The organism is Blautia marasmi (assembly GCF_900258535.1).
GTDB lineage: Bacteria > Bacillota > Clostridia > Lachnospirales > Lachnospiraceae > Blautia > Blautia hominis.
On the sequence record NZ_OIWX01000001.1, the window covers coordinates 749,728 to 807,398 of the forward strand.

Consider the following 57,671-nt stretch of genomic DNA (forward strand, 5'->3'; position numbering starts at 1 on the left):
ATAGTAGATATCTTCTCTGCTGCGGACAGAGGCATGACCAGATCCACATCATTTAACACATACTGGCAGTAATACGTCAGGTCTGTTCCGATAATGATCTGGTACGCTGTATAGAATATCATCAGGCCAAGGGCAATGAGGAAATACCTGTTGGTGACTGTCACTTTGAAAGCAGTCCAGAAGGGGGTGTTGACTTTTTCCTTCTTGTTTGTGTCCGCTGCCTGCACACGTTCCGTACAGGTACAGTATGTATTGATCAAAACAAATACGGATACAATGGCATAACCCGCAGTCACCAGTATCCAGGCCATCTGCTGGTTGTCGATCAGTTTTGCCACTTTATTGATAAGAGGCAGGGTAAATGCTGTAATGATCATACTTGCCGTAATAGAAAGCACCATACGGATGTTACAGATAACGTCCCTCTCTCTTCTGTCACGGCTCATGAGTGAACCAAGAGCATGGAACGGCTGACTGATGGCAGTATAAACCACTGTGTTCATAATGTTATAGGTTACAAAAGCATAAATAATTTTCCCCATATCTCCCATGGGAGGCATGGTAAACAGCAGGACTGCTGCCAATGCGTAAGGTATTGCCAGACGGAGAATCCAGATCCTGGCTTTTCCGTATTTAGAGTGGGTCCTGTCGATAATGGTTCCCATGAGTACATCAGAAAATCCGTCAAATACCCTGGAGAGCAGCATGATCATACCCACTGCACCTGCTGAGATACCTACCACGTTTGTGTAGAAATAAATCAGCAGCGTTGTTGTCATTGTATACATCAAAGTCAGAGCCGGATCACCGAAACAATATGCCAGCTTTTCCGACATGGGGACTTTGATGAATTCATTCATATCTTTTCCCTTCTGCTTATAATTCAGCAGTTCGGGAAGTCCTCCCTTTGCCATAATATCACCTTTTTACAGAGCAAATCTTACCCATCTGCCCTGCCCCTTCCTTCATTCCGTAATTACTGTTCACAGCCCTGCAAAAACGCAAATCTGCGAACAGTAACATTCTGTAACACGTCCTGCGCTTTTCTCTTGCCGTTTCGCGTTTGGATCTTGTACAGCCAGTTCGTTTTGCTTTTCCCATCTCCTTATGTCCGGGAGGTTGTTTGCATCTTCCAAACAGCCTCCGAAAGGTCATATAATTATTTTAGAAATATTTTTGCACAAATGCTTTTGTCACTTCAGCAGCTTTTTTCACGTTCTCTTCATGGGACATCTCATAATATTCAGGACGGAACTCTTCAATTGTGCAGACACCGTCAAAGCCAATCTCCTTTAATGCCGCTGCGATTCCGGCATGATCTACCACGCCCTCGCCCGGCCACAGACGTTTGTCATCACCGCAGGAGCCAAGGGGCAGGTCTTCACAGTCATTTAAGTGGTAAGCAAAGATTTTTTTACCGTCCGCTGCTTTTAAATCCTCCAGTTTGGAGCACATTTCATGGAAGTGGAACGTGTCAACTGTGATACCCACATTGTCACGGTCTACCGCTTTCACTACATCGTAAGCAGTGCCAAACTGGTTGATGGAGCAGTTCGGAGCGCCGCAGAACTCCAGGGAAATTCTCATATCAGCGCCAACCTTGTCTGATAAATAGCGGAGCCGTTCCACTGCTTCTGCTTTGATCTCGCTTACGCTCTTGTCTTTTACATCAAAATTCGGGACTGTGATCAGCATTTCCATACCGATGGCTTTGGAAACTTTCAGGATGAAATCCACTTCATCGTCAATTTCCTTCTCACCTGCCTCGTCTCTCTGGTTGAAGTAGATCAAAGTGTTGTAAGCCCATGGTTTCAGATGATGGTTTTTGAACCAGTCAGCCAATTCCTCCAGGGTATGCTCCTGTAAATAATCTTTTACACAGTCAAAGCGTATTTCGATATAGTCAAATCCGTATTTTTCACACATTTCCATATCAGCCAGAAGGGACTGTCCTTTGCACTCCAATGCAGTTGCCTCATTAAATCCGATTTTCATAATGATATACCATCCTTTCGATTCTTGTTCTATTTGTTATGCCAGACACATTTTGGTGCATCCGGCCTTAAGGTTCCGCTTGATCTTCTTATTTGTAGAATTCCGGTTTTTCTACTGCTGCGTTGATCTGTTCCACAGCGCCGGTTTCCTGTGCCTTTACAAGCGCATCTGCTGTGATGGCTGCCAGATATCCGTCCCATGCGGTAGGCCCGTTGATCGCGCCCTCTGCTGCTGCGTCTACCCAGTCCTGCACCTCTGTATCGTAAGCATCTTTGAATCTCACGAAGCAGTCCGTATCAATGGTTGTGGAAACTGCTGCATTTTTGCGGATGCTTGGGTAGATGGGGGATGGCATCTTGATAGCGCCGTCCTCACATACCACTTCGCAGTTGATGTCATAACCGAATTTGCAGTTTACGAATACTTCCACATCAATGCAAACACCTTTTTTGGTGCGGAGCAGCATGATCTGCGGGTCTTTTAACTCAGAGTGAGAGTATTTTGTAACCTTAGGCATAATAACCTGTGCGGACTCATACTCATCATCCACTAACCAGTGAAGTACATCGATCTCATGGATCGCTGTATCATGTACTGCCATTGGAGTTGTATAGTTCGTTCCTACTTCCGGATTTCTGTGTGTGCAGTGAAGGATCAGCGGTTCGCCGTATTCACCGGATGTGAGGGCTTCTTTTACCTGCATGTAGCCTTTGTCGTATCTTCTCATAAAACCAAGCTGGATCAGATGTTTGCCTGACGCCACCTCAGCTTCGACTACCTTCAGGCAGTCCTCAGCAGTTGTGCAGAGCGGTTTTTCACAGAATATCCTCTTTCCCGCCTTGATCGCTGTGAAAAGAGATTCCACATGTGCAAATCCCGGAGATACAATGAATACCGCGTCCACATCCGGGTCATTGATCAGTTCGTTTGCATCTGTGTATACTTTGGCTCCACAGATTGCCGCTGCCTGCTTTGCGCTCTCCTCAAATACATCTGATACCGCTACAACCTCAGCGCCCTGAATTTTGTTTGTCAGTCTTTTGATGTGGTCCTTACCCATTCCGCCGCATCCGATAACTCCTACTCTTAACATAATACATGTCCTCCAATTCTCTTTTTCATTGATTCGCTGTTATTTGTTTTTTGCTTTTGTTCTTTCTTGATGATGCAATCATACCATAGCGTTCACGTGAACGCAATAGTTTTATTGTACAAGATTCACAGTCTATTTTTATTAAATTTTGCCAATTGATAAAAAAGAGACAATGTTTTTGTGCATGTTATCTATTTCCACCACCTATTCTCTGTGTCAGCAGTCTCTATTTTGTGCATTTTTACTTTATCGCTATGAAATGATATTTTTATTTTCTTTTACCGAGAGGCTGATATTTGCTATTTTCTTGCTTATTTATGGTATATAATGATGATATTTTGAGTGTTTTCTTGACTTTTCATGTGTGTGCACGTATATTTTTCTATTTTATATGGAGTACGTGATATGTACACCGGTCTGTATTCGGCAGCAGTCCTATTTTAAAAACAGCAGTACCTCTTGTTCTGAGACAATTCTGCAGTCCTGCGTATTTACTGCATAAAACACAGCACAGTAAGGATGCGTTTGTTTATTTTTATTGGAATTTCGGCAGAAGCGCCTTTGATTTTTCTTTGCAGATCCCGATTTCTTTGTTTTTATCACCAAACGGCCGCTTACCAGGCGGCCGTCCATCATAGATTGTATCTGTTTTTAATGACGATCTCCGCATACCGGTAAACAGACTCCGGTTTCTCGCCATCAAAGAGCAGGTGGAACAGCATCATTACCGGTTCATATCCCTGCATATAGGAATCCTGTCCTATAAGGAAGTTTATGGCTCCCCGTTCCACCCACTTTTTATTCTCATCCAGGAAATCGTTGCCTATGACTTTGATTTCCCGCTCTTTCCTTTGTTTTACCAGTGCTTCGCAGACACCTTTTACCGCAGTACCGGTTACATAGATGCCCTTCAGCTCCGGATACTGCTCCAGAAGCTCCTCCACGATCTTTGCCGCTACCCACTCGTCATCATAGGAATATTTTGTACCTACCAGCTGGATGTCTGGAAAACTTTCCATTATCTCGGATTGAAACCCACGGATCCTGTTGTTCAGTGCAGGGTTGGAAATATGGCCGGAGATAACCGCCACCTCCCCCTCTCCCCCCGTAATCTCTCCCATGAGTCCGGCTGCGGTCCTTCCGCTCTGGATAGTATTCTGGCCCACAAAGCAGATTCTCTTTGTGTCTTCTATATCTGAGTTGAATGTGATGATCGGGATGTTGTACTCCTCTGAAAACTGGTTGATCATCTTTTTGAGCATGGTGTCTTCGGAGGGAGACAGGGCTATGCCCGAATATTCCTGGTCTTTTAAATCCTGCATGATTTCCATTACACGGCCTGCATCCACACCGTCTACCCGGAATATCTCCACCGTACCGCCCAGGCTTTCCACCTCCTGCTTGGCAGCTTTCATCCCCTCATAGACTTGTACCATGAATGGGGTCTGGGCTGACTGCATGATGATCCCGATCTTCAGATTTCTTTTCGCCAGGACAAGGGCTCTTCCTGCAAGGCTGGGCTGATATCCCATTTCTTTTGCTATCTGCTTTATTTTCTCCGCCACTTCGGGACGGACTCTTCCTCTGTCTTTCAGCGCCCGGTCTACGGTTCCCCTGGATACTCCGGCGGCCTCTGCAATTTGCTGTAGTGTTACTGGCATAATATTCCTCCTGCCTTTAGATGTACTCGTGCACGCATTTTTGTTTTATTATATTCCTTTTAGGTGGGTTATGCAAGTATAAAAATGATGGGGCATTTCATCTCTTATTATTCTGATAAGCCAGACTGCTTCTGCTGCGAGCAGAAGGGCCAGCATGTATCGCATTTGCGGCCATGTGCCGATGATGCCGGAAACAGCAAATATCCATCCTGTCATATATGTGCCCCCCCAATACGCTGTAATCTGTTCCCGCACTTCCTGCACGTGGGAACGGCTGACCGGCAGCTCCTCCTGGTTTTTCAAGACAAGGGATTGCTTTTTAAACTGCATGATATGGACCATATTCGCAATGCATCCTCTGTCTGTAAAAATAAATTCTTCTGCTGCAAGTTCATCATATACCTGCTGCAGGCTTTTCCTGAATTTTGAGATTCCCCTGGAAGTATGGAATACGGAATTTTTACCGTCTTTCATAATGTAATAGATCTCATGGTACGGTATCTTTTCCATAGAACTCCCGTTTTTAATGGTATAAAATTCGCCCTCCTCAATCAAAAGCAGCCTGACAGCGTCCGTGATGGCTGCTGTCAGGCGTTTTTCTATATCATTCTTAGGCACATAGCGAAAAATGGACAGCTCATACGCGTCGATGGCGTATTCCAGATGAGATGTGATAAAAATGATCTTTACATCCGGGAGAAAAGGCTTTATTTTTTCCGCTAACTCCATACCGTCCGTTTCCGGCATCTCAATATCTAAAAGGATCAAATCATAATGGAATCCATCTTCCGTAATATCGCAGAGCAGGTTTTGACTGCGCGTATAACACGTAACCTCCCCGGCGGCACTACACGCTTCCAGACATTGTCTGGTATATGTTTCACTGAGAGAAACCGATGATTGCTCATCATCGCATACCGCTATTTTCAGCACATGCATCCCCCGCTTCCTCTGTTTTTCTTTGTAGCTGTGATGGTACCGGACCGTCACGTTTCTTTTATTATAGAGGATAGCGAAAACTTGTGCAACGGCATATTTCTCACTGCTGTTTATCTGGATATATCCAGAACACCTTCCGCGTTTTTCATGGAAACCTTATATAAAATAAACTGGTAGATGCCGATCACTGCAATGACCATTACCATCACCCCTGCGATGCGCACATCACCCACTGACATGATACCGTCATTCTGCCACATGATCAGAATCTCATATATAAACATCAGAAGGCATCCCATTACGGTAGGCAGGATAAAACATTTTCCTATCTGGCTTTTCAAAAGTCTGCGAAGATATTTTTTATTTGCTCCCAGTTTTTCCAAATCCTTAAAAATCTGGCTGTTTTTCAGTGCCACATTCTGACTTCTTGTATATAGGATAATGCTCTCGGAAGCCAGGCAGATAACGGCAATGTATACAAACAGCAGTAAAAAGATGGCACGCCTCATAGCCGCATTTTCCCTTTCAAGGGGCAGGACTATAGGTCGGTACAGCCAGTCAGGTTCCAGGGCCGGTCTTTTCCCGTCATAGATTCCCTGCATATTATATCCATAATCTTCTCCAAGAACTTTTGCCTGATATCCATTATAGGCAGCAATATAATTCATGCTTTCCGATGCTCTGCTGCAAAATTGTTCATACAGCTCTTCACAAAATGCATAGGACTGGTCACTGTCCTCAATATCAAACAACACCTGACGCATTATTTTGTCATCCCTTACGCCGGCTTTCAGTTTTTCATAATCTGCATCATTGATAATATACCTAGCCTCGGAGTCGAATCCCACACCTCTCACCAGGGAATGATATGTCTCCAGTCCGTCAAATTCCATAGGAATATAATCCTCTTCATTCTGCAGATACAGCTTGGTCATATCCCCAAATTTATTATAAATATTTTCCCTGGCTGTTCCCATTTGTATTTCTTTGTAATGGCCCTCTGCAATCTCTGTTTTTATTCCGGTAACAGCCTCAAACTGGGCAGCACTGATGCATTCATAGTAAAAATATTTTTCTTTATATTCCTCAATAAGGTTATTGTTCTCATCCATATCCTCACGGCTTACACCGTCCCCCAGCACCTGGATAAACTCTGTCTCCCGGTAATCCTTGACAGAAATCTGATATTTGTCTGCCATGGAGAGCACATCCTCCTCGGACAATTCATCCACATCAACGGGATAACGGTAAGATATATCATCCTCAGCATCTTCAAAACCATTGCCCCCCTGAAGCGGCAGATAAAAGATACCAAGAAGTACCCCCATGAGCAGCAATGATATGACAAGCATATTTCTGACAACAGAGCCTCCCTGGAATTTGAGCATACCGTAAGATATCATATTGTCATAATATTTCTGGGGATTTTTCCCCTTTCTGTGTGAGGCAATGGAGTAAACTAAAATACGGTAAAGTCCGACTGCTGCAAGGATATAGAACAGATTCGTCCACCCTCCCAGCCAGTGGCCGCTCACTTTGACGGTTATGATCGGCAGAAAATATCCTATTATCACGCCCACCAGAATCATCACAATACCGGATATCAGATAGAAAAATGACACACTCTTTTTCAGTGGTTCCTGCTTGCGCTGTTCATTGATAATGTCCATAACATTACTTCTCTTCATAAACCGCACACACATGAACGCAACGCAGAGTATCAATATGAGGCTGTAGATCATGCCGCCTGCAACTCCCATAACAGAAATAGAAAAATGGTTATTATTTCCGCTGCTTGCCACCTTTTCAAACAGGATGCCTACGATTGCCGCAAGTAAGATACCAAGCAGAACCCCTGCTGCGGAACACAATGCCATCATCTTGCCGATTTCCGTAAATAATGCCCTGGCAAGTTTACTTTTTCCCGCCCCCAGCGCAAGGAAAATACCGGTTTCCCTGCTCTTGTATCTTAAAAACAGACTTGCCGCATAGATACTGAACATAACACATCCCACTGCCGCAAGAACGAAGATCATATCCGCTACTTTTCTGGAATCTCCTCCGTTCGGCAGTGTCTTCTGCACCAGATCACTTCCGTACATGACAAGGTATGAGGTGATCAAAAGAATCGAAAGTGTCATGCAGAACTGGAACTGCAAATATTCTTTTTTATTATTTTTCCTTAATTTTGCAAATAATCCACTGAGCTTCATTCTATTCACCACCGTTCATTTTTCTCAAAACATCCAAAAGTTCTTCCATAAATGCCCTGTGATCGCCATTGCTGGTAAGTTCTGTATACACGGTTCCGTCTTTCATCACAATAACGCGGTCGCAGAAACTGGCAGAAAAACTGTCATGGGTTACCATAAATGTGGTTGCGCGCAATTCTTTCTGTGCCTCTAAGAATGCTCCGATGACCGCCTCGCTGGAACGGCTGTCCAGGTTGCCTGTAGGCTCATCTGCAAGGATCAAAAGCGGGTTGTTCATCAGGGCCCTTGCCACTGCGGTGCGCTGTTTTTGTCCGCCGGATATCTCAGCCGGGAATTTTTTCGCAATATCCGCAATGTCAAACATCTTCAGGAGTTTCTGGGCTTTTGTCTCCATCTGCCTGTATGGCTCCTGGTGGATCACTTTTGGTACACATACATTTTCAAAAACGCTCAAACCGTCCAATAGCATGAAGTCCTGAAAAACAAAACCGAGTTTTTCATTTCTTATTTTTGCAATCTGTTCTTCTTTCATATTGGAGATATTGACTCCATCCAGCAGGATTTCGCCCCTGTCATGGGGGATAAAGCAAGAAATGCAGTTCAAAAGTGTAGTTTTACCGGAACCGGACGGCCCCATAACTGCCACGAACTCGCCCTCCTCAATGGAAAATGAAACATCCTTCAATACCTCGTATGTGGTGTTTCCTGTTTTATAGCTCTTGTATAAATGATTTACCTGTAACATAAGTGATCCTCCCTGTTTTATATATATTGTGCTTTTTTGTTCTGCACTTGTTGTTCTTATGCATTTATTCTATCGAAAAAAGGGAGGAGATCACAGATGTACGAATGACAAGTTTGACCCGTTTTTTGTAAAGTTTTGCATGAAGATTTTTCCGCAAAAATTAATCGGGGAATGCAACATGCATTCCCCGGTCTGACTCTAACCTTATCTTTTATCCATATCCTTTTCCAAACCTATATCAATAACAGTATATAAGACTGGGTTTCTACACCCTATCATTCAGTTCTGTCCCCATCTGATCTTTCCTGATCCACATTTCATACCCCTGGCGTCTCGCAGAATCGTAAACCGGTCTCATATTCTTTTCCAATATATGAAAGAATTCTTCCTTTGAATTCCCTTTGCGGTATAATTCCCGATTTGCCCAGATAGAATGCAGATTATCCCGGTAACAGGCTTCATATAATTTATGGATTCCATCCATTCTATGTATTAATCCATACATAGCGTATTGATTACCGGCAAACCTCTCAAAGAACGGTTCCCAGCAGGGAAGCTTATTTAGGTTGTCTTTGATCACCCCTTCACCATTGATCCCGCTTAGATGTACGTGAAATTCCAAAACGGAATACCAGGCGTTTGCGATCATTTCATTGATAAGCTCATCATAGGAGGCCTTGTCTCTGCCCTCGGAAATCAGATGTACGATAGTTTCCAGCCAATAGAATTTATAACAGTAAGAAGGATCTTTCATCATTCTGAAAAAACCTTCAATGTACAATGTATTATAATATTTCTTATCAATATAAAGTTCTGCCAAACTTTTGCCTCCTAACCCCCAATAATCCCGGCCACTGCCATCCAGCCCATCAGGCTCCGCTTACTAAACCCACATATCCGAAATCTGTAGTTTCTTATGTCCATATATTGGATTCCCATAATAAATGATCACTTTTTCTCTTCCCTGATATAATCACCAACATTTTCCGCTGTCACCTTAGAATACGGCAGATAAACATATTTATCCTTCTCGAATTTTATTTTATCCATACCCTCCCCGGTAACAAGTGCCACTGCCAGCTCTGCCATGGCCTCTGCCTGTCCCTCTTTATCATTATAAACAGTGCCTGCCATCTCCGAATCCAAGACGGCTTTGAGTCCCACATCTGTGCCGTCAATACCGAAAAATACAGGCAGGGCAGATTCCGTATAATTTAACTTCTTATAGGCATCTATGGCGCCAAGAGCCATATCATCGTTGTTAGCCAGCACAAGTTCAATCTTATTCTGATACTGGCTGATCAGCAGCAGCATTCGGTTCTGGGCCTGTGCCCGGTTCCAGTTTGCGATTCCGTAGCTGAGTTTTTCCAGTTCAATGCCATTGTTTTTCAAGGTTTCCACAGCATTCTCCGTGCGGATGATGGCATCTTGATGGCCCGGTTCTCCTTCCAGCACCACATATTGGATCTTTCCGTCTTTATTTCGGTCTATCTGACTGCCCTCTGCCTGTATGGCGTCTACCGCCAGTTCCCCCTGCATCACGCCTGACTGTTTCGCTTCTGCTCCAACATAATAAAGCCCGTCCCACTGCATCAGGTCCTCTGCCACCGGCTCTCTGTTAAAAAATATAATAGGCACGTCATTATCCCTTGCAAGATCAATGATCTCCGAGGGGTCTGCCCGGTCTACCAGGTTCACACAGAGCACATTGCAGCCCGCGTCGATCAGCTCCTTTACCTGGTCATTCTGGGTCCGCTGGGAACCTCCCGCATCCCGCAGTGTCACAGTAGTCTTAAACTCATCGCTCTCGTATTGATGAAGCTCCTCTTTAAAACAGGCGATCAATTCCCCAAGAAATGTGTCACTCTGGTTATAGCATATAACGCCTGCGTGAACCTTGTCTGACGCAGCCGGCTGCTGTTTTCCGCAGGCACATAAGAACTGCATACTCATGCAGAGAATCATTCCTGCCGCCAATATTTTTTTCGCTTTCATTGTATACCTCTGGTTTTCTTCCTGTTTATCAATATGCCGCAGATGCCCAAAGCTACGGGCCTGTCTGCTTTTACTGGCTCATGGTAAATAGGACTTCCTGGTTTTCTTTTGAAAACAGTGTATCTCTGCGGATAACCGTATAGGATACGGTTCTGTCCTGCATTTTGTAAAAATATTTTTTAAGTCCCTCTGCCGTCTCTGTCAGACTTTGATATCCCACATTAAATGCATCGGGCACCACAAGACATTCCGCTATGCCTGTATCCAGATAATAAACCGCTTCCGTAGAATTACCGATTCCGTACAATAAGGCTCCATGCAGATTTTTGGCGGCAGAATCCTTCCCGGCGGTTATCAGACTGTTATCATCAAGAGCGACCACAAAATCCACTCTGGGCTGGGTTTCCAGAAAATTTTCTTCTTTCTCCCCAAAAGGGCCGGATACAGACCAGCTAATCTTGACACCGCTGTCTTTCAGCACATCAGTAAATCCTTCTCGGCGGTTGCGCGCAGCTTCCGTATTGTCGGTTTCCTGGAGAATGCCTAATGTTTTCCCATTTAGATTTCCATTGTAGTCTTTCAGCAGTTCTTCTGCCAGAGCTGTGCCCATGGCATAGTTATCCGGTTCTGCAGTGGGGAGCACAGAAGCCTCCTTATCCTTGGATGCCGTGTATTCTACAAGCATGACCGGAACCTTTTTCTCCATTTTCAATAACATTTTTTCTGCGTCATCCCCCAGAGCAGGCTGTACAATAACCGCGTCTGCCCCGTTTTCGATTTCACGTTCTATCAGGTTTTTCTCCTCCTCAACCGTCAGGGGGCCTCCGGTACTGACAACAAACATCTCCAATTTCAAATCTTCTGCTGCCATTCTGAGTCCATATTTAAACGCAGACCATTGACCGTCATCCGAATTCTGAATGATCACGGAAACCTTATCAAGATCTTTTCCGTTTCTTTCCCGGAGCATGACAAAAGCAAGTACCATAACCATTACAGCTAAAACCGCTTCTATCAGAATAAACAATCTCTTGCTGTTTTTCATCTCTCTTTACCCTGTGTTTTCTTGTCGATCATTTCTTCCCTGCTGAAAATATATCCTTTTTCAAGGATCTTGCTGTTTTCTTCCGTATAGGGAACCGCCGGAATGCAGATGGATACTGTGGTTCCCTCATCCGGCTCACTTTCAATCCTCAGTCCATATTCTTTTCCAAAGAGGATCTGAATACGGTTGTTCACATTCACAAGTCCTACCCCGGAGCCATGTTTATGGACCCGCTTGCTGTCTGTCAGGATGAGACTTACCTCCTCCTTTGACATTCCGATCCCGTTATCTGTCACAGAGAAGATAATATTTTCATCTTCCAGTCTGCCGGCCACTTTTATCTCACCACAGTCATCCATGCTGCTGACCCCATAGGCAATGGCATTTTCAAGTATTGGCTGCAGGATTAGCTTCACGGTACAATACGAATAAATTGATGGGTCCACATCAAACACAATGGAAAATGCGTTCTTATACCGGACTTTCTGTATATTCATATAACTCTGCGCATGCTGCAGTTCATCTTTTACACTGATGACCGTACGGCCCTTTGAAAGACTGATCCGGAAAAGTTTTGCAAGCTGGGATATCATAAATACCGCATCGTCATTCCGTTCGCCTTCCACCATCCATGTAATAGACTCCAGTGCATTGTACAAAAAATGCGGGTTGATCTGGCTCTGCAGTGCGTCAAGTTCACTTTTTCTTCTTTCGTTCTGTTCCAGTACAATTTCCTTCATAAGCGTCTCGATCTGCTCATAGGACCTCTGTATGGAATACCCCAGATGCCTGATTTCCAGAGGGCCGCCCATATAAATCTCCGGCTTCTCTCCGGCTTCGTATTCCATTACGGAATTATTCAGTTTCAGAATGGGTCTGGATATCCTCACAGAAACAACACGATTGATGATCACAAGCATCATGGCCATCAGGAGCATAAGGACCATGATAAAATACCGGATATTGACCATACCGTGTGTAAATGTGGAATAGGGGATCACCCCTACCAGCTTCCATCCGGTATAGCTGATAGTGTTGACAATAACCTTGCGGCGCTCTCCCTGAAATGTCTCATCATAGACGCCATCCTTGTACTTTGCAGCAGCTTTGCTGTTCTCACTGCCGATTCCGTCACTGATCTGGATCTGCCGCATGTGATAGATGATCTCCCCGTTGCTGTCACACAGATAATAATACTGACCGTTGTTTAAGGTGTTGATCTGTTTCATCATCCGCGAGATATTGGAATAATCCATATCCACAAGCAGAACTCCCAACTGGGAATCCCCGTTATTTGTAAGCTCCACAACACGGCTTAAAGAGATCACCCAGTAATAACGGAAGGTTCCGTCATCAAAGAGATTCTGGATATGAGGCGTGGAAAAATGCATATTCTCCATCTCGCCCATGGCTTGTTTGAACCAGTCCTGCCTGGTGACATCAGGGTCCTCTTTCTGGGACGCAAGGGGTTCTGCTGCCAGCAGGCTCCCGTAATTGTTGTAGATAGCAATACTGCGCAGGTTGTCTCTGTTGGCTTCATACAAAAGATTCATTCCCCTCTGGATATCCATATCCTGATTGGATAAATCATTCTCTTTTATAACATTATAATAGACAGCATCCGATATCTGCCGCATACTGCCCAGATAGTCCTCCAGGTTTTCCCCTGCCTGTTCCATCAGCTTCTGTGTACTCTGTGTGATCTCCTGCCGGGATAAGACAGAAAACCGGAAATACATCACAATCCCCAAGATCAGCATAATGGAAATAGATATCACGGAAATGGCAAACATAACTGTCGACTGCATTCCGCTGGGCTCCGCCTTCTTCAAACGTCCGAAATACTTATTTTTCACTTTCTGTATGCTCCGTTCTGTATTTTGAAGGTGACACGCCAAACCGCCTTTTAAATACATAACTAAAATAATTCGGATCCGTGTAACCCACATGCTTTGCTATGATGTAACTTTTCTCATTTGTCTCGATCAGCAGTCGTGATGCGCGGTCCATACGATAGTCCGTCAGATAACCGATAAACGAGTTACCGGTCTCTTTTTTAAAAATAGTTGAAAAATAGGAGTTGGAAACGCCCAAAACCTCACAGATATTATCCAGTGACAGCTCTTCATCCGAATAATTGCTGCGGACATATTCCATTGCCCTGGATACAAAGGTTTTTGTTGACCTGCTTCGTGCACTGATCAATTTTTCCCGAAAAGAAAGGCTGATATCAATGAGCCATTTCTGCAGTGCATCCGGTCCCAGATCAAGAAGGCTGCTGTATAGTTTCCGCATATCTCCCGAAAAATCTTCCGTGGCAATATCATTATTAGCCGTGAACCTGTATAATGCGCTCACCAGTTCCATAATGTCAATATGATGCTGCTGCAGAGATTTTGCCGGAAAAGATATTTGCTCCAGATACTTCCTGACCGCCTGTTCAATATCCTCCGCCGGATTCAGGCGTATGGTTTTAAACAAGTTCGATAATTCTGTATCACCGGCAGTATCGGATCTGCTCATCTCCTGAGGCGCGATCTCCTTAATATTTATGGCTCTGGAAGCGCCATAGATCACCCTGTATGAAACCGCCTCTCTTGCACCGCTGTACGACCTGGAAAGTTCAAGGATATCCCCGCAGACCTGGCCAATCCCCACAGTGACAACGGCACCAATGATCCGGTGGGCATATCTGCAGAATCTGTCACATTCATCCGTCAGTTCTGAGACCTCGTTTTCACTTTTCAGCTGTGCGATCAAAATGGTATTCCCCAGATAAGAAAAACATTTCGCCTGCCACTTTTCTCCCAGACGTTCCGTTGCCTGGTTATAGACAGACGTGGATAACAGCAGAGGATTCATATCCTTGGGAACCTGACTTGATGATGTATGAATGACAAGACAGCAGAAATACGGCCCCGGAAAAGAGATCTGGTAATCCGCAAGATATTTGGGGATCTCCTTCTCCTGGATCCTTCCCTCCACCAACGTGGAGTAGAAGTTAGCCTGCAGAAGCGGCAGGGATTCCAGATAACACTTCTGCAAAGTCTCCACATTTCGCTTTTCGCTTATCTCCTGGTCCAGTTTTATCTTAAGCTGGGTGAGTACATTGGTCAGCTCTATGGAATTGACCGGCTTCAGAATGTATTCTTCCACCTCCAGATGAACTGCCTCTTTGGCATACTCAAATTCATCAAAACCTGTAAAGATCAATATCTTGGTTGCGGGAAATTCCGTCTTAATGCGGTTAGACAGCTCCATTCCATCCATATACGGCATTTTGATATCCGTCATGACCACATCCGGCTGAAACTCCTCCACCATCTCAAGAGCCTTCATACCGTTGTTGGCATAACCGATCACCGAAAAACCCAGCCCTTCCCAATTTATTTTTCTCATGATGACCCGGATGACTTCCTCCTCATCATCTACCAAAAGCACTCCGTATGTATTCATTTATTTATCTCCATGGTGTGAGCCACTTCCTCCTTATTTCAATTGGGTAACTGGTATTTGTCAAATTTATTATAACAAATACACAAATGTATGTAAATGTCACCGTTGCTCAAAATATGTTACTGCTCACAGTTTACGTCACTGTTCACAGTATACTAAAAATGCAGCTCTTTGCACAGTAACGCACTTCGCGGTGCACAGTTCTGCCCTTTACAGTGGCCTGTGAGCCGTAATCAGTCTACTCCTATCACAGATCTGGTACCGGAACTCCCATCCCGGAACAGTGGCCTGTGAGCCGTAACCCAAATACATCAAAAGGGCCAGAACTGCTTCTGACCCTTTTGAAAATCATTCTTAATTATTTTTTCTGAACATATTTCAGACAGTCCAGTGTCACCGCCGCGATGATAATGATACCTTCAAATACAAACTGAAGGTTTGTATCAATACCAAGAATGGTGAGCGAGTATGTAAGTGCCGTAAAGATCATTACACCCACCACTACACCTGAAATCTTACCAATACCACCGGTAAAGGAAACACCGCCAACTACGCAGGCTGCAATGGCATCCATCTCCCAGCCCTGTCCGTATGCTGCGGAACCGGAGCCAACCATTCTGGCACATTCCAGCCAGGAACCGAACCCATAAAGAATACCTGCCAGGATAAACGCGCCAACCGTTACACCGAATACGGAAATACCGGAAACTGCTGCTGCTTCCGGGTTGCCTCCCACAGCATACAGGTTTTTGCCAAATGTTGTTTTATTCCAAATGAACCAGACGATCGCAATGGCTGCCACTGCCCAGACGATAATAGTGGGGAAGCCGTTTACTTTGGGAATGATCATGTTTGGGATCGTAGGTTCAATGGCACCGAATGACACACCTTTCGTAGCGTATGTGACAAGTCCGAAGATGACCAGCATATTGGCCATAGTGGAAATAAAGGGATGCATTTTAAATCTGGCAGTAAAGAAACCTGCAATGGCCGTAAAAAATGTACATAATACAATACATACTACCAGTGCCAGGATCACCCTAACCCCAATCGGCATACTCGTAAAGTCAAACACATGTCCGAAGACCGCCCCTGTATTAATACCCTGATGCATGATGATCGTTGCAGTTGTCATGCCCATACCAACCATACGTCCAATGGAAAGGTCTGTACCGGTAAGGAGGATCAGGCCGGCAACACCCAATGCCAGGAACATACGGGGAGATGCCTGCTGAAGAATATTCAGGACATTATTATAGGTAAGCAGAGGAACATTTTTCACCACCGGAGTAATGGCACACAGCATAATAAAGATCAGGATAATGGCAATATACAAACCGTTCGCAAGAAGAAATGCCCTGCGGTTGAATGTATATTTATAATTTTCCCACTTCTGTGCCCTGGACTCGATAAAGGTGAATTTTGACATACGAAGCATATCGATCAGATGATATTTATAATTGTATGCCATATGCCTTCTGTCTTTTACCTGCTGCAGATCTTTTTCCAACTGCATTTTTGCGTCAAACAGCCGGTTCTTATAAACATACTTCTCATCTTTTATTTCCTGATGGTCCGTAAGTTTTGACATGATCTCCTGATGCTGTTTTTCCAATTCCGCAATCCTTCTGCGGTGCTTCTCCTGAACGGCTGCTTTTTCCTGCTCACAGCTTTCTTTGACCGGCAGATAATAGTCCCTGTCAAAATGCTCTTTGAGGTAAGCTTCCGCGTCAGAGATCAATTTTGAAATCTCATCTTTGTGTTTCGCATCAACCGTTTTTGCCTTTTCCAGCTCTGTCCGGATTTTTGCGATCTCGGCTTCCTTCTCTTCTTTTGTAAAATTGCGGTCTCTCTTTACACTGTCAATTTTATTCTGAAGAGAGATAACTTTGTCTATTCCATCCACTCTGAGGCTGTCGATCTTTGTCTGAATCTTACCGACATAATCCTCGATTGGCTGACGCAGCTGTATTTCCTGTTCAGCCGTAAGAATCTTACTGTTTCCTTTCGCCATATCCATCCATCTCCCTCATTATAAGTATTTTGCGCTGAGCCTTAAAAGCTCTTCCTGGTTCGTCTCTTTAGTATTAACAATTCCGGAAAGATGTCCGTTTGACATCACACCAATACGGTTGGTGATCCCCAAGATCTCCGGCATCTCAGATGAGACAACAATAATGGTCTTGCCCTGTTTTGCCATATTGATGATCAGCTCATATATTTCATATTTTGCGCCCACATCAATACCCCTTGTAGGCTCATCCATCATAAAGATCTGGGGACCTCGCTCCAGCCATTTGCCGAAAATAACTTTTTGCTGATTCCCTCCGGAAAGGCTTGAGATCATATCCTCCGGGCCCATACACTTTGTATGCATGATCTTAATCTCATTGGACGTGGCTTTTATCATCTTAGAATCAGAAAGGGCCAGCCCGGACTTATACTGTTCCAGATTTGCAATGGTAGTATTGAACGTAAGATCACCTTTCAGGAAAAGTCCGTTGGCTTTCCGCTCCTCTGTGATCATGGCAAATCCATGTTCCATGGCTTCCTTTGCACTGCCGAAATTCATGAGACGGTCATTAAAATAAACACGTCCCGCCGCCCTGGTGCGGACACCGAAGATGGTTTCCAGAAGTTCCGTACGCCCGGCTCCCACCAATCCGTACAAGCCGAAGATCTCTCCTTCTTTTACGTCAAAAGAAATGTCCTGCAAATGAGGTTCAAACTTTGTTGACAGATGCTGGATAGACAGAATCACATCCTTTGGTGTATTGTCCACCGGCGGAAATCTGTTTTCCAGAGAACGGCCCACCATAGCCGCAATAAGTTCATTCATATCTGTGTCTTCGGAGCGTTTCGTCATAACCAAATTACCATCCCGGAGCACGGATATCTCATCACAGATCTCAAAAATCTCATCCATTTTATGAGAAATGTATATCAGGGAAATCCCCTGCTCCTTCAGCATCCGCATCATCTCGAAGAGTTTATCCACTTCCTGCACGGTCAGGGAGGAGGTGGGTTCATCGAGAACGATCACTTTGGAATTATAGGAAATGGCCTTGGCGATCTCGCACATCTGCCGCTGTGATACAGACATGTGCCGCATGGACTGGGTAAGATTTACCGTCATGCCCAGCTTTCTAAAAAGCTCAGAAGCTTCCTTTTTCATTCTGCCCTCATCAATGACCCCCATGGAATTGGTGGGATAACGGCCAAGGAACAGATTATCGATCACATTTCTTTCCAGACACTGGTTCAATTCCTGGTGAACCATGGCGATTCCGTTTTCAAGAGCATCTTTCGGTCCGGAAAAGCTCACTTCCCTGCCCTCAAGGAAGATATTGCCCTCATCCTTCTGATAGGTACCGAAAAGACACTTCATCATTGTGGACTTACCGGCACCATTCTCACCCATAAGCCCCATGACCGTTCCCCGCTTCACATCCAGGTTGATGTGGTCCAGAACCCTGTTCCGGCCAAAGGACTTGCTCATACCGCGTATGGATAAGACGATATCATCTTTCTTATCTTCCATATATTTTTACTCCTGTATACTAGTATTCAAACAATTAGGGAGAATTTCTTCTCCCTAATTGTCTTATTTCAACGGTAACTGTTTCTTACCTTCACAGTCATTTACTGATTAAGTAAAGAGGTATAAGAAGCTGCGTTGTCTGTCTTAACCATGTTGATCGCAAATGCATCGTACTGGCTCGGATTTCCCAGACGGTTTGTAATGTTGGACTCTGTCTGTCCGTCACCGCCGATGTAATCTACATCCAGGTTGAGAAGATCATCATAGTTCTGAAGAAGCGGCTGATATGTTGAGCTCAGGAAGTTATCGGAAGCATTGTAGATATCCAGCCATACCTTCTTGGTTGCATGTGCGCTTTCGTCAAGCTGGGTTGAAACCGGCTCGTAAACTTTTGTTGAGTCTGTAAAGTCTTTGTAATTGTCAGCAGTAACTGCAACATTCAGTGCGTAGTAGGAACGTTCGTCCTCTTTGTACACATATACGTCCTCACCCAGTACATTGCCGGCTTCGTCGGCGGTACCGATACCTGTATCAATGTCTACCCCGTCTAATGCGTTGCGGAGAACGCGGAGTGTCAGATATGCCTGCACATCAGCGTGCTGGCTGATCGTTCCGCCGTAGCCTTCTGCGATGGCAGCAACTGCGTCGTTGTTTGCGTCATAACCAAAGGTAGGTACTGTGTTGTCTTTTGACCATGCATTGAACATGGACATGCCCATACCGTCATTATTGGAAACAACCACATCAATTTCTTCGCCGAAAGAGGATGCCCATGTGCCAATGGCGTTGCCTGCTGTCGCCGCATCCCATGTAGCGCCTGCGGAGTTCTTCATCTCCTGGGAAGCCAGCTCACGGATGGTATAGGTCTTTCCGCCTGCTTCGATGGAACCGTCCTGTACGGCTGACGCTGAGCCGTCTGAGTTTGTTCCCACCGGTTCACTGTTGATGTCGCCGTCTTTCTCAACGCCTGTGCCAAGGGCTTTACGAACACCTCTTGTACGCGCGATGGAGTCATTATGTCCGATATCACCGATCGCCAGAACATAGCCGATGACACCGTCACCGTTGCGGTCGATCTTGTCAATGTTATTCTCTATATACTCTTTTACCATCTGGCCCTGAAGCTCAGCACCCTGGTTTGCGTCAAATCCCACATAATATGTATCGTCATTATAAGTCAGAGCTGCCATATCAAGTGCCCCGGTTGAACTGTTGGATGGCTGACGGTTAAACCACACTAATGGTTTATCCTTATTTGCCACGTCTGACGCTTCGGCTGCCGGTTCCTTTTTATCTTCCTGTTTTGTTGTGTCTGTGCTGCTCGGTTCCGCATTATCAGAACCACATGCGGTAGCTGAAAGTCCAAACAATACTGCCATAGTGAGTAAAACAATTTTTTTCTTCATAGCTGTTTTCTCCTTTTCCTTTAACACTCTCTTTTTCGTGTTCTTTGTTGATATTGACAGTATATCTGATATTTAATGAATAAAACATAGAATATTTTTTTATATGCATTGAAATTTTTAAGGTTGGGTTCGTTATATATGACAATATTCGACATGTATTCTTTATAATATGGGCAGGGAATTTGCTTTGAATAAATACCTACCGGATAGCTGCAAGGGAAAATGGGGTCTGGCAAGTTTTTGGACAGATATGGATAATATGATGAATCGGATTTTGCAACTATAGATTTGCATATATGCAATATTAAGTTGCTTAAAACAGGTGTTAATTATGTTGCCGCATAAAACAACCTATGGTATACTAAACAGGTGATCACTCAAGGAACAGCGGATGCAATTTCTTACACCCTCTAGTTTTTACGAAGGAGGGTGATGCCAATGAATACACTTGAAGTATTAACATTACTGCTTGTGATTTTTGCGGCCCTGACTTACATAGATCAGCATAACGACAAAAAGAAATAGCATCCCGCCCTGAGAAAGTTGGATGCTATTTCTAATAGATTATATTCCACCGAGGGTATCAGATCTTACATCTGATTGCCTTTCTTGAGTTGATTATACACCGGGGGATGCGAGAAATCAAGTCCCCCCTTAAATTTTATACTATATCATTAACATTTTGGCAAAACCGAAAGGATCACTGACTTATGCTGAATCTGGTAATTTGTGATGATGAGAGAGCACTGCGCAATGATTTGAGAAAGGTTCTGGAGACAGAATTGGATCTGTGCGGAGAGACGTTTAAAATTGCGGAATTTGACTGCGGTGAAGCGCTGGTCCGGGCGCTGAATGATTCTGCTTTTGATATAATATTCCTGGATATTGAGATGAAGGATTTGGACGGCGTGGCAACTGCCCGGGAGATAAGGAAAAGGACTTCTGCGCCGGAGATCATTTTCGTCACCTCTTATCCTGACTTTGTGTTCCAGGGGTATGAGGTGCAGGCTCTTAACTATATATTGAAGCCGTATCAGAGGGAAAAGATCGTCTCTGTGCTGCACACTGCCCTGGAACGGTTAGGTAAAGATACGGAAAAGTATTATCTTGTGGAGTCTAAAGGCCAGAGACTGCGCCTTCCGCTTAATCAGACCCTATATTTTTCCAGTGATAAGCGGTCTGTAAATGCCGTAACCCCGGAAGACCAGTATACATTCTATGGAAAACTTTCTGATTTGGAGACAGAGCTTCCCGATCATTTTGTGAGAATACATAACCGTTATCTTGTGAATCTGAAATACGTGCAGTCCTTACAAGGAAATTCTGTGCTGATCGGGGAGGAAGAACTGCCTGTCAGCCGTTCCTGCAAACAGGAGCTGGCAATCGCATTTGCAAAATATATGCTGGATTGATAAGCAACTATGTATTCCCATCAGACATTACAGATCAGGAATACATTTGTTTCTTATTCTGCATCTGCTTATACACACTAGGAGGACCATATGACATCCCAATCAATCTCCCTACTGGAATATTTATGTAACTTTACCGGAACCTGCGCTTATGTGATCTTTCTTTTTCTTCTCCTGCGCAGATTTCTCACACCGCGGAGCAATAAAAAGTGGTTTACTCTGCTGTCCTTCCTGATCCTGCCATCTTTATCGCAGCCCTATATATACCCTGAAGAAATGACGGGAACCGTAGGTGTTCTGCTGCTTTTTATAATATATTTGCTGATCATGTTTAAAGGGACCTTGCTGGAACGCCTGTCCGTCTGTATCGTGATCTATCCCATACTGATATCCCTGAACTTTTTGACTGAGAACATCGGTTACCAAATTTGGGATATGAACCAGGATATGTCGCTTACTGCCCAGACAGTCCTGCACACCCTCACCATCTATCTGCGCATACCTGCATGGTATCTCATATGGAGGCTGAGCCGCAAATGGATTCCCCATGTCAGGGAACTGACTGTGCGCATGTGGCTGGTGATAGACATTATCAGCCTGGCCTCTGCAGTGGGACTGATCACCTTCATATACTACTCACCTATGGACAGAGCCTACACTTCCTACCCTGCCTGCATTGCCTGTTTCCTAACCAGTATGGGAGCACTCTATCTGACTTCTTATGTGGCCAAAACCATAAAAAGCAATATGGAAATGCAGAACTTAAAGTACCAGCAGTCCTACTATGAAGAACTGGAAGAAAACCAGAAGACGGTCCGAAAGATCCGCCATGACATGAAAAACCACCTGAGTGTGATTTATTCTTTTATCCAAAACCGGGATTTTCATGGGGCGGAGAAATATTTCCGGGAACTTTCCGGGGAACTGACTGTAAACAACCGTATTTTCTGTAAGAACAGTATTGTCAACGCTGTGCTGAACAGCAAGTATAACACTGCTTTGGAAAATAAGGTTGACTGTTTTTTCAATATCTCCATAGACGGACTTTTGGGCATTGATGATATCAGTCTCTGTTCCCTTTTTTCCAATACTCTGGATAATGCCATTGAGGCCTGCGAAAAAATTCAGGATACCTCCAAACGGCAGATATCCCTGAAAGCCAGATATGATAAAGGATATTTCAGCTACGAAATCTCCAATTCCAAAAGAAATCCCATCACGGTAAAAAAGAACCGTTACGTGACAGAAAAAACGGACAAGACCCTCCACGGATTCGGTGTGCAGAATGTCCGTGATATGGTGGAAAAATATGCGGGAGATATGGATATCTCTTATACGGATGACAGATTTACCATTACGATCCTGATCGGAAACTTATAGAAACCAGTAGGATGTCATCTTACGGCATTGTACTGGTTTCTATAAGGATTTTGCTGTTACTATATATGATTTCCTCCTGCCCTGTAGTCTTTCGGTGACATCCCCGTATATTTCTTAAACTGCCCGGTGAAATATTTATAATCACTGTACCCCACATCCCCCGCGATCTCATACACCTTATTTGTGGTGGTGCTGAGCAGTTCTTTTGCTTTCTCCATCCGGAGACTGGTCAGGTATTCCATGTAATTCCGGCCTGTCTCCTGTTTGAAGATATAGGAAAAATAGGTGGTGGACAGATAGAGGTTTTGGCATATTTCATCCAGAGAGATCTTCCTGCTGTAGTTTTCCGCAATATAAGCCTTTGCCTGCTCGATCACAAGCCTGTCCCTGGCCGGCTCCTCCACACCGTTTTTCTTCATCATGAGTACCATGCCGCGGGCTGCCCTCTGCATGATCTCCCTTAGTTCCTCCATGGATAGGACATTTTTGACTCTTGTCTCAAAAGAACCGTCCGGGTAGCACTGCTCCTGTGCAGGCTTCAGAATGCCGTATACAGCATTTTTGAGCATGATCCCCAGGACATAGCAATAGTTTTTTATAAGCTCCGGGTTCATTTTTTTGTCCTCGAACTCTGTGAACATCTGATCTATGGAAGACTTTACATCCTCCTCCCTTCCGGCCAGTACCAGTTCTGTGATGCTGCTTATCTCCCTGGGATATTCCTGAATCCACTGTTTTTCAAACTCATACTCAATGCCGTCCCCAAAGACATTCACCACCTGCCCTGCCTCATGAAAATTAGAATCAATCGCTTTTTTTGACTGGACAAAGGATTTATGCAGGTGGGTGATGGAGGGATATACCATTCCTATTCCCACACGCACCTGGGGACTGGCCTCTTTGAAGCATTCCTCTTTTATCCTCTTTGCTGTCCTCTCCAGATCTTTGACCAACTCGGCTTCCCTTAGCTCCTCCACTTCGGAAAAAATGAGGATGATCTCCTGTATATCGCGAAGCACAAAAATCCCCTGGGGAATACATTCCTCCAGGATTTTCCGGTATGTCTGCCTGACCTCATCTGCATCCGCATCCTGCGGATGGGCAATCCGTATGACGGCGGCCTGCACATTCCGGGTGGAGAGTTCCAGCTCCAGACGCATGATCTCCTCCTCCAGGTTTGTATAGGCTTTCCTCTCGCCTTCCAGAAGTTCCAGAAGAAGCGCTTCCCTGAGCTTTTCCATTCCCTCATTCAGCACCAGCATACGGCGCTGTTCCTCTGCCTGTTCCCGGAAGCGCCGGTCCAGTTTTTCCTTCAGCCTGTAAAATACAGCTTCAATTTCCTGCTTTCTCACAGGCTTTACCATATATTCAAAGGCACCGAAAGAAACTGCCGCTTTCGCATATTCAAATTCAGCAAAGCCGCTCAGTATGACGATTTCCGTCTGCGGGTACTGTTCCTTCACTTTTCTAGAAAGCTCCACGCCGTTCATTCCGGGCATCTTGACATCAGTGAGCACCACGTCAACAGGCATCTCCTGCAAAAGCCTCAGTGCTTCCTCCGCGTCCTCCGCCTCGGCTGCTATCTCAAACCCCTGTTCCTCCCATTTGACGCCTCTTTTGATCCCACGGCGGATGATGGCTTCGTCCTCCACCAAAATGATCTTATACATTTTTTCTAAGCCTCCTGTTAGTTCCCATATTCGTTTCTGATGGCCTCCTGTCCCTGCACACATGCCCCTGTCTCCCAGGGGATCTTTATGACTGCCCTGGTCCCTGCACCCTCTTCTGACGCATAGGAAAGACCGTACGCATCCCCGTAATAAAGGCGGATCCGCAGATTCACATTCCTGGTCCCCACACTTTTAGCCGGGTCATAATCGCTGTCCTTCATATAATCCGTCACTTCCTTTAGGCGTTCTTTTGTCATGCCTTTTCCATTGTCCTCAACCCAAAATTCCACTCCTTGTTCCGTACGCCGGCCAGTTATTATGATATGTCCGCCCTGTTTCATGCTGCGTATCCCATGCTCAAACGCATTCTCTATGACCGGCTGCAGAATCAGTTTAATGGTTCTGCCGTCCATGATCTCCCGATCTGTTTTCCACCGGACATCAAAGTTTTTCTCATATAAGATAGTAAGTATCCGCAGATAGCTTTTCGCATTTTCTATCTCCTCCCTGATGGTCACGAATTCCCCGGCTGTCGAGACACAGAGCTTGAAATAATCCCCCAGCACAGCGATCATCTCCTCTGTCTGCTCATATCCTTTTTCCTCCGCCATCCAGTAAATGGTCTCCAGCACATTTAACAGAAAATGTGGATTGATCTGCTGCTGCATGGCATTCAGTTCCAGCTCCTTGATGCGCATCTGTATCTTCTCCTCGGCAATCCTGCTCACATACATCTTATCCCGCAGTTCCCGCTGTTTTCTAATCATTTCCGTCAATTTTTGTTCCAGCATATGATGCTCATCCCCAGAAAACTCTGCCCTCTCTTCCCCGTTGCTGCACTCCCCGGTCTCCTCTCCAAGGCCTGCACGGTACATCTTCCTTCTAATCTGACCAAGAGGAAGCGTGAGGCTCTTTCCCAGCAGATACATACAGGATGCAGAAAACAGAAGCAGGGCTGCAGCCAGCAATTTTAACCCACCTTGTGGGCTTCCGGCAGAGATCCGGCTCTTGGAAACAGAAAGTTCCCAGCCGTTTCTTAAGGATATGGTATCTGCCTTCTCCCATTCTTCCCCCTCATCCTCACCAAATAGAATCTGCCCCTCTTCCCCTGTCAGACAGAATCTCTGGTCCTGTGTCCGTTTCAGCAGGGTTACGATTTCCTCAAATGCATCCATATTGCATTTGAGGATCAGGTGACATGTGATCTGCTCTGGCTCCAGGCCGGGGCTTAGAAGTCCCGCCAGGTATACAGCCCCGTCCTCCCCTGTCAGGAAAACCGGTGCATCTCCTGTATCTTTCCTTACCGATTCCACAAGCTTCTGAAAAGCGGCAGCTTTTGGCACCTCCTTCTGTCCCTTCAAAAAAACGCTGCCATCCTCTGACAGGATCACCCCATAGTCAAAGAATGCCTCCTCCCTGCAGGCATGGTAGAGAATATTTTCTATCCTGGATGCAGTGGCCTCCTCCTGGTAACGGTTGTTTTCGTGATACAGATAAACATCTGCCAGCAGATCAGGGTTCTCTGTCAGATATCTGACTTTCTGCTCATACTCCGCCAGATAGGCATTCAACTGGTTCTGCCCCTGTTCCAGATACATGCGCGTAAATCGTTTCTCTCCTTTTTCTGACTGGACCTGACGGTTCCATGCAGAAAAACAGGACAGGAGCAGCACCGGAATAAGGCATAGAACACTGAAAAAAAGTACCATCCTGCGTTCTATGGAGAGGCTTCTCAATTTTTTTGTCATGTTTCCTCCTCTTTCACCGGCACCAGAATACAGATTCCATTTTCTTCAATCGTAACACCATAGTGTTGGCCAAAGTAAAGCTTCAGGCGCTGATTCACATTCCCGCAGCCCGACAGTTCCTGTATCTTTCGGAAACCTTCTGTAGGGTTCCGTGGTACCCCGCTTATGAAAAACCGTACCTGGGAACCTTCCCGCTTTCCTTCCACACAGAACTGTATCTCCTTTGCTTTTTCTTCCAGCGCTTCATTGATCATATCCTCCATGACCGGCTGGAGGATCAGTTTCATTACCCGGCAGTCCTCTGTCCCCTCCCGAATGTCCCACCATATCCTGATCCTGCCCCCAAAGCGAAGATTCTGCAGAAACAGATAGTTTTCCACGCTCTTTGCCTCCTGCCCTACGGTTGTATACTCCTGCCCTTTGCTGATGATGGTCCGGAAATAATTTCCCACTGCAATGACCACATCACTGATTTCCTCCGCTCCCTCATACTGGCCATTCCAGTATATGGTCTCCAGGGTGTTATAGAGAAAATGGGGATTGATCTGCTTCTGCAGTGCAGACAGTTCTGTCTCTTTTTTTATTCGTTCCAGACGGCTCTCTTTTAACTCCATCTGCAATACTTCATTTCCCATATGTCCCAGACGCTCGTTCATCTGATTGAACCCCTGGATCAGCTCATGGTATTCGTCCCTGCCCTCATCTGTCAGAAGCTCCTTCCAACCGTCGCGTTCCATGGCTTTCGTCAGCTTTCCCAGAGGCTCTGTGATACTGGCTGTCATAATTTTTGACAGATAAAACACCACTAAAATTCCTGCTGCAAGAAGCGCGAACAAAACCCCGATCTGCTGATAGACACCGTCCAACAGATAGGAATAGGGCACACCATTTACGATTTTCCACTGCATGGAGGAAATCACGTGACCGGAAGTAAACATCTTCCCCTGTTCTGTAAAGGCAACCGCCCCATCCGCTCCTGACGCTCTGTCAAAGGCATCCTCCCCCGCCACCAGCGCGCCGCTGCCGTCAAAAATAGCCGTTTTCCACTGTTTCCCCGCTCCCGCATTTTCACAGAGCGTCTCTGCATAATCCTTTTTCAGGGCCAGGACAATGGTTCCGTAGGGCTTCATGGCCTTTGAGATCACAATATAGTTCTCCTTGTCCGCCCCGGTTTCTTTTGGGATAAAACTCCAGAGCGGCCCATCAAGGACCTCAGTCTCTGCCAGCAGCGGGGATCCCTTTTTCGTGATCGGTGAGGGATAATAAAATTTTGCTCCGTCAGCACTGCTGATCTCCACCGTATCCACCTCCTGATTCTGCCCGAAAATACTGTTGACCAGAAGGCGCATATCATTTTCCGTCTGCTTTTTTTCATCCCAGTCCGCACTGTTGTAGGAAGAAATCCGCTGTAAAAGTGCACTGCTCTCCTCCACAGCTTCAATCTGGCTCAAATATTTTGAGAAATGCTGCTCCATATTTCCCAGGGAGATGTCCGCCATAGCGGCAGAATAATCCACTGCCATTTCCTTCATCTCCTCATAGGACCCTGCAGCGCTGCAGATTCCCAGGATCAAAACCGGTACAATGGAAGCCAGGAAAAAGAAAGTCCTCAGTCTTTTTTCAATTTTCAGTTTCCGTATCCAGCGAATCATTGTATGCATAGCCCCACTGCTCCTCTGCTTTTTTGTACCAGTGCCGCCGGTCCTCCACGTTATCCCGGTTCATATAATAAGGCGGTATGACCGCGTGTTTTCCTCTCTCATCCTCCTGTACTTCATAGGAGCCAAACCAGGTATCCTCCAGGAAGTATTCTCCCACAGGCACCTCTTTCCCGGTAAAGATATACCCCTCCAGCATCTGCACCAGCACATCCCCGTACGCCAGGGCATCCTGTACTACGCTGCTGTCATAATATCCGCTGCGGATCTGTTTTCCCGCAAATGGGTCCCCGTCAATGGTAACGAATATAATATGCCCCTGCTCCCCCGCCTTCTTCCACATTCCGGCTTCCCGGAGCGCCTGCACAAATCCTCTGGCCGGATGATCACTGGAACAGTGGACAGCATCAATCTGACTGCCTTCTGCCAGAATACCGGCAAGCCACGTTCTGGCTTCCTTGGGATCCCCCTTCATATCAGCGGGAATGCACTGGATATTTTCATATTTTTTCATTTCGTCCTCAAATCCCTGTTTTCTGGCTTTCCAAGCACTGCTCTCCTCACTGCCGTAACCGTGGCAGACCGTTCCCCTTGGCTCTTTATATTTCTCTGTGAGAAGCCTGACGATTTCCTGCGCTGCCATTTTCCCCGCTTTATAATTGTCAAAGTTTATAGTAAGGCTTACCTGGCCGCCTGTGGACTCCGTATCTACAAGGACCACCGGAACGTTCTCTTCATTGATCCGTTCGATAGCGGAATTAATGCCGTCCTTATCAATAGATGCGGCAACGATCACATCCGGGCTGCCGGCGCAGAAATTCAGCATCTGCTGATTCTGGCGTATCTGGTCATAGTCAGCAACCGCTTCCCTGTACTCCCAGCCCATTGCCAGCGTATCATTTCTGAGAGAGGCATCCAAAAGACGGTGAAAATACGTGTTCATACTTTTCTGTACAAATGCCACCTGCCGTTTCTCATTCCCAGTTTCAGCGGTACTTGTCTCCAAAGACTTTTCCTGCCCTTTCTCTTCCCCGCCGCAGCCGGTCACCCACAAGACGGTCCCAAGGATGAGAGCGGCCGCCCAAATCCGGATATGCTTCATATGATTCCTCCGTTTCCTGTTTCTGTAGGTAATAGGTAGTATACAGTCATGTCTATTCTATCATACTACAGGTTTATAGAGTAGAAAAACAGACCGGCATACAGGAAATCCTTCTGTTCCCCCTATGCCGGTCCGTACTCTCTATCTGTTTGTTTTTTCCAGGGCCTCCCATATGCCGTTTAAATATGTGGCTCCCAATGCCCTGTCATACAGGCCGTATCCGGCTCTTCCCGTCTCTCCCCAGATCATGCGCCCGTGATCCGGACGGATATAGCCATCAAACCCATTGTCATGGAGCGCTTTCAGAATAGCGAACATATCCAGGCTTCCGCACGCTGACAGATGCGCCCTCTCCTCAAATCCTCTGTTATCCTCCAGAACAGCCACATTTCTGGCATGGACAAAATGGATCCTTCCCATGGCCGCGTATTTCCCGGCCATTTTCACCACATCATTTTTGGCACTGCAGCCAAGAGAACCGGTGCAGAGGGTGATACCGTTATGGGGATCATCCACCAGTTTTAGGAAACGGTCCAGATTCTCCTCACAGGTTATGATTCTAGGAAGGCCGAAAATACTCCAGCACGGGTCATCCTCATGGATTGCCATGTTCACACCGCAGGCAGCAGCTGTGGGAATTACGGCCTTTAGAAAGTAACGCAGATTATCCCACAGATTCTCCTCGGTCATACTGTTATATTGTGCCACAACATTTTTTAATTCCTCCCTGGAATAGCTGGCATCCCAGCCCGGAAGCGTTAAATCGCTGTCTTTCGCAAGAGGATTTACCATGTCCACCTGCTCCTGATAATACACGAGGGATGTGGAACCGTCGGGCAGCATATGGTCAAGCTGTGTTCTGGTCCAGTCAAATACAGGCATAAAGTTATAGCAGATACACTGAATCCCTGCCTCTGCAAGCCTTTTGATGTTCTCACAGTAATTGGCAATGTAGCGGTCTCTGGACGGCATGCCCAGCTTAATATCTTCATGTACCGGAACACTCTCGATCACTTCAAAATGAAGGCCTGCCTCCTCTGTCTGTTTTTTCAGCTTTGCAATGCTCTCTCTGCTCCAGACCTCACCGGCAGGAACATCGTAAACTGCTGTTACAATAGAGTGCATACCCGGAATCTGACGGATATTTTCTAATGTGACCTTGTCTTCCTCACCATACCATCTGAATGATAATTTCATATTCTTTTACCTCTTTCTTATCTATTTTCAGTTGTTACCGGACAATAAACCAAACAATCGTGGCGCCTATGATACCTACAATCCCTATGATAGTCTCCATCACAGTCCAGGTCTTCAGGTTTGTCTTCTCATCCACCTCAAAAAGGGATTTGGAAAGCCAGAAACCGGAGTCATTTACATGGCTGAATGCCGTTGCGCCGGCTGCCACGGCAATGGTGATGGTGGCAAGCTGAATCTGGGATAAATCCCCCACAGCGGGCATGGATGCCATAATACCCGCAGCCATTGTCATGGACACAGTAGCGGAACCTACAGAAATCCTCACCGCTGCTGCGATCAGAAATGCCACGAGGACCAGAGGCAGCGGCAGCGCTCCCACGAAATTGCCAAACGCCTCGCCAATCCCTGAATTCTGGAGAATAAAGCGCAGCATACCGCCGCCTGCGATCAGCAGAAGGATATTTCCGGCGGATGACAGCGATTCAGTCATGATTTTTGTCAGTTCCTCCCTGGTGTATCCGTGGCGTATGCCCAGAAGGACCATCGCGGTGATCGTGGACAGCAGAAGGGCGATCATCGGTGTTCCCAGAAATGTCAGGACCGGTTTCAACGGTCTCATAAAAGGGATCACAGAGGACAAGGTGTTCAGGATGATCAGAAACAGCGGGAGCAGAATAATGGCCACCACTGTGCCGAAAGAAGGAAGTTTTCCCTCTGCCATCTTCTTTTCATTCCGGGTAAAGGAGGACGGAACAGGAAAATGATATCTGTCCCCCGCAAATTTTCCGAAAACAGGACCTGCCAGGATCATAGCAGGGATACCGATGATAATACCTAAAAGGATCACATAACTCAGTTCCACGTTCAACATCTCCGCCACCAATACCGGCCCCGGTGTAGGCGGGATAAATGCATGTCCGATGGCCAGACCGGCCAGCAGTGGAATGGCATAGTGGAAAATAGAGCGGTTGGTCTTCTTTGCAATGCCGAACGCTATCGGTATTAGAATCAAAAGCCCTGACTCAAAAAATACCGGCATTCCCACTATAAGGCCAGTAACCCCTAAGGCCCAGGCCGCCTTTTTTTCTCCGAACCGATCGAGCAGTGTCTGGGCGATCACCTCCACACCGCCGGAAACCTGCAGAATGGCACCGAACATAGAACCCAGACCGATCAGTACAGCTATCGTCTGAAGCGTAGTTCCCACACCCTCAGATAAAGTGTCTGTGATCATGGTAAACGGCATTCCCACTGCCAGTCCGATTATCAGCGCTGACAACATAATTGATAGAAACGGCTGCACCTTCAGTTTGATAATCATGAACAGCAGCACTGCAAATCCCAGAAGCGCTCCGAAAATCAGACGCTCCGGTGATGCAACAAAATTCTCCATTTTTTCTTATCCTCCATCATCTCGTAACAGTTTCCGCGGTTTGTTACCTCTTTTCTTGATGGATTTATTGTAGCAAAAAATGCTTTTAAAAAATATGGGGGAGAATTTGTATTTTATACGGTATATTTATGTTCTTCCGTCCGGTTTCAGACACACTCCTGCCCTCATCTGCCAGAAAGGAAAGCCTTTCTTCTTACGCTGTACCATGCAGGAACAGCCGGCTGATGCAGACACTATATCCGTTGTCTCACGAACTCAGGTCCTGTTATTGAAGATCCATGGATAATGTTTTGTTATAATATTACTATTCCTATTTCAGGGTAACTTGTAGAGTGTTGTACCGGCTATTAGGATTCCTCTGCCCGACATTTGAATAGTCTTTTAGGATTTGTTATATGCCTGATTCGGCATAGATTTGTAAGACAGGATGCTGCAGACAAAGGTCTGCAGTATCCTTTTTTATTTTCAGAAACGCTATTTAGATTTTATCCATTTCCTTCGCAAATTCTGCGATAGAATCCACACGTGCCGCCAGTTTCAGATATTTTAACAGAATATCCATATCCTGCTCATTCAGGATTTTATTTCTAAGTTCATCAGGTACAGAACCTATATCCTGCAGCAGAAGCAGGATGGATTCCGCCTTGCCTTCCGCCTTTCCTTCCGCACGCTCATCTTTCAATAACTCTTCCAGCAACATAAACTTCTCCTCCATTTCCCGGCTGCTCCTGTTAGGATTCCTCTGCCCGTCATTTGAATAGTCTTTTAGGATTTGTTATATGCCTGATTCGGCATAGATTTGTAAGACAGGATACTGCAGACAAAGGTCTGCAGTATCCTTTTTTATTTTCAGAAACGCTGTTTAGATTTTATCCATTTCCTTCTCAAAATCTGCGATAGAATCCACACGTGCAGCCAGTTTCAGGTATTTTAACAGAATATCCATATCCTGCTCATTCAGGATTTTATTTCTAAGTTCATCAGATACAGAACCTATATCCTGCAGCAGAAGCAGGATGGATTCCGCCTTGCCTTCTGCTCTCCCTTCCAGCTTACCTTCCGCACGCTCATCTTTCAATAACTCTTCCAGCAACATAAACTTCTCCTCCATTTCCCGGCTGCTCCTGACATGTTCCATGAATTTCTGGATCTTTCGGATAAAATCATCCTGATAATCCAGGGCACTGTCTATTAGATCAGCCTTGACAAATTTAAGGAATTTAACAAGTTTTACAGGCACCTCCGCCTCATTTTTTCCGCAGGTACTCAAAAAAATGGTGGTACTGCCGTCCGCGGCGGGCAGTCCTGTTTCCGCACAGATATTCCGGAAAGTATAACGGTATTTTTTCTGTCCAAAGGGATCAAAATCGCAGATAAAGATCACATAGGCTGCAGGCAGTTCTCTGTAGTCCTCTCCGGTCAGCAGCAGTTCCATATCCATTTGGCTGTGATAGTATCTGGCTCTTTTTCCCAAATGGGACTTTGGAGACACTTGCATTTCAACATTATAATGTGTCTTATTTTCATCCCTTGCAATAATATCAAGCCGTATCCCCCGGTATTCCGGATGGTAGATCATACTTTTTTCCTTGCTGATCTCCACTTTCTCAATGGGAAACCCCACTGCCATTTCCAAAAAATCACGGCAGATTTCCTCATTTACCATAACTGCGCCAAACATAAAATTATCTTTAAATAAGAGTTGTGCCAGTCTTCTGTTTTGATTCATAAATAACCTCCGCACAGGCAGAGGAATCCTGTTTTGATTATAACATAATGTTTTTCCCTATGGCAACTTGAAAATGACACAGTCCTCAACTATAATATAAAGACAAAGGGGGGATGGACCATAAGGAAAAGCAGAAAATATTGTGCACAGCAAAGGCTGCTGCATATCACAAAAACAAAATAGCAATAGCCTTTGCTGTCCTAAAAAATACATTTTAGGAGGGCACAATGGGCTATATTCACGCTTTGGAAGTTTTGCCCCAAGAATTGGTCGAACAAATCCAGAAATATGTTGACGGGCAAGTTTTATACATTCCAAAAATAAAATCAAAAAGATGCAGATGGGGAGAAAAGACAGATGCAAGAGTATATTTCAAGGAAAGAAACATTGAAATATACAACAGCTATAAAAATGGCATGGCTGTCTCGGAACTGTCAGAGAAATATTTCTTAACTCCCAAAAGCATTCAGCGTATTATACGGAATATGCAAAATTTATGATCCGATGAGCCACTTTGCAAAGTGGCTCATCTCATAATTACAAACAAACGCAGCACGTTCCATCTTGCAAACAGAATTTGCTGCAAACAGGATTCTGATCCTCCCTTATCTCTATTCCAATATTTTTAGGGCGATCTCTTTCGCTGTACTGCCGGAAATCTGTTCTTCCTGTGATACATCATTTAGATATACGGCAAAATATCTCCTTTGTTCGGCTGTTTCAATAAATCCTACAAACCATGCCTCTCCATCAGAACCTGAACCGGTCTTTCCATATATTTGCTGTGTTCCGTTATCTTGCGTCAGCATAACCTTTTTAAGGATTTCAATGTCCTGCCTGTCATAGATACTTTTTCCTTCAAATATTTTTGATAAAACTGCCACTTGCTCCAAGGGTGAAATTTTCAACGATGCATTTAACCAGAACCCGTTTAATTCCTGGTATGGATTTATATTACTGCCCTCCCATTTTGAAATATCACAGTTGCCGTATTCCAGCTCACTTAACTCCTTTTCCGCCTCATCTTCACCTACAGCATCTATGATCTGACGAAAATACCATATACAGGATGTTTGAAATGCTTCCTGAAAAGTTAAGTTCCCATTCCATTCGGGATTTGGATATTCCGTTCCATTGTAGTTCATGGTGGAGGTCTCATCCGTTATAATATCGTTATGTAATCCCATTAACGCTGAAACAATCTTAAACGTTGAATAGGGGGAAGCTTCTTGTTCCGAAAGGGCCTTATTATAAAAGGAATATCTGTTTTCTGATGGACTGTACAGCACCGCACAGCCATTTATACCCTGAAAGGCATTGCTAAAATCAATCTCTTCTTCCGTAATATTTTGAGCCTCATTACCTTCTGCTTTGCCATCTGTTTTATCAATTGTTGTATCCTCTGTTTCAGATTGTTCTGTCTGTTCCGTTTCCGGCTGCTCCGGTATTTCTTGTTTTTCCCCACACCCGGACAGCATTATCAAACTTACTGCTGCCATGCAAAAAATCTTTAAAAACTTTCCCATACCGTATCCCTTTCTTTATAATTATCAATTTTTCTGTCCGGTAACATTATAGCATGGATAAAATTAAAAACGAAGCACTGCATACTTTTTTATAACCGTATCCGGCACTTTTTAAAATATTAAAACTTTGCTCCCTTCCGGAAGTACGGTAATAAAAAGCCGCACCTTTATTTTTTACAGCCATGTATGTTCCCCTATTTATAATCGGAAAAGGTATAATAGATCCTGTAGCACTGATAGAAAATAGGAAAGGAAAACCAGCCAATGGAAATTTTGAAGATCAATGACAGCGATAAAGCTAACTACATGGACTTGCTCCTTATCGCGGATGAACAGATCAATATGATAGAAAAATACTTGTATCGCGGTGATATGTTTGCCTTGTGGGAACATGACCTTAAGGCAGTCTGCGTTGTCACACAAGAACAGCCCGGCGTCTATGAAATCAAAAATATCGTCACGATCCCCAAGTATCAAAGGAAAGGATATGGACAGTATCTAATCTCCTATATTGCTGATCACTACAAAAATGCAGGCAACGAGTTATATGTGGGAACAGGCAACAGCCCGATGATACTCCGTTTTTACGAAAAATGCGGATTTGAAAAGTCACACATTGTAAAAAACTTTTTTATAGACAATTACGACCACTCCATGTATGAAGAAGGACAGCAGTTAGTAGATATGATTTATTTGAAAAAGTATATCTGATCGGTACCTTCACCGTCCTAAGCAAAATCATTTATGCCCGGCCGCACTGTGCAGCCGGGCATTGGATTTACTGGCTCTCCAGCCTGTTTATTACAAAATCTCCTTCTTTCATGATCACATCCATATGTTCCACTGCTATAGTTCTGATATCCTCCAGCGGATCACCGTCTATGACCAGCAGATCGGCACTCTTTCCTTCCTCCAGAGACCCGGTGATATCATCTACCCGGAGGGCTCTGGCACCATTAATGGTTGCCGCCACGATGGCATCCATTTCACTGATTCCCGCCTTTTCAACAAATGCGTACAATTCTCCAACCGATGTCTCTCCATAAGGAGTCATCTGAGAGTTGAAAGAGTCTGAACCAATCGTAAGGAGAATGCCTTTGGCGTTTGCCTTCCTCAGATTATCATAGATGCGGTTCAGTTCCTTTTCTTTTACCGTATCACCCGGATATTTGTCGTGGAGCTTTGGATCATATTTGGGAGGGAACGTATCAAACCAAGCCGGCATAAAATGAATGGTTGGACAAAAAGCAATCTTCTTTTCTGCCATAATATCCAGTGTCTCGTCATCCAGCGACTGCCCATGTATAATTAAATGAACTCCTGCCTTCGCAGAATTGTACGCACTTCCAAAACAATGGGACCAAACAGGAATGTGGCGCATATTGCACTCATCCACCACTGCCTGTACTTCCTCCATGGTGTAATGCTGGTCCATGGCTGTCTCCCAGCGCCAGATGCCCCCGCCTGTTGCCCAGATCTTAATGGCATCCGGATTTTCCCTGAGGCGCCGCCTCACTGCCTTTCTTAGATCCCAGGGACTATCCACACATTCCGCCCACGGATGAGCTGCCTGATTCATCTCTATGGATACCTTGTGGGAATCCCCATGGCTGCATGTGGCGCAAAATCCCAACCCTGAGGCCACTACTCTTGGGCCTTTCATCACACCTGCCTCTATCATATTCCGAATGTGGATACCAAACCTGGATATTTCCCCCACCGTTGTCAGACCTGTCTCCAGACATTCGCGGGACTGCTGTACCGCCACCACCGCTTTCTGGATATTATCCTCCAGCACCCAGTCACTGTCATTATCCGTAAGATTGCCGGAAAAATGCAGATGGGCGTCAATCAACCCCGGCATGATGGTTTTGCCTGCAATATCGGTTACATGGTATCCATCCGGTACTGCTTTTTCTTTGCCTGCATATGTGATCCTGCCGTTATCCACAAGCACCAGACTGTCTTTTACCGCCGCAGCCCCGGTGCCGTCAATAAGCAAACCGCCTTTCAATGCAATTCTTTTCATGTAAGCCTCCTCATATTATGGCTTTTTCATATCTTCTTTTTATTCTTCCGCAAAAGCGGTCATAGATGCTTCCAGAGGTACGCCTTCGGGAAGGGCTTCCACCTGCACACACACCCTGGTGGGTTTATGGTTTCCGAAAAATTCCGCATAAGCCTCATTCATGGCAGCAAAATCATCCAGACTGTTGATGAACACATCAACCCGGGCTACACTTTCCTTACATCCTCCGCCCGCTTCTACAATACTGAGCAGATTATGCAGCACCAGCATTGTTGCCGCCTTGATCTCGTAGACATATTCTCCGTCTTTTGTAAGGGGGATCTGGCCTGAGGTAATGATCATATTTCCGTACTTTCTTCCATGACAATAAGGTCCCAGCGCAGGAGATGCCTCCTGGCTTACCAGTTCTTTCAATTCCATGATCTGTCCTCCGATTTCTTTAAATATTCCTGTAAAGATGCGATACCTTCACCGTTTAAAGTAAAAATCCATGGGAATCACCTTGGGCGATGGATTTTTGTTAGAATGTATCTTCATACTGTATCAGCAATGCATCTGCAATAGACACACCTTCCTCTGTCACAAAGACAGGATTGATATCCAGTTCTTTTATACTGTCCTTTCCGTCTGCTGCCATTTTGCTGATACTTACCAGCAGATCAGCCAATGCTTCTTTATTACACACCGGATTGCCCCGGTAACCGTTCAGCAGGGGATAAGAGTTCAGGTTCTCCAGTATCCTGCGGGCCTGTTCTTTGGTAAGGGGTGCAGGAGCAAGCTGCACATCTTTGAACAGTTCTACAAACACACCGCCCATTCCAACCATGATCATAGGGCCGAAATCTTTATCGTTGTTCACACCGATGATCATCTCAACCCCTGCCCTCAGCATAGGTTTTAACAATACCCCTTCCAGGTTTGCATCCGGCGCATTTTTCCTGCAGTTATCCATCACGGTTTCAAATGCCGCCCGCAGATTTGCCTCGTCTTTTATATTTAATTTCACGCCGCCAACATCAGATTTATGCTGAATATCAGCAGAATGTATTTTCACGGACAGAGGATATCCCAGATCCGCAGCTTTTAACACAGCTTCGTCTGCCGAGGCCGCCACCGCCTGAGGCGGTATGGGTACGCCATGATCCTTCAGATAATTCAGACTCTCATATTCGCTGAGTCCTCTGGAAGTCTTATGTTTTTTTTCGGGAATTGCCGCTTCTGTATCCTGGAAATCAAAGCCCGCAAAATCCAGGATCTGTTTCAATATCCGGCATCCATACCGTCCCGAAGGAAGCAGCGGAACACCTGCCCTTCGCAGAATATCCGCACTTTCCTGATGCCTGGAGTGCTCAATGAAAGGAATCCAGAATACAGGTTTCATATCCGGATCATTCCTGGCAATAGATACGGCTTCCACCATATGGGAAATGGTATCATCCCATATCTTGGGTGTGATGGTATACGCAATACATATCGCATCCACGCGCTCATCCCTGGAGATGGCTTTCATGGCCTGCACCATAACCGGTGTGTTGTATCCGATCCCTGCCGTCATATCAAACGGGTTATTAACGGAACCGTAATCCGGAACCAAAGTCTGCAGATACGCCTTTGTCTCGGGATCGTAATCTGCCAGTTGTATTCCGAATTCATCTGCCAGATCGGCCATGACCCCGGCTTCCCCGCCGGATACATTCATAAATACACATCTTTGCCCCTTTGGCAGGCTTTCAAGCCAGGAGAACGCTGCAGCCAGTCCGCACAGTTCTTCCAGGTCCCTGGCTTCTATGACGCCATAACGTCTGAATACAGCCCGAAGGACTTTGTCTGCCCCCGACAGAGAACCTGTGTGAGAGGCGGCAAGTTCCTGCGCTTTGCCGGAGCGTCCTGTCTTCAATACCACAACAGGCTTCTTTTTCAAGGCAGCCTTGCGGAATGTTTCCACCAATTTTCCTGGTTTTGTAATGCCTTCTATGTACGCAGCAATGACTTTCGTGTCATCGTCTTCCACTAAAAAGTCCAGGTAATCCTCTACCTTTACATTGCAGGAATTGCCGGAGGATATCACATGGGAAAATCCCATATTGGGGCTGTCCAGCCCTCCCAGCACAATCTGTCCGCTCTGGGATATCATTCCGATATTGCCAAAGCGGTCCCGCTCCTCCACCAGAAAGGCAAAGGCAAATATGCCGTCAACAAAATTGGCAAAGCCCGCGCAGTTTGGTCCCATGACAGCGATTCCCAGGCGGTCGGCTTCGCTGACCAGCTCTTTTTGCAGTGCTTTTCCCTCTGCACCTGTCTCACCGTATCCACTGGCAAATACCACGGCGCCTCCGCAGTTTTTCTCTGCCGCCTCCCTTAACAGAGGCAGTATGGTTTTCTGGGGAGTACATAAGATCACCAGGTCCACATCCCCATCAATCTCTGACAGGGAGTGATATGCTTTCTGTCCCAAAATACTGTCCCTTCCCGGATTTACCAGATACAGATTGTCCAGATTTTTGGAAAACTTCAGATAATTGCGGGTGGTGTCACCGCCAAAACCGGCTTTTTCACTGGCACCTACAATGGCAACTGTTTTTGGTTTTAATAACTTTTTCAAATCCATGCTCTATCCCTCACTGCATCTTCTCTGCTCTTTCATATCCCATCATAAAGCACTGCACATTCTTATCACTTGCCTTGCCCTTTTTATTGAAATAAGCTTCCAGCGTATCAGCAAACTCGTTGACATCCATCATGCCGGTGGCCTTGATCATGGCTCCCAGAATGATCAGATTCAAGCCTCTGGGATTCTCCATCTCGGAAGCGATCCCCACCGCATCCACACCATATACCTCTACGTTTTCAGGGAACTGTTTCTGACCAAATACAGAACGGTTGATCACTACTTTTCCCCCGTCCCGCATATCGGGCACATATTTGTCATAAGCATCCTCATTCATACAGCAAAGGACATCCAGGTAATCCGGATACGGACTTCCGATCTCCTCATCTGATACCACCACACGGCAAAGAGCAATACCGCCGCGCATCTCAGCGGAATACTCGCTTGTCCAGCTCACGTTTTTGCCGTTCTCCGCCGCTATCTCGATCAGGATCTTTCCGGCAGTCAGTACACCCTGGCCGCCGATGCCTGCAAACATAATATCAGCCATTATTCTTCACCCCCATTATCCACATATACTTTCACCGGAAATACCTTTTCATTTTCCTCTTTCATTTTCTTCATGGCATCTGCCGGTGACAGTTTCCAGTTGGTAGGGCATGGAGAAAGGATTTCTATGATAGAAAAGCCTTTCTTATCCCTCTGGTTTTCAAATCCTTTTTTTAACATCTTCTTTGTCCGGTCAATCTGTTTCGGGTCGCACAGGGAGCCTCTTGCCGCATATGCGATTTTATAATTCTGAAGGATATTCAACATGTCAAAGGGCTCTCCTGCCACTTTGTCGTCCCTTCCTTTTTTACTGCTGACGGTCTTATCTCCTACCAGTGTTGTAGCAGGACACATCTGCCCGCCTGTCATACCAAATATGCCGTTATTTACCACGATCATAGTAATGGGCACATTCCGCTGTGCCGCGTAACAGGTCTCGGAAAGTCCGATCACATAAGAACATCCGTCCCCTGCATGTACATATACATTGGAATCCGGATAGATCTTTTTAATTCCGGTTGCCACTGCTGCACACCGCCCGTGAGGGCCTGCGATCCCGTCACAGTTCAGAGTATCAATAGACCAGTATGCACAGGCAATATCCACGACCTGAATGGTCTTTTCCGCCATTCCCAGTTCCTCGCAGCACTCTGCGATCAGTCTCTGTATGATACCGTGTCCGCAGCCTGGGCACCATCCCACCTGCTGGTTGATCATCTCCGGTTTTTTCATTTTTGCTGCCATATCAATATACCTCCAGTTCCTTAACATCTCCCGCAAGTATCTCCCTGCAGAAGTCTACGATTCCCTGGGTCGTGGGAACATATTTTGATGTGAGATAACCGTACAGCGGAACCTTATATTCCGTAGCCAAGCGGATATCAAGGCCCATCTGGGAGGACAGGCTCATCTCAACTGTCACAAGCCCCTTCAGTCCTTTCGGCAGATTCTCAAAGGCTTTCTTAGGATAAGGCCACGCGGTGATGGGGCGGATCAGACCCAGCTTCATGCCCGCTTCCCTTGCCCTTCTGACTGCCGACTTACAAATCCTGGACGAAATACCGTATGCTACCAGAATCAGCTCTGCATCCTCTGTCATAAAGTTCTCATAGCGCTGCTCCTTATGATACATATCAGAGAATTTTTTCCGCATCATGGCGTCATACTCTTCATAATTCATGGAACGGTCCAGATTGGTCACTTTTACTTTGGGCTCATCTTTTTTCTTTTCGCCTTTGATCGCCCAGTCAAATTTGCTCCTGTCATGTTCCTTGGCTTCAGGAAGGACTACCTTCTCTATCATCTGGCTGATCCCGCCGTCACTTAAAATGATCACTACGGTGCGGTATTTTTCAGCCAGGTCAAACGCCTCATAGGTAAGCTGCGCGCATTCCTGCACGGAAGCAGGTGTGAGGACCAATTGTCTGGAATCTCCGTGTCCGCCGCCTCTTGTAGCCAGCCAGTAGGAATCCTGTCCCTCCGTGATCTCACCGTCACCAACCCCATAGCGCATAACATCTATGATTACCGCGGGAAGATTATAAGAAGAAAGATAGGAGATGCCTTCCTGCTTCAGGTCATAGCCCGGACCGGAAGAGCTTGTCATAACACGCTCCCCGCACGCTGCTGCTCCCCAAAGCATACTCATACTTGCGATCTCACTCTCACCCTGGATAAAAACCCCTCCCCGGTCCGCCATATTGGCTGACATATATTCCAAGATCTCACTCTGGGGAGTGATCGGATAGCCTGCATAAAAACGGCATCCTGCACGAAGGGCAGCCTCAGCGATCGCCTCATTGCCTTTCATCAACTGAAATCCTTTACTCATCTTTTCTGCCTCCTCCTACTCAATGGTAAATACATAATCAGGACAGATTTTGTAACACTGTCCGCAGCCTATACAGGTATCTTCGTGAATCTGAATGATCTCATATCCTTTTTTGTTGATCTCCGTGAGAGGCTCAATGGCTTCCACCGGACATACGCCTACACACAAACGGCAGCCTTTGCAAAGACTGGTGTCTGCGGTTGCTTTTGCTTTTGCCATGATTCAATCTCCTTTCATTCATTTCATTTTTCATATATTTGTTTCACTTTTATTTTACTTTTAATATAGGGAATGTCCGCGGATATCAAGGACATTCCCCTAACGCTCCATATGTGATCACCTAAAATGAAAACATAACATTTACAGGTAATATACATGGTGATATTTTATTATTTTCTGTGTTTTTCCACATAAGCATCAATTTCTTTTGCCACACTCTTATCCAGCAGCGTTTCCGGCGCCTCCTCTATACGGCGTTTCCACTCCTGATTTGCACGGCGGAGAACATAAGTATAATCCCCCATAGGCCTGGTCTTATAGGTGCTGTTCCAATCTGTATAGTCCGGATACCAGGAATCATACATATAGTCAAGTGTATCATCACTGGTAATAAACTGACCGCCGCTCCCTTCCTCCATAATAGATTCCAGAGAGGCTGCATCCATTGAGACATCAATTCCATTCCTGATATAAAGCAGACGGCTGGTGATCTCCTCGTCAATGATGGTCTTCTCATAGGATGTAGTCATCAGACCGCCCAAAGTACCTATCTCAGACAACTGGTAATCTGCATTGGAAAGGATATTTGCCATAGTGCCCTCATAAGACTCAATACCGCATTGGATATCGCAGTTAAGGGCATCTGTACTGTAAGGAATGGTCCTGGAGGGCAGATTATAAAATTTCTTTCCCATCTCCATGGAACCGATCTGAAGCATAACACGTCCCGGTGAACCACAGCAGTAAGTAGCTCCCTTCATATTACCTGGGCAGGCTCCGACACCGTAACCCACAGGATTTCCTGGATTGACCAGCTGTGCCAGAACAATACCCGCAAGGACCTCCGCATTCTGCATGGTGATGGTGCCGAAGATACGGATAGGCCCGGTGACTCCCGTACTTGTGGCAGTCCCCATGGTAACAGCCTGTCCCCGTTCTGCCAGTGCAATAATATTGTCCGCCACTTCACGGCTGTAAGACATGGGACTCATGGAAGGTGCAGAACCCGGTGCCAGATATACTTTTCCGCCCGGCCGGAGTTTCTCACCGGCAGCGATCTCCACCATATCTATTGCCTGATGCATCTCTTTATAAGAAAACAATTTTGTGTAGAAAGGTTTATCTGTGTGATTCAACACAGCACGCATGATCTCCAGATGACGGTTCACAGGATCCACATCATTGGCCTCAACCCCATTATTAGAGTTCATGGTCATAACCTTACTGCCCTGGTAGATCTTAACCAGATTGATTACATCCTGTAAGGTCCCCTGACGCAGGCCTTTATCCAAATCTGTTACATTTACAGGCCCAATAGGACCTGGAACACCATAATCACCACCACCCAGATGAATACGCTTTTTAGAATCCAGGCCATTCATCACGAACTGGGCGGGTGCTTTCTCCAGAGCATCTCTTACTTGTGACTCTGTCATATAGACCTGTGTGCCGTCTACACGAAAACCATGTTTTTTGAAAAGATCAATTGCTCTGTCACTTGGAATATTAACACCATTCTCTTTCAACAGTTTCATAGAATAATCATGTACTCTCTGCATGTCCTGATCGCTGAACATGGACAGCGATACGCGTCTCATTTCTTCCATTTCCCTCTCCTTTGTTTCATTTTTTTATTTTATATTTCTATTTTATCTATTTATTTCATTTTATAATATTTTAATTCACTTTTCAAATATTATATCAAAAAATATTGCATAAGCTTTACCCTGTGCTTTTATGCATTTTAACCCAAAACAGTTTTATTTCATTAAGCGTAAGAACATTTCATTTTAACTATTAGAAATTCTATTTTCCATATAATAAACCACAATTAAGACTTAGCGTTCAAAAATCTTCTTGCACACTACCTGATATAACGGTATAATTAAAAAAATACTATTTTAAGAAGGAGGATATAACTTTGAGCAAAGCAATACAAAAAATGGAAACCATTCAGGCTATTGACCGTGCTTTTCAGATTCTCGAGACTATATCCCGTACAGGCAATATGACATTAGCTGAATTACATGATAAAATAAATATCAGCAAGGCATCCCTTTCCCGTTTGGTTTATACCTTAGTGGAAAACGGTTATATTGAGAAGCGAAACAATAATGAATACAGCCTTACGTTAAAGGCCTATGAAGTGGGCATCAATGCTGTCCAGAATCTGGACCAGATATCTTTGATCAACTCCACACTTGCAGATTTGAGCAGAGAGACCGGCCGGGTCGCCCAGTTTTCCATTGAAGATAACAACCAGCTTCTATGTGTTCAGAGTATTGGACAGACTGCACCGTCCTTCTCTGTATATACCAACGTAGGACGCCGATCCCCACTGTACTGTACAAGTGCCGGTAAAGCCATCCTGTCCGCTTATTCCAACAATGAGATCATAGAACGTTGGGAAAAATTTGATGTAAAGCCTCTCACAGAGCATACCATTACAGATGTTCACGCACTGCTGCAGGATATCAGTGAGATCAAACAACGGCATTATGCTCTGGACAGGGAAGAAAATGAATATAATATATTCTGCGTAGGCGCTCTTGTGATGAATTACACCAACACACCTCTGGGTGCTATCAGCATCAGCGGAAACACACTGACCGGGGAAGAAGAGCGTACGATCAGTGAAACACTTGTTGCAGCTGTAAAAAGGTTATCTGCAACATTGGGATATGTCATGCGGTAGTATCTAATTTCTCCGCCGTCCGGAAAGCAGTACCAAACGCAGAAGTTGTAAAATGGTTGACAGGGCAGATGCAACATATGTCAGCGCGGCTGCCCGGAGCACCTTTCCCGCTCCCTGCAGCTCGCTTCCCGACAGGATCCCCGTCCCGTCCAGAATGCGGAGCGCTCTGCCTGAGGCATTAAACTCCACCGGGAGCGTCACAAGCTGGAATACAACTACAAGAGAGAACAAAATAATTCCTGCATTTACCAGCCCCGGCGCTCCCATGAGAAGGCCGATAAGAAACAGCGGCCAGCAGAGGGCAGAACCAAAGTTTACCACCGGAACAATGGCTCCTCTTATTTTAATGGGCACATACCCCACGTCATCCTGAATGGCGTGGCCGCACTCGTGGGCCGCCACGCCGATGGCTGCCACAGACTGGGAATTGTAAACGGTCTCCGACAGGCGCAGCACCTTGCTTCTGGGGTCATAGTGATCTGTCAGGTTTCCACCCACTCTTTCAATTCTAACCTGACGGATTCCCGCCTGGTCTAAAATAGTTCTGGCTGCCTGTTCTGCCGTCATCTGCCTGGCATTCCCCACGGTACTGTATTTCTTGTAGGTCTGATTCACATTCGCTGAGGCGATCACGCAGAGAATCACCCCTGCGAGAACCAAAAGATATGTGGCATCATAATAAAAGAACATCCATACTCCCTCCAATGCATGAAATATTTTATAATAGAAAGTCCGGCATCGCGTACTTTTGTTTGTAACTGTTCAGCACTGCAGTTATAAACGAAAATCCATACAGAATCGCATGACTGCTTTACACGTTCTTACGGTCAGCGCAGTAAATGCACTGATACTGAATCGTTACATTCCATTTATCATAAGGTTATGGATGTCTTTCTTTAAATATACAGAAATCACAAAATTCTACAGCTATTTTCTATTCCGCTCTCCTGAGGATCTCTACCGTCCCCTGATTCCCATCCACACGAATATAATCTCCGTCATGAATGATCTTGCAGGCTTCCTCCTCTGTCTCCACCACAGCGGGTATGCCAAGTTCCACAATACAGGCAGCACAGCGGGAATCCAGTTTTTCGATCACCCATGCTGTTGGTTTATGTCCTGCCACGGAAGCGGAGTAAAAATGACTCGCCCATCCGTTACTTCCCTTAGCGCAGGGAAGGATCAAAATCTTCCCCCCGATATACGCTCCGTATTTACTGTTTGCCTCCTCAATGATAATACCTGTTTTTTCATCCAGGCCGGCCCATCCCTGTACACTGTCAGGAAGAACCAGCGCTTCCCCTTCCATAACACCTTCATAGGCTCCGCGTCCTTTTATTATATTTTTCTCCATCACGCTTCTCCTTTCCAGTAGCCTGCTTCCGCCGCATCAATGCATTTACAGATATCACCATAATAGATTGGAACATGCCTGCCTGCACCAAAGCAGGAGTGCATATAGTGTCCCTGTTTGCCGGAGTCTGTCACCATGGCTGTTACATGTTCAAATGCCGCAGGGTCCATAACCATTGCGCAGCTGCTTGACAATACATTGCCTCCGGCATCCTCTATGGTCTTAACAAAACCGCTGGCCTTTGCCATGGCAAGTGTGGACATATCTGTCCAGACATGGAACTCCACCCCATCTGCCACTTTCTTACCGTCAATATAAGCGGCTACCTGCTGAATATCTTCCAGGCTGTAGTGAGGACATCCCATCAGGACAAAATTGATCCTGCCTTCCCCTGCGCTGCAGATCTGGCGGCGGGACTCCTCATAATCTTCCTGTGTGATCGTAAATTCACCTCTAAGCGGCTTATTACCCCGAGCATCCTCCAGGGAACGAGCCTCCGGCGTCACGCCAACAATGTGACACATCTCACATGCGCTTGTGGTTGCCATAGCTGTAAAGCACTGTTTCAGCATGGTCAATGTAGGTCTGTGGAAATCGCCGGTCAGAACAGGAACTCCTGCTGAGGGAAGCATACGCCCCACCGTGTAGCCGATAATATCCCAGTCAAACCTTGTCTCTGATTTACATTCGATATGATAAATGGTATCCGCATAACGGTTTTCCGGAAGATAAAATCCCCATTTCGGAGCACGTCCGCAGATAGAGATCCATGTGATCGCCTCTTCCCCATCCGCGTTGCACCTTGCACCGAAAGCAGAGTTGCTCATAGTGATATTGCTGGATTCCGATGTCACCACATGTTCTCCGAACAGCGGCACCCAGCCGTTCAGATACGGTGTACAGGAGCCTGCAATGCAGCATCCGGCTTTTAGGGTACGTTTTAAATATTCCGTGTTCTTATCAAACAATTCCTTCGGCAGATGTGTCACCTCATACTCATACTGGTCACATGGAGCAACGCAGGTCTGACAGTAACAGGTCTTCTCAAATTCACCTAATTCTACTTTCTCATCTGTACAGAGATACATCTTTGCAAAGATTTCATCATATGTATCTGCCTTGCAGGTTTCCAGGTAGGAGTGTGCCCCAAAATACAGCGTGGATTTTGTTATCTCAACCAGTTCCTCCGCGCCTACGACCCGGGCATATTTTAAAACATTTTCCAGCGCGATCTGTTTGAAACGGCCGAATTTACCGTCCAGCATATCCTGTTCGTATGGTGTTAATTTCATAGCAATACCTCTCTTTTCTTATAATATTCTAACGGTTCCGTACCCCCAAAGCTGCATATCATCTTTACTCGTTATCTTCTTCCGAGGATTCCGGAAGCAGGTCATTTGGATACTTTTTAATCTCCTTTGCCTGTTTGAAAAAGGATATGATACAGATTCCCACTATGAGCATGATCGGAGCACCCAGCACCACATACATGGCTTTTACGGCATTGACCCCATCGGTGGCAACCGTTGTATAAGCGGTGGCTGTGATCAACAGCCCCATGATGATCTTGAATTTTTTAGGCGCTTCATCATCCACCGTCAAGCCATGTACAGACATTGTGGCAAGAACAGAGGCTATGGGGTCTGCCATTGTGGTGAAGGAGCCGATAATGGCAATAATGAATACGATCTGCACGATATTTCCGATGGGCAGTGATTTAATGATCTGGAACACCGTTGCCTGCATACCGGATTCCTGCACCATTGCCCACACATCCATGGTTCCGCTGGTCTGCAGACTGATGGTCTGTCCGCCGAAAACTCCGATCCATGTGATACAGAAAATGGCAGGAATGATCACATTGACTACCAGGAACTCCCGAAGGGTACGGCCTTTCGCCATCCTGCAGAAAAACATACCAAATACCGGGCAGTACAGAATAAAGGAAGACCAATACTGAACGATCCAATTGGCATACCAGGTATCATCCGAAAGCGTATTATTGACTAAAGTCTTAGACCCCCAATTGTCCAGGATCTTACCAAAGGACTCTGTGGAAAGCTTGCCTATAAATGCAGTATCGCCGCAGATAAAGACATAGATCAACAGGCCGCAGAAAATGAAGAACGTTATGGTAGATACATATTTCAAGCCTTTATGGATACCGGAAACGCTCATGATCACGAACATGACACCAATAAACGCTGCGACTAAAAAATAGATCATATTAGACTGGCTGATCCCGAAAGCAGATTCAAGCCCTGCTCCGATCTGCATCAGACCAACGCCCATGGAGTTCGCGCATCCACCAACCATGGCAAAGATCATAACTCCGTGAATAAGTGTTTCCAGCCATTGGCGACGTCCAAATACAGGATCCAGCACAGAGTTGAACTGAAGTTTTTTACGGCGGTTATAAACAGCCACCGTAAAGACAACGGAACAGGCTCCGTACAGTGCAAACTCAACAAAGGACCACTGCCACATCACCTGTGAAACGGAAAAGATAGCTGCATCGCGGGATCCTGGCTGGCAGCCTGCGTATGCGGGCGGCTCAAAAAAGTTATACAGCGGTTCCCCCATGGCCCAGAACAACAGCCCGGTACCGATACTTCCGCAAATAGTCATGGCGATCCAGTGGAATTTAGTAAATTCCGGCTTGGCGTCTTCCCCGCCTATCTTGATATCACCGAATTTACTGATCATAATATACATAACAACTAAAAAGCAGACCAGTGCAAACAGATTGATAACCCATCCGATACTGTCTGCCATTCCATACAGCATAGTATTAAGGACGGAAGCCAGCTGCTCTTTGAAAAAGATCCCAATGAGCAGCAATAATATTAAACCTGCGAATGCCGGCCAAAATGCCAGACTGTTGATCGAACCCTTTTTATGTTTTTTCACTTCTGTATTCTTCATTCCTTACCTCCATACATTTTGTCAAACACCTTCTTGTTAAACCCCATTTCTAATCCCGTATCCCAGAACGGTTATAGCTTTTTAGAATACCGACAGGTTATTCTGTCCCTAAAGCTATTTCCAGTGCTGTTACGCTACATCAGCGCTGATGTATGATCATCTTTACACAACTATACAAAAAAACATAAACTTTTCCTAAAAAGAGTTTCCGGACAACTCTTCTTTCATGCATTATAATGTTTCACTTTTGTTATACATTGAAATATTTATTTGTTTTTTGAAATAGATTTATGCTTTTTTGATTAAACTTATTATAAAATGAAACTAAGTCAAAATACAAATAGTTAAAAGAATTCACTAGCCATAGCTTGAAACTATAGATTCAGTGTGGTAAAATCATACAAACAGATTTTCAGTACGGCAAATCTGCGCTTATTTTTCATAGAGTATGTATTTTGGAAGGTTTTATCAGCGATATGCTGAAGGAAGGGTTACTATTCAGCCTTTCGGCTTCATAGCAACAAAAGCATGCACACAGACTGCAAAAATCGCAGTCTGGCGCGTGGCTGCCTCGGGATTGCCTTGCAAATGCAAGGCAACACCTCGCGGGACAGTGGAAGGCTGAACTGTTACAAGGAAGGTTTCTATGACATTACAACAATTAAGATATGTGGCTTCTATAGCCGAATACGGCTCGCTCAGCAAAGCGGCCAGGGAATTATATATCGCCCAGCCCAGTCTGTCAAAATCCATCGCTGAGCTGGAGAAAGAAATACAAAAGACTTTATTTGTCCGAACCCCCAGAGGCGTCTTGTTCACTGACGAGGGTACAGAATTCCTGGCTTATGCCAGACAGGTGCTCCAGCAGATGGATACCTTGGAAAAGAGATATGAGATTGGAAGTGTGACAAAGCACTATTTTACGGTCAGTTCCCAACACTATCCTTTTGCCTCGGAAGCATTTTCAAAGGTGGTGGAATCTGTAAAGGATGAACTCTATGAATTTATGTATATTGAAACGCAGACCCAGGAAATCATTGACAATGTAAAGTCACTAAAAAGCGAAGTGGGGCTTTTGTATCTGAGTCCTTTAAACAGTACCGTTATAAAACGTGTTCTCAAAGAAGCCCATCTGATCTTTGAACCCTTATTTGAAACTTTGCCCTATGCCTGTATGCGCAGGAATCACCCCCTGGCTCAAAAACCATGTCTCACATTACCGGATTTGGCCCCATACCCTTTTCTTACTTACAACCAAAGCCACAGCAACACCTACTCGATGTCAGAGATCATACTGCAGCCCCTTCACATCAGCAAGCATCTCATTGTCTCTGACCGCTCCAGTGCAACAAGTCTGATGCTCTACAGTGACGCCTACTGTATTACAGCAGGCGCCTACCCCGGCACCCTGCATGATGAAAGTTGGATCTATATTCCCATAAACGGACAGGGGAAACTCACTGTGGGACAGATCCGCAATGAACATATGATGATAAGTAAACTGGCACTCCGCTTTTTGGAGGCACTGCAGGATATTGTGGGAGATATTTGAGACGGCCTGTAAACAGTAAACAGGCCATCCGCTCCCTTTCAGGAACAGACAGCCCGCTTTCTGCTATCTCTTCTTTATCTCATGACTGCGCATCCAGATTCCTCTGGTCTTTATCCAGCATAAACACAGAAGCCAGAATAATAATACCTCCGATTATCTGATTGGCTGTAGGTATGGTCTTGTACAGCACAAGTGAGATCAGGATCGTGACTACAGGCAGAAAATCCAGCATCAGGTTCGACAGCAGCACACCAATCTTTTTGATTGCAAAAATGTTCAAAAAATAAGCAAATGTAGAATTAAACACGCCCAGCACGATCAAATTCATGAAGACGGAAGGCTTTGCCAAAACCGACGGCTCTATCTGATAGAAGAATAAGAACGGCAGTGTGGTGACAGCGCCCACAAGCGCCTGGTAGTTCAGCAATACCGTCTTCTCGTAACCGGATGATATCCTGTCTGTCAGGAAACAGTAGACCACCCAGGAAACAGTGCTCAGAAGGCACAGGGCATATCCCTTGAAATTGGTGGACATCAGGTCCCCTATTTTTACCCCCATCAGGATATATACCCCTACAAGGGAGATCAAGATTCCCAAAATCCCCAATCTTGTCTTCTTCCTGTGGAAAAACACAATTTCCATGATCAATGCGAAAACAGCCGCAAACCCAAAGAGCAGGGACGAAACCGTAGCGCCTATGGAGGTAACACTCAGAATCGTGAAACCATGGAAAAAGGTGGTGCCAAACAAGCCGGACAGGATGATAAGACCCCAATCCTTTGTCTTAACCTTCATCTTTTTTTTCGTCAAAAGATTATATCCGGTAAACAAGATCGTCATAATCGCCATCTGGATTCCCAGGATCACTACCGTAGGAAGGTATTCACTGATCACAGCTCTGGAAATATAAGACACACCGTAAATCGTGACGACTACCACCATGGCCAGCAGCCCTATGGTCTTGCCTTTTGTCTTATCCATAAGCATCCGCTCCCCTCTAACGCTTGATGTTCTTCGCCTTCTCCGTGGAACCTGCCGCCACAGCGTCAATGGCATCCCTCACTTCTTTCGGCAGGATCTCATAATCCTCCAATTCTTTCAGCATGACATTCACCTTCTCCGCGCATACTTTGCGGATATCCCGGCTGCCGTTTGCCTCCCAGTTCTCCCAGGTACCCCTTTCCATGTATCTAGGCATCCAGATCTCCTCTTTGAAATGCTCAAATGTATGGTCTGTCTCAAGGAACGTATTACCCGGACCTACCTCCTCCATATTGTCATAGGCCAGCGTCTCATCGTCAAAGCTGAGAGGGCGGGCCATCCGCTGGAGGATCTGCATACATTCATCCGAATATATCATATCCGCGAAGTCCACCATAAGGTCCATGTCAAGCTGCATGGAGACGATGAAGTCACAGCTCAATGCTCCCGCAAGTCCGCCCATGCCGGTCTCAAATCCGGCCTGTGCATCCAGTACCTTGCCGTCACGCAGATTGGCCGGCATTTTCGTAGGCAGACCCACGTAATCCCCCATCTGTGACATGCCAACCTTCATGATGATACTCTCCGGTGAGGACATATTGATACACATAGTCTTCATATCCATACTGCGCACATAGCTGGAATAGATGACAGGCGCCCCCGGATTTACTAACTGTGACAGGGCAATACAAGCCAATGTCTCCGCATGGGTATGCACCAGCGCACTCTCCACTGACATAGGTGATGTCATACCCAGGATTCCTCCGGAACTGATGACAGAGGGAACTTTATGAACGGCTGCCTCCATTAAAACATTCGACGTATTCTCATCCACACGGAGCGGCGGCATGGTCAGGACCCAGAAGGATATAAATGGCCGTTTCAGGAATTCTTCTTCGCTTCCCACTGCCAGGCTGGCCATTTTTATAGCATCCCGCACCCCCTCTTTTCCAACAGCTCCCCCGGTAATATGCTTTGTAGTATTTTTGATCGAGGTGGCCCAGGTATACCAGTCTGACGCTGCCATAGGCACATCCTGAGGTGTGACCAGCGCACTGGCTATGGTTACGGTATCCAGCTTTTCCATGATCCTTGTGATCAGGGCCAGGTCTCTGTCTGTAGCTTTTCTGCGCAGCCCGGTCTCCGGGTCCAGTACGTGGGTAGCCATGGTCATAGCAGCCAGAGACGGAACCCTGTCTTTCACATGTACGTCTTTGTCGGGAGTCCTTCCGTATAAAACGAACTCCTCTCTCTTTGGAACTGTCTTCAGTCCTTCCTCAATGATGCTGCGGGGTATCTTAACGATCTGTCCGGATACTTCTGCTCCGGCTTTTGCAAAATATTCTCTTGCCTCTGCACCCTCAAATTTCATCCCCAGATTTTCCAGCATCTCCAATGCTTTTTCATGTACCCGAATTACTTCCGCGTCGCTTAAATATTTGATCGTTGGTCTCATGTTTTACCTCCTCCATAAAATAAAAACCTTGTTCTGTTGTATCCCCGATACGCATCTTCTTTTGATACATCCAGGATACCACAGAACAAGGCCTATTACTTTTGCTGTATTTTTCTATTTATTGCTCTATATTTCTTTCAGGATTTTGGTCAAATTTTTGTTCAGGAAATCCCGCAGTTCAATGGCATCCCTGGTATAATAATCGGCTCCGATCTCCTCCGCGTATTCTTTGCTCACAGACAGACCTCCCACGAAGACCACAACCTTGTCCCTGATTCCTGACTTCTCCAACTCCTCTATCACGCCCTTCAACTCACAGACCGTTGTAGGCAGAAGTGCCGAAGCCATGACAAGTCTGGCCTCGTGCTCCATAGCTGCCTGGGCAAATTCCTCTCTGCTCACATCCACACCTAAATCCACAATATCTATGTTAAGGGTAGAGAGGTATATCTTGACCAGATTCTTTCCAATGTCATGCATATCCCCCTCAACGGTACCGATAACGGCTGTACACTGCCTGGCACCTCCCTGGTCCAGATAAGGGGTCAGACATCTGAGACCTGCATTCAGCGCGCGGGCCACCCTCAGCGCCTCCGGTACACAGACTTCACTGTTGCGGAACTTATACGCCAATGTATCCACACCCAGAATCAACCCTTCCTTCAGCACCGATTCCGGAGGATAACAGACAGCGATCGCTTTTTTTATCAAATTTACCACCTCATCGGCCTTCCCGCTCAGAAGGTTTCGTCTGATTTCTTCATATATATCCATTCTGCATCTCCTATAAGAACTTGTTCCTGTACTGTCCCGGATTGACCCCTATCAGCCTACGGAATGTTTTTGTATAATAACTCTGGCTTTCAAAGCCGCATTGTTTCATGATCTCTTTTATACTCAATTCCCTGTTTCCCATTAATTCTATGGATTTTTCAATCCTGACCCTCAGGATATAATCATTTATGGTCCCGCCGGTCTTCTGGCGAAACAAGGTACAGAGATAGGACCTGCTTAAAAATACATGGCTACAGATATCATCCAGGGTGATCTTCCTGTCAAAATTTTCTTCTATGTACTCTCTGACATTTTTCATGACACTGATATGATCATCTGTCCCCAGAAGGTAAATGCTGTCAAACCAGCGGTTCAGCATCCGATAGGTGAGTTCCATCATCTCCTCAATGTTCTCCACACGCTTCATATCCTGCCTGTAATGTTTCACACCGTTCATGACCACCTCACTGTCCGCCCCGGCCTCCACAATAGCCCTGGCAGTCACAGCCATAAAATCATGGAGCGCTGACTTCACAAGAGATCTGTCGTAGGAACACAGTATCTCAATATCCGTGAAGAGCATCTCCAGCATGTTCTGTATTTTTTCCTTATCAGCCATACGCACATACTGGAGATAGCGCTTCTCCCTTTTCAGATAAACTGACCAGTCAAATTTTTCGTTTTCCAGTGTCTTTTTTCTCTCTTCTATCCTGGCGGTCATGGCATCACGCCAGCTCATAAGATTCTTCTGGTCCATGAAAATGGCGTTTTGTGTCTTGGAAAGATACTGCATCATGACCTGAAGGAGATTGGCAGAGGACTGACACTGGTTTGCAGAGATCACGCGCAACTTTTTCACCCCCTGGGCCATTTCCCGCCTATCGTTCTCATTAAGGCAGAATTTCTCCGCATCCTGACAGAAAATATGGTCCGGTTCCCACAAAAGGACCTGTCCGCACATGACAGCCCCCACCTCCGTCCCATCCGCATAGATTGGGACTGCCCACATGACAAGTCCGGCATGGCATACAAAAAAATACGGCTCCCGCCACAAAAATGCCTGCCTGCACGCCTTCTTGTAGGTACGTCTGCAGCGTGCCCTCCCCACCTCTGTATTCTGTACCTGGCGGCAGTATGCACACTCATAGTAGTCCTTACTGGCAAGGAAAACTTCGCCGTAAGTGTTGACCGCTATGATTCCCAGCTCTGTGGCTTTTGCAAAATTATCCAGCATCTCTTCCAGATAATCTTTTTCCTCTGAATGTTCGTATCCCTCTGCCATATCCTTCCTCCGGACTCTTGCTCTTATCCTTATTCTACCGCCCGCGGCAGAAAAAGTAAACCCGGATTCTGGCACGTGGCTGTGGAATCGCCTTGCAATTGCAAGGCAGCCCCTCGCGGAGCAGAGGAAGGCACAACCGTTACCTCAGCTACCTACCGACTTATAATGCCTCACCCCTATCTTCCAAAGCCCATAACACGGCAGCAGAAAAACACCTCCCAAAAGCGGCAGGAACATATAATATCCTCTGCTGTCCTGCCCCAATATATAACAAAGGGGATAATACTGGATCAGCGCATAAGGCACAACAAAAGTACAGAACTGTAAAACTCTCTTTCCGTAAATGGCAACCGGATATTTTCCATATTCCCGTGCCCCGTCTGTAAGCACATTCATGAATTCCAGCCCTTCGATGGTAAAAAAACAGATTGCCGCGTAGATCAGAAAGATCCCGGTAAAAACTGCAGTCCCGCCAAGCAGCATGAACACCACCGTCAGCACTTTATCCCATGTCCACTCCACATGGCTTTTGGCGATCCCGTATGCAAACATCACCACGGCCTGCAGCATTCTTCCGATCCTGGTAAGCTCGATCCTGCCTGCCAGTACCTGGAAGATCTCATTTCTCGGCCGCACCATGATCCTGTCAAACTCCCCGTTGCTGATCGTGGAGGAAAAAGTATCAAACCCTCTGGCAAAAGCTTCCGCCAGAGAAAACTCCATCAGTGTGATCGCAAAACACAGAAGCACTTGGCTGTATGTAAATCCCTCCACCTCATGGAATCTCTGAAACATAAAATACACACCCAGAAACACATTGAAGGACACCAGAAACTGCCCCACAGCCGTAAGGCAAAAGGAGGCTTTGTACTGCATCATGCTCTGTATCTGGATCTGCAGATACTTTTTATATAACCGCAAATATCCCATCCTCTCACCCTCCCTGCACGGAAATCTTCTTCTCTGCCCTGTACATCAGAAGCTTTCCCATAAGAACCAGCACTGCCAGCCAGAATACCTGCAGCAAAAGCGCAGTTACTGCCGCCTCTCCTGCCAGATCCCCGCTGTAAATACGCAGAGGCACATTCTGCATGGCTGCAAAGGGCAGCAATTCCAGAATCTTTCTCACAGAATCCGGAAAGAAGGGAATGGGTATGATACTTCCGGCCAGCAGCTCCACTGCCGAGACTGCCACCATCCGCACTCCATCCGGTGAAATGGTGAAAAAGGTAATTACATACACAAGCATACAGAACGCAGTCACTACCAGCACTCCCAACACCATACCGGCTGTAAACAAAACGGCTGCCTCCGGGGAAACAGGCAGTGTCATACCATAAGGGGCGGGAACCACTGCAGCTACAAGCAAAATAGGCATACACCGCAGAACTGCCTTTGAAACACGGTTAGCCACACTTCTTGTAAACCACATGTTATAAATATCCAGAGGGCGGCACATCTCATAGGAGACATTGCCGTTTCTGATGCAGTCAAAGATCTCATTTTCCATAAGCCAGGCCATGAACAGGGCAAGAAATGCCTGCTGGAGCCATATGTAGGAACAGGTCGCCTGCAGCGTCATGGGAAAAGCCCCCGGATCTGCCCGGTAAAATGCACGGAATACCAGCACTTCCATGCCTCCCCAAACAAACTGTGTCATGATCCCGGCTGCAGCTGCAGCGCGGTACTGAAGCCCCATGGAGAAACGGAGCCTGAAAAAAGACAGATACTTTTTCATATACACCGCCCCCTTATATACGGAAACGACGGTATAGCTCCGCCACTGCCAGGTCCAAACCCTTTCCCACTCCCGGTATATCAAAAAGGGTACCGTCCAGCAGGATCTTCCCTTTGCCAATGAGAATGATCCTGTTTGTCAGCGCTTCAATATCCTGCATATCGTGGGTGGTCAGGATGACGGTGGTATGATATTTCTCATTGCATTTCACAATAAAATCCCGTACCGCCAGCTTTGACACTGCATCCAGTCCAATGGTTGGTTCGTCAAGAAACAGGATCTTTGGGCTGTGAAGCAGAGATGCCGCGATCTCACAGCGCATTCTCTGGCCCAGGGACAACTGTCTGGCCGGTGTTTTCAGCAGTTCTGATAAATTCAGCAGGGATGTAAGCTCCTCCAGATTGGACTGATATGTGTCATTAGATATGCTGTAAATGTCCTTCAGAAGCTCATAAGAATCAATGACCGGCACATCCCACCAAAGCTGCGTCCGCTGTCCAAAGACAACACCGATATCCTTTACGTGGGCCGTACGGTCCTTCCAGGGAACCCTTCCGTTAATCCGGCACACGCCGCTGTCCGGAGTAAGGATTCCGCTGAGGATTTTAATTGTAGATGACTTTCCCGCGCCGTTAGGGCCAATATAACCAACCATTTCTCCCTCCCTGATGGAAAAGGAGACGTCATCCAGCGCCTTCACTTCCTCATATTCCCGATGGAACAGAGTCTTTACTGCCTGTCCAAATCCCGCACCGCGCTTAGCCACGCGGAAG

The 57,671-nt window shown here is 45.9% G+C and carries 50 protein-coding genes (2 of these 50 only partly in view); 6 read left to right on the forward strand and 44 right to left on the reverse strand.

Features of this window, described 5'->3' with window-relative positions; all coding sequences use genetic code 11:
• The 15 genes from C6P39_RS03185 to C6P39_RS03260 all read right to left on the reverse strand — a co-directional run.
• Positions 1–914: the 5' portion of a cytidylate kinase family protein gene (locus C6P39_RS03185; RefSeq protein ID WP_104802798.1), read on the reverse strand. Its footprint begins 1,180 nt before the window's first position; the window shows 914 of its 2,094 coding nt (coding positions 1–914); the start codon lies at positions 912–914; the stop codon falls past the left edge of the window.
• 250 nt (positions 915–1,164) lie between these two features.
• Complete coding sequence (locus tag C6P39_RS03190; protein WP_095173361.1) at positions 1,165–1,995, reverse strand: sugar phosphate isomerase/epimerase family protein; 831 nt, start codon at positions 1,993–1,995, stop codon at positions 1,165–1,167.
• 88 nt (positions 1,996–2,083) lie between these two features.
• On the reverse strand, positions 2,084–3,088 hold the full coding sequence (locus tag C6P39_RS03195) for a Gfo/Idh/MocA family protein (protein WP_104802799.1): 1,005 nt from the start codon (positions 3,086–3,088) through the stop codon (positions 2,084–2,086).
• A 632-nt stretch (positions 3,089–3,720) separates the two neighbouring features.
• On the reverse strand, positions 3,721–4,749 hold the full coding sequence (locus tag C6P39_RS03205; RefSeq protein ID WP_104802801.1) for a LacI family DNA-binding transcriptional regulator: 1,029 nt from the start codon (positions 4,747–4,749) through the stop codon (positions 3,721–3,723).
• A 48-nt stretch (positions 4,750–4,797) separates the two neighbouring features.
• Positions 4,798–5,688, reverse strand: a complete 891-nt coding sequence (locus C6P39_RS03210; protein WP_330407007.1) for a LytR/AlgR family response regulator transcription factor — start codon at positions 5,686–5,688, stop codon at positions 4,798–4,800.
• A 110-nt stretch (positions 5,689–5,798) separates the two neighbouring features.
• Positions 5,799–7,901, reverse strand: a complete 2,103-nt coding sequence (locus tag C6P39_RS03215; protein ID WP_104802802.1) for an FtsX-like permease family protein — start codon at positions 7,899–7,901, stop codon at positions 5,799–5,801.
• Between the two features lies 1 nt (position 7,902).
• The gene (locus C6P39_RS03220) at positions 7,903–8,646 is read right to left on the reverse strand and encodes an ABC transporter ATP-binding protein (RefSeq protein WP_104802803.1); all 744 of its coding nucleotides are present in this window, start codon (positions 8,644–8,646) and stop codon (positions 7,903–7,905) included.
• Positions 8,647–8,911: 265 nt separating this feature from the next.
• Positions 8,912–9,466: a hypothetical protein gene (locus C6P39_RS03225; protein ID WP_104802804.1), complete on the reverse strand. Its 555-nt coding sequence runs from the start codon at positions 9,464–9,466 to the stop codon at positions 8,912–8,914.
• 128 nt (positions 9,467–9,594) lie between these two features.
• The gene (locus tag C6P39_RS03230; RefSeq protein ID WP_095173352.1) at positions 9,595–10,641 is read right to left on the reverse strand and encodes a galactose ABC transporter substrate-binding protein; all 1,047 of its coding nucleotides are present in this window, start codon (positions 10,639–10,641) and stop codon (positions 9,595–9,597) included.
• A gap of 70 nt (positions 10,642–10,711) precedes the next feature.
• The gene (locus C6P39_RS03235) at positions 10,712–11,686 is read right to left on the reverse strand and encodes a substrate-binding domain-containing protein (protein WP_104802805.1); all 975 of its coding nucleotides are present in this window, start codon (positions 11,684–11,686) and stop codon (positions 10,712–10,714) included.
• A complete protein-coding gene (locus C6P39_RS03240) occupies positions 11,683–13,542 on the reverse strand; it encodes a cache domain-containing sensor histidine kinase (RefSeq protein ID WP_104802806.1) in 1,860 nt (619 codons plus the stop codon). The genes C6P39_RS03235 and C6P39_RS03240 overlap by 4 nt, the downstream gene beginning before the upstream one ends.
• A complete protein-coding gene (locus C6P39_RS03245; protein ID WP_104802807.1) occupies positions 13,532–15,142 on the reverse strand; it encodes a response regulator in 1,611 nt (536 codons plus the stop codon). The genes C6P39_RS03240 and C6P39_RS03245 overlap by 11 nt, the downstream gene beginning before the upstream one ends.
• A 358-nt stretch (positions 15,143–15,500) precedes the next feature.
• Positions 15,501–17,156, reverse strand: coding sequence for an ABC transporter permease subunit (locus C6P39_RS03250; protein ID WP_104805842.1), 1,656 nt, complete (start codon positions 17,154–17,156; stop codon positions 15,501–15,503).
• A gap of 18 nt (positions 17,157–17,174) precedes the next feature.
• The gene (locus tag C6P39_RS03255; RefSeq protein ID WP_104802808.1) at positions 17,175–18,683 is read right to left on the reverse strand and encodes a sugar ABC transporter ATP-binding protein; all 1,509 of its coding nucleotides are present in this window, start codon (positions 18,681–18,683) and stop codon (positions 17,175–17,177) included.
• Positions 18,684–18,784: 101 nt separating this feature from the next.
• Positions 18,785–20,089, reverse strand: coding sequence for a substrate-binding domain-containing protein (locus tag C6P39_RS03260; protein WP_095173347.1), 1,305 nt, complete (start codon positions 20,087–20,089; stop codon positions 18,785–18,787).
• A 710-nt stretch (positions 20,090–20,799) separates the two neighbouring features.
• Here C6P39_RS03260 and C6P39_RS03265 point away from each other — a divergent pair.
• Together C6P39_RS03265 and C6P39_RS03270 are read left to right on the forward strand one after the other, a co-directional pair.
• Positions 20,800–21,501, forward strand: a complete 702-nt coding sequence (locus C6P39_RS03265) for a LytR/AlgR family response regulator transcription factor (protein ID WP_104802809.1) — start codon at positions 20,800–20,802, stop codon at positions 21,499–21,501.
• 90 nt (positions 21,502–21,591) lie between these two features.
• On the forward strand, positions 21,592–22,881 hold the full coding sequence (locus C6P39_RS03270; protein WP_095173339.1) for a sensor histidine kinase: 1,290 nt from the start codon (positions 21,592–21,594) through the stop codon (positions 22,879–22,881).
• A gap of 59 nt (positions 22,882–22,940) precedes the next feature.
• Here the strand turns inward: C6P39_RS03270 and C6P39_RS03275 are convergent, their stop codons facing one another.
• The 8 genes from C6P39_RS03275 to C6P39_RS03315 form a co-directional block, all read right to left on the reverse strand.
• Positions 22,941–24,551, reverse strand: coding sequence for a response regulator (locus C6P39_RS03275; protein WP_158661447.1), 1,611 nt, complete (start codon positions 24,549–24,551; stop codon positions 22,941–22,943).
• Between the two features lie 17 nt (positions 24,552–24,568).
• Positions 24,569–26,299, reverse strand: a complete 1,731-nt coding sequence (locus C6P39_RS03280; RefSeq protein ID WP_104802811.1) for a sensor histidine kinase — start codon at positions 26,297–26,299, stop codon at positions 24,569–24,571.
• The gene (locus tag C6P39_RS03285) at positions 26,296–27,960 is read right to left on the reverse strand and encodes a sensor histidine kinase (protein WP_104802812.1); all 1,665 of its coding nucleotides are present in this window, start codon (positions 27,958–27,960) and stop codon (positions 26,296–26,298) included. Before C6P39_RS03285 ends, C6P39_RS03280 begins: the two co-directional genes overlap by 4 nt.
• Positions 27,920–29,059, reverse strand: coding sequence for a sugar ABC transporter substrate-binding protein (locus C6P39_RS03290; protein ID WP_104802813.1), 1,140 nt, complete (start codon positions 29,057–29,059; stop codon positions 27,920–27,922). The genes C6P39_RS03285 and C6P39_RS03290 overlap by 41 nt, the downstream gene beginning before the upstream one ends.
• A 141-nt stretch (positions 29,060–29,200) precedes the next feature.
• A complete protein-coding gene (gene uxuA, locus C6P39_RS03295) occupies positions 29,201–30,256 on the reverse strand; it encodes a mannonate dehydratase (protein WP_104802814.1) in 1,056 nt (351 codons plus the stop codon).
• 34 nt (positions 30,257–30,290) lie between these two features.
• A complete protein-coding gene (locus tag C6P39_RS03300; RefSeq protein ID WP_095173333.1) occupies positions 30,291–31,649 on the reverse strand; it encodes a GntP family permease in 1,359 nt (452 codons plus the stop codon).
• Between the two features lie 478 nt (positions 31,650–32,127).
• Positions 32,128–32,364: a hypothetical protein gene (locus C6P39_RS03310; RefSeq protein WP_207657106.1), complete on the reverse strand. Its 237-nt coding sequence runs from the start codon at positions 32,362–32,364 to the stop codon at positions 32,128–32,130.
• A gap of 147 nt (positions 32,365–32,511) precedes the next feature.
• Entirely contained in the window at positions 32,512–33,378 is an 867-nt protein-coding gene (locus C6P39_RS03315) for an Rpn family recombination-promoting nuclease/putative transposase (RefSeq protein WP_104802816.1), read from the reverse strand.
• A gap of 227 nt (positions 33,379–33,605) precedes the next feature.
• Here C6P39_RS03315 and C6P39_RS03320 point away from each other — a divergent pair, with 227 nt between their 5' ends.
• Positions 33,606–33,878 carry a CD3324 family protein gene (locus C6P39_RS03320; protein ID WP_104802817.1) on the forward strand — a complete coding sequence of 91 codons (273 nt, stop codon included), beginning with the start codon at positions 33,606–33,608 and terminating at the stop codon, positions 33,876–33,878.
• Between the two features lie 111 nt (positions 33,879–33,989).
• On the opposite strand, the gene C6P39_RS03325 is transcribed toward C6P39_RS03320, so the two are convergent.
• Positions 33,990–34,667: a penicillin-binding transpeptidase domain-containing protein gene (locus tag C6P39_RS03325; protein WP_242986890.1), complete on the reverse strand. Its 678-nt coding sequence runs from the start codon at positions 34,665–34,667 to the stop codon at positions 33,990–33,992.
• A gap of 283 nt (positions 34,668–34,950) precedes the next feature.
• Positions 34,951–35,088, reverse strand: a complete 138-nt coding sequence (locus C6P39_RS27380) for a hypothetical protein (protein WP_156087466.1) — start codon at positions 35,086–35,088, stop codon at positions 34,951–34,953.
• A gap of 80 nt (positions 35,089–35,168) precedes the next feature.
• On the opposite strand from C6P39_RS27380, the gene C6P39_RS03330 reads away from it, so the two are divergent.
• Complete coding sequence (locus C6P39_RS03330; protein ID WP_104802819.1) at positions 35,169–35,615, forward strand: GNAT family N-acetyltransferase; 447 nt, start codon at positions 35,169–35,171, stop codon at positions 35,613–35,615.
• A 67-nt stretch (positions 35,616–35,682) separates the two neighbouring features.
• On the opposite strand, the gene C6P39_RS03335 is transcribed toward C6P39_RS03330, so the two are convergent.
• The 8 genes from C6P39_RS03335 to C6P39_RS03370 all read right to left on the reverse strand — a co-directional run bounded on the left by C6P39_RS03335 (position 35,683) and on the right by C6P39_RS03370 (position 43,747).
• The gene (locus C6P39_RS03335) at positions 35,683–36,933 is read right to left on the reverse strand and encodes a metal-dependent hydrolase family protein (RefSeq protein WP_104802820.1); all 1,251 of its coding nucleotides are present in this window, start codon (positions 36,931–36,933) and stop codon (positions 35,683–35,685) included.
• Between the two features lie 39 nt (positions 36,934–36,972).
• Positions 36,973–37,353, reverse strand: coding sequence for a RidA family protein (locus C6P39_RS03340; protein ID WP_095173326.1), 381 nt, complete (start codon positions 37,351–37,353; stop codon positions 36,973–36,975).
• Positions 37,354–37,453: 100 nt separating this feature from the next.
• Positions 37,454–39,541 carry an acetate--CoA ligase family protein gene (locus C6P39_RS03345; protein WP_104802821.1) on the reverse strand — a complete coding sequence of 696 codons (2,088 nt, stop codon included), beginning with the start codon at positions 39,539–39,541 and terminating at the stop codon, positions 37,454–37,456.
• 10 nt (positions 39,542–39,551) lie between these two features.
• The gene (locus tag C6P39_RS03350) at positions 39,552–40,091 is read right to left on the reverse strand and encodes a 2-oxoacid:acceptor oxidoreductase family protein (protein WP_104802822.1); all 540 of its coding nucleotides are present in this window, start codon (positions 40,089–40,091) and stop codon (positions 39,552–39,554) included.
• Positions 40,091–40,834, reverse strand: a complete 744-nt coding sequence (locus C6P39_RS03355; RefSeq protein ID WP_104802823.1) for a thiamine pyrophosphate-dependent enzyme — start codon at positions 40,832–40,834, stop codon at positions 40,091–40,093. The genes C6P39_RS03350 and C6P39_RS03355 overlap by 1 nt, the downstream gene beginning before the upstream one ends.
• Before the next feature lies 1 nt (position 40,835).
• Entirely contained in the window at positions 40,836–41,921 is a 1,086-nt protein-coding gene (gene vorB, locus C6P39_RS03360) for a 3-methyl-2-oxobutanoate dehydrogenase subunit VorB (protein WP_095173322.1), read from the reverse strand.
• A 15-nt stretch (positions 41,922–41,936) separates the two neighbouring features.
• The gene (locus tag C6P39_RS03365) at positions 41,937–42,140 is read right to left on the reverse strand and encodes a 4Fe-4S binding protein (RefSeq protein WP_095173321.1); all 204 of its coding nucleotides are present in this window, start codon (positions 42,138–42,140) and stop codon (positions 41,937–41,939) included.
• A 170-nt stretch (positions 42,141–42,310) separates the two neighbouring features.
• Positions 42,311–43,747, reverse strand: coding sequence for a trimethylamine methyltransferase family protein (locus tag C6P39_RS03370; protein WP_095173320.1), 1,437 nt, complete (start codon positions 43,745–43,747; stop codon positions 42,311–42,313).
• A gap of 314 nt (positions 43,748–44,061) precedes the next feature.
• On the opposite strand from C6P39_RS03370, the gene C6P39_RS03375 reads away from it, so the two are divergent.
• Positions 44,062–44,835, forward strand: coding sequence for an IclR family transcriptional regulator (locus C6P39_RS03375; protein WP_095173319.1), 774 nt, complete (start codon positions 44,062–44,064; stop codon positions 44,833–44,835).
• 3 nt (positions 44,836–44,838) lie between these two features.
• Here the strand turns inward: C6P39_RS03375 and C6P39_RS03380 are convergent, their stop codons facing one another.
• The 4 genes from C6P39_RS03380 to C6P39_RS03395 all read right to left on the reverse strand — a co-directional run bounded on the left by C6P39_RS03380 (position 44,839) and on the right by C6P39_RS03395 (position 49,114).
• Positions 44,839–45,525: a zinc metallopeptidase gene (locus tag C6P39_RS03380; protein WP_104802824.1), complete on the reverse strand. Its 687-nt coding sequence runs from the start codon at positions 45,523–45,525 to the stop codon at positions 44,839–44,841.
• A gap of 244 nt (positions 45,526–45,769) precedes the next feature.
• A complete protein-coding gene (locus C6P39_RS03385) occupies positions 45,770–46,189 on the reverse strand; it encodes an aconitase X swivel domain-containing protein (protein ID WP_095173317.1) in 420 nt (139 codons plus the stop codon).
• Complete coding sequence (locus tag C6P39_RS03390) at positions 46,189–47,481, reverse strand: aconitase X (protein ID WP_095173316.1); 1,293 nt, start codon at positions 47,479–47,481, stop codon at positions 46,189–46,191. Before C6P39_RS03390 ends, C6P39_RS03385 begins: the two co-directional genes overlap by 1 nt.
• A gap of 64 nt (positions 47,482–47,545) precedes the next feature.
• Entirely contained in the window at positions 47,546–49,114 is a 1,569-nt protein-coding gene (locus C6P39_RS03395; RefSeq protein ID WP_104802825.1) for a BCCT family transporter, read from the reverse strand.
• A 646-nt stretch (positions 49,115–49,760) separates the two neighbouring features.
• On the opposite strand from C6P39_RS03395, the gene C6P39_RS03400 reads away from it, so the two are divergent.
• The gene (locus tag C6P39_RS03400; protein ID WP_095173314.1) at positions 49,761–50,666 is read left to right on the forward strand and encodes a LysR family transcriptional regulator; all 906 of its coding nucleotides are present in this window, start codon (positions 49,761–49,763) and stop codon (positions 50,664–50,666) included.
• A gap of 79 nt (positions 50,667–50,745) precedes the next feature.
• Here the strand turns inward: C6P39_RS03400 and C6P39_RS03405 are convergent, their stop codons facing one another.
• The 7 genes from C6P39_RS03405 to C6P39_RS03435 form a co-directional block, all read right to left on the reverse strand.
• Positions 50,746–51,648: a DMT family transporter gene (locus C6P39_RS03405; RefSeq protein WP_095174319.1), complete on the reverse strand. Its 903-nt coding sequence runs from the start codon at positions 51,646–51,648 to the stop codon at positions 50,746–50,748.
• Positions 51,649–51,664: 16 nt separating this feature from the next.
• Positions 51,665–53,104 (reverse strand): trimethylamine methyltransferase family protein, encoded by a 1,440-nt coding sequence (locus tag C6P39_RS03410; protein ID WP_095173313.1) that lies wholly within the window; start codon positions 53,102–53,104, stop codon positions 51,665–51,667.
• Between the two features lie 126 nt (positions 53,105–53,230).
• Complete coding sequence (locus tag C6P39_RS03415; RefSeq protein ID WP_104802826.1) at positions 53,231–53,878, reverse strand: cobalamin-dependent protein; 648 nt, start codon at positions 53,876–53,878, stop codon at positions 53,231–53,233.
• A 10-nt stretch (positions 53,879–53,888) separates the two neighbouring features.
• Positions 53,889–55,160, reverse strand: coding sequence for a PocR ligand-binding domain-containing protein (locus C6P39_RS03420; protein ID WP_095173311.1), 1,272 nt, complete (start codon positions 55,158–55,160; stop codon positions 53,889–53,891).
• 144 nt (positions 55,161–55,304) lie between these two features.
• Positions 55,305–56,090, reverse strand: a complete 786-nt coding sequence (locus tag C6P39_RS03425) for an ABC transporter permease (RefSeq protein WP_207657107.1) — start codon at positions 56,088–56,090, stop codon at positions 55,305–55,307.
• Positions 56,091–56,094: 4 nt separating this feature from the next.
• Positions 56,095–56,898 (reverse strand): ABC transporter permease, encoded by an 804-nt coding sequence (locus tag C6P39_RS03430; protein WP_104802827.1) that lies wholly within the window; start codon positions 56,896–56,898, stop codon positions 56,095–56,097.
• A 13-nt stretch (positions 56,899–56,911) separates the two neighbouring features.
• On the reverse strand, positions 56,912–57,671 hold the 3' portion of the coding sequence (locus C6P39_RS03435) for an ABC transporter ATP-binding protein (protein ID WP_095173309.1). 29 nt of this gene lie beyond the right edge of the window; 760 of the gene's 789 nt are visible here — the last part of the coding sequence; the start codon falls outside the window, past its right edge — the gene reads right to left on this strand; its stop codon occupies positions 56,912–56,914.

Coding starts and splice junctions, on each gene's coding strand:
- C6P39_RS03205 (WP_104802801.1), bottom strand. CDS start 4,749: ATGCCAGTAACACTACAGCAAATTGCAGAGGCCGCCGGAGTATCCAGG.
- C6P39_RS03340 (WP_095173326.1), bottom strand. CDS start 37,353: ATGGAATTGAAAGAACTGGTAAGCCAGGAGGCATCTCCTGCGCTGGGA.
- C6P39_RS03220 (WP_104802803.1), bottom strand. CDS start 8,646: ATGTTACAGGTAAATCATTTATACAAGAGCTATAAAACAGGAAACACC.
- C6P39_RS03400 (WP_095173314.1), top strand. CDS start 49,761: ATGACATTACAACAATTAAGATATGTGGCTTCTATAGCCGAATACGGC.
- C6P39_RS03365 (WP_095173321.1), bottom strand. CDS start 42,140: ATGGCAAAAGCAAAAGCAACCGCAGACACCAGTCTTTGCAAAGGCTGC.
- C6P39_RS03405 (WP_095174319.1), bottom strand. CDS start 51,648: ATGGATAAGACAAAAGGCAAGACCATAGGGCTGCTGGCCATGGTGGTA.
- C6P39_RS03345 (WP_104802821.1), bottom strand. CDS start 39,541: ATGGATTTGAAAAAGTTATTAAAACCAAAAACAGTTGCCATTGTAGGT.
- C6P39_RS03230 (WP_095173352.1), bottom strand. CDS start 10,641: ATGAAAGCGAAAAAAATATTGGCGGCAGGAATGATTCTCTGCATGAGT.
- C6P39_RS03430 (WP_104802827.1), bottom strand. CDS start 56,898: ATGAAAAAGTATCTGTCTTTTTTCAGGCTCCGTTTCTCCATGGGGCTT.
- C6P39_RS03335 (WP_104802820.1), bottom strand. CDS start 36,933: ATGAAAAGAATTGCATTGAAAGGCGGTTTGCTTATTGACGGCACCGGG.
- C6P39_RS03380 (WP_104802824.1), bottom strand. CDS start 45,525: ATGTTCTTTTATTATGATGCCACATATCTTTTGGTTCTCGCAGGGGTG.
- C6P39_RS03265 (WP_104802809.1), top strand. CDS start 20,800: ATGCTGAATCTGGTAATTTGTGATGATGAGAGAGCACTGCGCAATGAT.
- C6P39_RS03370 (WP_095173320.1), bottom strand. CDS start 43,747: ATGGAAGAAATGAGACGCGTATCGCTGTCCATGTTCAGCGATCAGGAC.
- C6P39_RS03215 (WP_104802802.1), bottom strand. CDS start 7,901: ATGAAGCTCAGTGGATTATTTGCAAAATTAAGGAAAAATAATAAAAAA.
- C6P39_RS03420 (WP_095173311.1), bottom strand. CDS start 55,160: ATGGCAGAGGGATACGAACATTCAGAGGAAAAAGATTATCTGGAAGAG.
- C6P39_RS03425 (WP_207657107.1), bottom strand. CDS start 56,090: ATGGGATATTTGCGGTTATATAAAAAGTATCTGCAGATCCAGATACAG.
- C6P39_RS03250 (WP_104805842.1), bottom strand. CDS start 17,156: ATGGCGAAAGGAAACAGTAAGATTCTTACGGCTGAACAGGAAATACAG.
- C6P39_RS03310 (WP_207657106.1), bottom strand. CDS start 32,364: ATGGAGGAGAAGTTTATGTTGCTGGAAGAGTTATTGAAAGATGAGCGT.
- C6P39_RS03260 (WP_095173347.1), bottom strand. CDS start 20,089: ATGAAGAAAAAAATTGTTTTACTCACTATGGCAGTATTGTTTGGACTT.
- C6P39_RS03275 (WP_158661447.1), bottom strand. CDS start 24,551: ATGTATAAGATCATTTTGGTGGAGGACGAAGCCATCATCCGCCGTGGG.
- C6P39_RS03195 (WP_104802799.1), bottom strand. CDS start 3,088: ATGTTAAGAGTAGGAGTTATCGGATGCGGCGGAATGGGTAAGGACCAC.
- C6P39_RS03270 (WP_095173339.1), top strand. CDS start 21,592: ATGACATCCCAATCAATCTCCCTACTGGAATATTTATGTAACTTTACC.
- C6P39_RS03330 (WP_104802819.1), top strand. CDS start 35,169: ATGGAAATTTTGAAGATCAATGACAGCGATAAAGCTAACTACATGGAC.
- vorB (WP_095173322.1), bottom strand. CDS start 41,921: ATGAGTAAAGGATTTCAGTTGATGAAAGGCAATGAGGCGATCGCTGAG.
- C6P39_RS03300 (WP_095173333.1), bottom strand. CDS start 31,649: ATGGAGAATTTTGTTGCATCACCGGAGCGTCTGATTTTCGGAGCGCTT.
- C6P39_RS27380 (WP_156087466.1), bottom strand. CDS start 35,088: ATGGCTGTAAAAAATAAAGGTGCGGCTTTTTATTACCGTACTTCCGGA.
- C6P39_RS03190 (WP_095173361.1), bottom strand. CDS start 1,995: ATGAAAATCGGATTTAATGAGGCAACTGCATTGGAGTGCAAAGGACAG.
- C6P39_RS03210 (WP_330407007.1), bottom strand. CDS start 5,688: ATGCATGTGCTGAAAATAGCGGTATGCGATGATGAGCAATCATCGGTT.
- C6P39_RS03285 (WP_104802812.1), bottom strand. CDS start 27,960: ATGCATACAATGATTCGCTGGATACGGAAACTGAAAATTGAAAAAAGA.
- C6P39_RS03390 (WP_095173316.1), bottom strand. CDS start 47,481: ATGAAATTAACACCATACGAACAGGATATGCTGGACGGTAAATTCGGC.
- C6P39_RS03280 (WP_104802811.1), bottom strand. CDS start 26,299: ATGACAAAAAAATTGAGAAGCCTCTCCATAGAACGCAGGATGGTACTT.
- C6P39_RS03395 (WP_104802825.1), bottom strand. CDS start 49,114: ATGAAGAATACAGAAGTGAAAAAACATAAAAAGGGTTCGATCAACAGT.
- C6P39_RS03245 (WP_104802807.1), bottom strand. CDS start 15,142: ATGAATACATACGGAGTGCTTTTGGTAGATGATGAGGAGGAAGTCATC.
- C6P39_RS03315 (WP_104802816.1), bottom strand. CDS start 33,378: ATGAATCAAAACAGAAGACTGGCACAACTCTTATTTAAAGATAATTTT.
- C6P39_RS03410 (WP_095173313.1), bottom strand. CDS start 53,104: ATGAGACCAACGATCAAATATTTAAGCGACGCGGAAGTAATTCGGGTA.
- C6P39_RS03350 (WP_104802822.1), bottom strand. CDS start 40,091: ATGGCTGATATTATGTTTGCAGGCATCGGCGGCCAGGGTGTACTGACT.
- uxuA (WP_104802814.1), bottom strand. CDS start 30,256: ATGAAATTATCATTCAGATGGTATGGTGAGGAAGACAAGGTCACATTA.
- C6P39_RS03385 (WP_095173317.1), bottom strand. CDS start 46,189: ATGGAGAAAAATATAATAAAAGGACGCGGAGCCTATGAAGGTGTTATG.
- C6P39_RS03255 (WP_104802808.1), bottom strand. CDS start 18,683: ATGGAAGATAAGAAAGATGATATCGTCTTATCCATACGCGGTATGAGC.
- C6P39_RS03290 (WP_104802813.1), bottom strand. CDS start 29,059: ATGAAGCATATCCGGATTTGGGCGGCCGCTCTCATCCTTGGGACCGTC.
- C6P39_RS03415 (WP_104802826.1), bottom strand. CDS start 53,878: ATGGATATATATGAAGAAATCAGACGAAACCTTCTGAGCGGGAAGGCC.
- C6P39_RS03320 (WP_104802817.1), top strand. CDS start 33,606: ATGGGCTATATTCACGCTTTGGAAGTTTTGCCCCAAGAATTGGTCGAA.
- C6P39_RS03235 (WP_104802805.1), bottom strand. CDS start 11,686: ATGAAAAACAGCAAGAGATTGTTTATTCTGATAGAAGCGGTTTTAGCT.
- C6P39_RS03355 (WP_104802823.1), bottom strand. CDS start 40,834: ATGGCAGCAAAAATGAAAAAACCGGAGATGATCAACCAGCAGGTGGGA.